This window comes from Chelativorans sp. YIM 93263 (assembly GCF_028767125.1).
Lineage (GTDB): Bacteria > Pseudomonadota > Alphaproteobacteria > Rhizobiales > Rhizobiaceae > Chelativorans.
In genome coordinates this window covers 394,062-449,981 of sequence record NZ_JAKCWP010000001.1, presented here as the reverse complement: position 1 = coordinate 449,981, position 55,920 = coordinate 394,062, and the positions used below count along the sequence as shown (strand labels likewise).

Here is a 55,920-nt window from a genome sequence, read left to right as displayed (position 1 = left end):
TCAACATTATTACCCAATACATAAAAGACTTGTCCTTCGAGAGTCCGGGTGCGCCAAGGTCACTGCTCAACCGCAAGAAGGCCCCGGCGATCAACATCAATGTCAATGTGAACGCCAATCCGCTGCAAGAGGCGGACTACGATGTGGTCCTGACGCTTACGGCACGCGCCGAAGTCGAAAAGGAAGTGCTCTTCAACGCCGAGCTGGTCTACGGAGGCATCTTCCGCATCCAGAATTTCCCTAAGGAGCATATGCTCCCACTCCTGTTCATCGAGTGCCCGCGCCTGCTCTTTCCCTTCGCGCGGCAGGTGATTGCGGACGCAACGCGCAATGGCGGCTTTCCGCCGCTCATGATCGATCCAATCGATTTTGCAAAAATGTACCAGCAGCGGATTGCTGAAGAGCAGGCGAAGAACAAGGTTCAGACCACCTAAGCCTGAACCGCGTCTGTGCGTCGGGTTGTAAAATGCCTTCCCGGCGCTCAGGCGGATTCCGCCTTTGTATTCGATTCCGCGTTGTCCTGCTTTCTTCTCAGCCAGAGCGCGTTATCGCCTATCGCGGCCACCATCGCGGCATGATTGTCCTGCTCAGCGGGGGTTAGCCGCGGCGGTAGAGGTCGGGGACGGGCCGGTAGGACGACGGGGGCGGTGGTATTCTGCCTTTCCTCCGCCGGTTTGTCGGCCGCCGTTTCCAGGCCAAAGGTCGCCTGCTTTCCGCCGGCGAGTTCGATATAGACTTCCGCCAGCAATTCAGCATCGAGAAGCGCGCCGTGTTTTGTGCGCCGCGAGTTGTCGATCCCGTAGCGGCGGCAAAGCGCGTCGAGCGAGTTCGGGCCCATCGGATGCTTGCGCCGCGCAATTGCGAGCGTATCGACAACCAAGGCAGGGTCAACCATCGGGAGACCCAGGCGGGCAAACTCGGCATTGATGAAGCCGATGTCGAAATTCGCATTGTGGGCGACCAGCTTTGCGCCGTCGATGAATTCAAGAAACTCGTCGGCTATACCGGAAAAGACCGGTTTGTCAGCCAAATCCGTATTTGAAATCCCATGCACGGCCTGGGCGTCGGGGTGGACCGAGCGACCCTCCGGGTTGATGAAACGATGCAGCGAGCGACCGGTCGGAAACCGGTTCTCAAGCTCCACGCACCCCAACTCGATAACCCGATCTTCTCGCGGATCGAGGCCGGTCGTTTCCGTATCAAAAACAATTTCACGCATCGAATCGCTCCCCGCCGCAACGATGACGAAGCGAAGCGTCGAGGACAAGGGTCAGCTGTGAAAAAGCTCTCAGCGTCCCGTCAATTGTGCGATGATGCTTAGCACTTGCCGGCGCGCCGCCTCAAGGCCGCGGCTGGTGTCGATGACAAAGTCTGCTCTGCGGCGTTTTTCCGCATCGGGCATCTGCCGGGAAAGCATGTCTTCGAACCTGTCCTCGGTCATTCCCGGCCGGGCGAGGACACGCTGTCGCTGAATTTCCAGCGGGGCGGTCACGACGACGATCCTGTCGACACGATCCGTGCCACCGGTTTCGAAAAGAAGCGGGATATCCAGAACCGCCATTGGTATCCCCCGCCTCCGCTGCTCATTCAGGAAACGCTCCGCATCCCGGCGCACCAGGGGATGGATAAGGTTTTCAAGCTGACGGAGCTTTTCCGGACGCCCCGTAACGACGCTGGCCAATTTCGCGCGGTCGACCTTGCCGTCGACTACCGTTCCGGGAAACAGCGTCTCGATCTTCGGGGCTGCCTCGCCAGCATAGAGCCGGTGCACGGCCGAGTCGGAGTCATGGACGGGCACGCCTTCTTCCTCGAACATGCGGGCGGTGGTTGACTTGCCCATGGCAATGGATCCCGTGAGCCCGAGTACGATCAATGGCCCTTCTCCAGATCAGCCAGGACGATTTCCCGCAGCTCCGAGGTTACCTCCGGCTTCACACCGAACCAGCGCTCGAACCCGGGAACTGCCTGATGCAGAAGCATTCCAAGCCCATCCACCGCCTTCAAGCCTCTGTCTACCGCGTCGCGAAGCAAGGGAGTGATGAGAGGTGCATAGACGATATCGCTCACGGTCGCCGAGTCCGGCAGACCGGAAAGTTCAATCTGCAGCGGTGGTCCGCCCGCCATACCCATCGAGGTTGTGTTTATAAGAAGCGTGGTGTCGGACAGCAACTCGGGGAGTGCATCCAGGGTGTGGGCGCTGACACCATCGTCAAACCGATCGGACAGCACCTTTGCTCGGGAGAGCGTGCGGTTGACGACGCGGATATCCTGCATCTCGCGTTGTTGCAACGCCTGAACGATCGCGCGAGCGGCACCACCCGCGCCAAGGACCGTCGCGATGCCGTTTCCTTCCCAGCCGGGAGCAACGGAATCCAGGTTGGCTGCAAAGCCGTAGGCATCCGTATTGCCGCCGCACAACCGACCGTCTTCGAACCAGATGGTGTTGACAGCCCCTATTGCCTCGGCCGCGGTGTCGCATTGCTCGACCAGCTTATACGCGGTTTCCTTATGTGGAATGGTGATATTGCCACCCACAAATGGGCCGTCGGACAGGCCACGAACGAAATCGGCAAACTGTTCCGGCGACACGTCCCGGCGCTCGTACGAACCTTCTATTCCGTGTTGACGAAGCCAATAGCCATGGATCACCGGTGAGCGAGAATGGGCAATCGGATGCCCGCAAACAAAGGCCCGCAAGGGTCTATCAGCCATCAATCACGTCCAATTCGCGCAGTTTTGCAAGCAGGGGCAGGAGCGGCAGACCGACGATCGTGAAATAGTCGCCCTCGATTTTTTCGAAAAGCTGGATGCCTTCGCCTTCAACCTGATAGGCGCCCACACTGTTCAGGGCGTTTTCTCCCACGCGCGAGAGATGCCGCCCGATAAAGCCGGGATCGAGTTTTCTCATCGTCAGCTGCGCGATTGCCACATGCCGCCAAACGACGTTTCCACCCTGCGCCAGAACGACGGCGCTGTTCAATTGATGGGTTCGGCCGGACAGCGAAAGAAGGTGGCGGCGCGCACCTTCCATATCCGCCGGCTTATGAAATAGCTCATCGCCCAGTGACAAGGTCTGGTCACCGGCAACCACCCAATCACCCGCGTTCCGCTCCGAGACATCCACGGCCTTGGCTTCTGCCAATACCAGCGCAACATCCTCGGGGCTCAGGCCTGTATCCTTAAGGGGCGCTTCCGCCGCCCGTTCGTCGACTTCCGGCGCCATGGGGATGATACTCAACCCGGCATTTTCCAGCAATTGCCGGCGAAACGGGCTTGTAGAAGCGAGGATGAGATTCTGTCCATTTGTTATCATCGGTCTGATCCTCAGTTTCAGCGCGTATTCCCACGCAAGGCCAGAATGGCGGCCGCCGTTTCCTCTATCGAACGACGTGTTACATCGATTATAGGCCAATTATGGCGGCTGCAAAGCTGGCGCGCATAGGCAAGCTCACGGGCTATCGTGCCGCGGTCGGTGTATGAATCGAAATCGCTTGTCGCGCCCGGACCGCCAAGAACCCGGTTGCGGCGAATCTGTGAAATGCGATCGGCGGATGCCACCAAACCGACGACAAGGGGTCCGACCGCCCTGTCAAGTTGCTCCGGCAGCCGCGTATCCAAAACGATCGGTACATTGGCTGTCTTCACACCGCGGTTCGCAAGATAGATGCTAGTGGGGGTCTTTGATGTCCGCGAGATCCCGACGAGGATGATGTCCGCCTCCTCGATATCGTGGGGCAGTTGGCCGTCATCATGCTCCATCGTGAAGTTCAGCGCGTCGATGCGGCGAAAATATTCTGCATCCAACACATGCTGCGCGCCGACACGCCGGCCGGCCGGCGTTCCCAGATAGGACTGGAAAACGGCCAGGACTGGTTCAAGAACCGATACGCTCGGCAAACCCATGGTAGTGCAGAGTTCCTCGATTCGGCCTGCCAGCTCCTGGTCGACGACGGTATAGAGAACGATCCCCGGCTCCTCGTCGATTTCAGCGAAGACCTTGGCGAGCTGTTTTTCCGTGCGGATGAGCGGATAAATATGTTCGATGGCGCGGGCATTCTTATATTGGGCCGCGGCCGCTCGACCGGCAGCAAGAAGGGTTTCGCCGGTCGCGTCGGAAATCAAGTGCAGATGGAAGAAGCTTTGCGCTTTCTGCACGCTATTTTCTCTCCCCTGTGGACGTCTGTTGATAGCGCGCAGCCAGGCAGATTAGGAGAGCAGGCTATCTGGAAAACAGCAATCTTCATCCACATTAGGCCCCACTGCGGAAAACGTTTCGAACTTGTCAGCGCCTTCGTGGAAAAGATGGAGTTTCCAAATTGCCTCACATGTCGAAACCGTGGGAGATTCTTTGTAACTCACTGGAATCACGTTCAAACAAGCTGTTATCCAAGGAATATTCCCCAAGGGAGAAACTCTTTTCATTCCGTTGAATGTGCGCCAATGTCGCGTCGCGAAATGTGGACAGATGAGAATCCACACTTCAAACAGACTCATAGAAACAGAATCCTTTAAATAGATTCTTAATATTAGTTTTTAGGGAGACGATCCGTGCCACAACGAAAGCTCCTCGACGTCCTGAACGGGCTAAAAACGTCTCCCCCTCCTATCTGGCTCATGCGCCAAGCTGGCCGTTACCTGCCCGAGTATAGGGAAACGCGTAGGAAGGCCGGAAGTTTCCTCGATTTGTGTTTCAATCCCGATTTAGCGACGGAAGTCACGCTTCAGCCGATCAGACGATTCGACTTCGATGCAGCGATCCTGTTTTCCGATATCCTCGTCATTCCTTATGCACTTGGCCGTAATCTGCGCTTTCAGGAAGGGATCGGCCCTGTGATGACACCGCTGCAGGCGGATGACATTGAAGCACTCGAAACCGGCGATCTGCACAAGCATCTGAACCCCGTCTATGAAACGATTCGACGACTCAGGGCAGAACTGCCGAAAGAAAAGGCGCTCATCGGCTTTTGTGGGGCTCCCTGGACGGTGGCGACCTATATGATTGCCGGCCGTGGAACGCCGGACCAGGCGCCAGCGCGATTCTTCGGGCACACTGAGCCGCAGGGTTTCGAGAAGTTGCTCCAGACCATCACCGCTTGCTCAGCTGAGTATCTGATCCGTCAAATAGAAGCGGGCGCGGATGCTGTTCAGATCTTTGATTCCTGGGCGGGTGTTCTGGACGAGAAGAGCTTCGAGGCCTGGTGTGTCCGCCCAGTCACCGAGATCGTGCGGCGCGTTCGAGAGAAGTATCCGGAGGTTCCAATCATCGGATTTCCAAAAGGTGCCGCCCGCCACTACGATGGTTATCGTACTCGCACCGGTGTCACTGCCCTTGGCCTTGATTGGATGGTTCCGATGATAGATGCACGCCGCTTGCAGGCAGAGGGGCCGGTGCAAGGCAATCTCGACCCGATGCGTCTCAGAGCTGGAGGAGAGGCGCTGGAAGTGGGAATTGATACCATCCTGGATGGCTTGGGTTCCGGGCCGCTGATCTTTAATCTCGGCCACGGTATCACGCCGGATACACCGGTGGAGCATGTACACACTATGGTAAGACGAATTCGTGAGCGTGGGTAATGGCGGTGGGGGAAGCGGAAAGCGGGAAGCAAAGCCGTCTCGTGCGTGTCTTTATCGGGCTCTTAGCCCTCATCGCTCTGGTATTTATGTTTTTTTCGCTCGTTCCCGACCGGTTCTACCCGTGGGTTAAAGCGTTCCATGTGATCGCTATAATTGCCTGGATGGCGGGTCTTCTTTATCTGCCGCGGCTCTTCGTCTATCACGCGGACGCTGAAGTGGGATCGGTGCAAAGCGAGACTTTCAAGGTCATGGAGCGCCGGTTGCACCACGCCATTATCGCACCGGCGATGATGCTGTCTTGGATCCTGGGTTTGTGGCTTGCGTGGCGAGGATTTGGATTCTCGGGCGGATGGTTGCACGCCAAGATCGCGGCTGTTGTCCTGCTTTCCGCCATTACGGGCTATCTTGCACGGGGCGTACGAGTTTTTTCCGAGGACGGGAACACCCGCTCTGCCCGCCACTGGCGGATGGTGAACGAAGTCCCAACGCTTTTGATGATTGCGATTGTCATTCTGGTCGTGGTCAAACCGTTTTAGATTCAGGCAGCTCGCTTGCATAGCGGTTTATCGACCGCTATTTGCGAAGGTGGAACGAAAAACCCACCTTGCTCTTTCTGTCTGGGGAGGATAAAAGGGGCTTTCCTTCCCTTCATTCTTCAGCGTCGCCTTCCCAATTTGCGGACCTCGCCGGCGCTCTGGTTATCCTTTCCATTTCTCGGTTCAAGAACCACTCAGGCCGTTACCATGCAGGAAATGAAACTTCAGGAGCTCAAGAGCAAAACGCCGACCGATCTGATCGCGTTTGCCGAGTCGCTCGAGGTCGAGAACGCCAGCATCATGCGCAAGCAGGAGCTGATGTTCGCAATCCTCAAAAAGCTTTCGACCCAAGATATTGAAATCATCGGCGACGGCGTCGTGGAGGTTCTCCAGGACGGATTCGGCTTTCTTCGTTCTGCCAGCGCGAACTATTTGCCTGGGCCCGACGATATCTACATATCGCCCTCGCAAATCCGACGCTTTTCGCTGAAAACCGGAGACACGGTGGAAGGGCCAATACGCAGCCCCAAGGAAGGGGAACGCTACTTCGCTTTGCTCAAGGTGAACTCGATCAATTTCGAGGACCCGGAAAAGATCCGTCACAAGATCCATTTTGACAATCTGACACCGCTCTATCCGGACGAGCGGATGCGGATGGAGGTGGATAATCCCACGGGTAAGGATCTTTCCGCGCGGGTGATCGATCTCGTGGCACCCTTGGGAAAGGGACAACGCGGGCTTATTGTGGCGCCTCCGCGAACGGGTAAGACCGTTCTTCTCCAGAACATTGCCCATTCGATAACGTCGAACCATCCGGAATGTTACCTGATCGTTCTTTTGATCGATGAGCGACCGGAAGAGGTGACGGATATGCAGCGCTCGGTTAACGGTGAGGTGATTTCCTCGACGTTTGACGAGCCCGCCTCCCGCCACGTACAGGTCACGGAGATGGTGATCGAGAAAGCCAAGCGGCTGGTGGAACACGGTCGTGACGTGGTGATCCTGCTCGACTCAATCACGCGCCTGGGGCGTGCCTACAACACGGTGGTCCCTTCCTCCGGTAAGGTTCTCACTGGTGGCGTTGACGCCAATGCGCTCCAGCGGCCGAAACGTTTCTTCGGTGCTGCGCGCAATATCGAGGAAGGCGGGTCGCTGACCATCATCGCCACCGCGCTAATCGATACTGGCAGCCGCATGGACGAGGTGATCTTTGAGGAGTTCAAGGGTACAGGCAACTCCGAGATCGTGCTCGACCGCAAAGTGGCCGACAAGCGCATCTATCCGGCGATGGATATCCTCAAATCCGGTACCCGCAAGGAGGATCTTCTCATCGCGCGTCAGGACCTTCAGAAAATCTTCGTTCTGCGGCGTATTCTTGCGCCCATGGGCACCACGGACGCCATAGAGTTTCTGATCGACAAGCTTAAGCACACGAAGAACAACGCGGATTTCTTCGATTCCATGAACACCTGATTGGCTGGGTCCTCGAACAGTCAGTCTGGGGACCGCAATGCTGTTTCCAAGGACTCAGGATCGCTAACGCGCGGTAGGCATCGTTGCCCGATACAAAGCCATGCGCCGCGCAACGATCTATCGATTTTGATGTCGAGCTGTTTCTCGGCAGGCGAGACCGTTTCAGGCAGGACTAAATCCATACGTCGGGGATCGGGATTTCGATTCGCCACCGGAACAAAGATGTTCTCGTCGGGGCCCTCGTTGATCAGAAGCTTCATCGGCTCCTGCGCGAGGGAAGCGGCATAAACGATGCCCATCTGCCCGGAGAACTGCTGCTGTGCGCGGGCGAGAGCAGTCTCCGCTGTGCGGACGGACTGATCGTAAAGCTCGGAGTTGCCAGTTAATGTCGCGAGGCGTGTCAGCGCTGTAATGATCTGGGCCGTTGCCGATGGTATCGCCTCGTCGACATCGCCCCGGATACGCATCGGAACATCCGTGCTGTCTGCGGCAGTAAGATAGAAGCCGTCGCCGGTCTCATCCTTGTGCCACCTAGCGAGCATTTCCGACCATCGGATCGCCTGTTCTATGAACTGGTCGTCCTGATAGGCCCCATGAAGCGCAACCGCGGCAGAGATCATTGCTGCGTAATCGCTCGCAAGAGCTGGGAAGAGCCTCTTATCTCCCCTTATACTATGGGGCAGCCGTTCCTCCTCCATTGATTCGCATACGAAACGATACGCACGGTGTGCAGCATCCAGCCAGTCGGGCCTGTTCAGCAAACGGGCTGCCTGGGCCAATGCCTCGATGGCGAGACCATTCCAGTCTACGAGAACCTTGTCGTCACGCGCCGGCGGTACACGGCAATCACGTACGACCCTCAGCTTCTCCAGAAGCGTCTGTAGTCTGTCCTCCACCTTCTCAGGCTGTGAGTGCGGTTTGTCCAGCCGGTGGAGAATGGGATCGCCTTCCCAATCTTCGGGACTCGACAGGCGATAGATTGATAGCAATTCTTCGGTGTCATCGCCCAAGACCGCGTGTATCTGATCCCGAGTCCAGACATAGTAGCGTCCTTCCTCGCCCTCCGAATCTGCGTCGAAACTCGAGGTGAAACCGCCGTTCTCAACTCGCATCTCGCGGAGCATCCAGCCGACAGTGTCCTCGATTCGCCTGCGAAACAATGGGTCCCCAGTCTCGGCATAAGCCATACCGGTCAAGCGGATGAGTTGGGCGTTGTCGTAGAGCATCTTTTCGAAATGCGGAACCAGCCACATAGCGTCGGTGGAGTAGCGCGCCAAGCCCCCACCGACATGGTCGTAAATTCCGCCAGCAAGCATAAAACGCAGCGTATTCAAAACCGCATCGCGATGTTCGGTTGTTCGGCTTTTCAGCCAATCGAGCCACAATATGTCTAAAAACGGTGTGTTCGGAAATTTCGGTGCGCCGCGAAGACCGCCATACTCCGGGTCGAAGAGTGTCGCGATCTGCTGTGCTAGTCCATGGAGGGGCGGCGCGGATGTTTCAGCCTCGGCGATCGCCGGCGAAAGTCGTTGCTGTACATGTGTTGTCAGCGCGTCGGCGCTGCGATTGAGATCGGATTGTTTTTCGCTCCACGCCTTATGAACCGCACGTAGAACTTGGATAAAGCCGGGCCGGCCGAAGCGAGGAGCCTTGGGGAAATAAGTACCGCCCCAGAACGGTTTTGCCTCGGGAGTTAAAAACATTGTCAGAGGCCAACCCCCTTGCTCCCCTGTGGCCGTCAATGCGGTCATATAGATCTGGTCAATGTCCGGCCGCTCTTCGCGATCGACCTTGATATTCACGAACAATCGATTCATGACATCGGCCACCTGCTGATCTTCAAAGCATTCGTGAGCCATCACATGGCACCAATGGCAAGCAGCGTAGCCGACGGAAAGCAGGATCGGCTTGTTTTCCGCTCTCGCCTCTTGTAGCGCTTCCTGCGACCAGGATCGCCAGTGGACGGGATTGTCCTTGTGTTGCAAAAGGTAAGGGCTCGTCTGGTTCCCAAGCTGATTCTGACTGGGAAGCGTCATTGCCGACCTCCATGTTATTCACGTGTAAACCTAGGGTGCTGACCGGACCGGATCAAATGTCGGATAGTGAAACCATCTTTGCCCTTTCGAGCGGCTCCCTTCCGTCGGGTATCGCTGTCATCCGTCTTTCCGGACCCGCCGCGCGCACGACGCTTGAGTCGATGACCGGCGTTCTCCCACCGGCACGCCAAGCCCGACTCTCTGCGATTCGCGACCGAAGCGGGCAGCTTTTGGACAGAGGGCTTTGTCTGTTCTTCCCCGGTTCCGCGAGTTTCACCGGGGAAGACTGTGCGGAACTGCACCTGCATGGTGGTCGCGCCGTTGTGGCATCGGTTCTATCGGCCCTGTCGTTGCTTCCCGGTCTGCGTGCGGCTGAGGCCGGTGAGTTCACGAAACGTGCGTTCCTCAACGGCAAGATTGACCTGACAGGTGCCGAAGCCCTTTCAGATCTCATTTCCGCCGAAACTGAAGCACAGCAGCGCTTCGCCTTATCCAACAGCTCTGGCCGTCATCGGAAGCTTTATCAAGATTGGCGGCAAAGCCTCTTGAATGCTCGGGCTTTGATCGAGGCCGAACTCGACTTCGCCGATGAATCAGACGTACCAGGCTCCGTCGCTCAGAAGGTTTGGCAGGAGGTTCAGACTTTACGCGACGCCATTGCCGCACATGCCGCGGGGTATCGAAATGCCGAAATCATTCGCGATGGCATGAAGGTGGTTATAGTAGGAGCGCCCAATGCCGGGAAGTCTAGTCTGTTGAACGCGCTTGTGCAGCGGGAGGCAGCCATCGTTACCGATGAGCCCGGGACGACCCGCGATCTGGTCGAGGTTGCACTCGATATCGGTGGGATGAAGATCCTTCTGACCGATACGGCTGGGCTTCGGCGTGCGGAAGGGCGTGTCGAGGCGATCGGGATCGAGCGTACGCTGGAACGAGCGCGCGAGGCCGATCTCGTCCTTCTGCTGGAAGACGTACACCGGCCAGTAGCAGCTCCAAACATTCCTGACGTTCCGCTCCTCAGGGTGGGAAACAAGGCGGATCGTCTTGGTCCGCCTGTCGAGAGGGCTGTGGGACGATCGGAATACGATTGCCTTATATCGGCGAAGACCGGAGCGGGACTCGACGCGCTCATGGAGAGTTTACGCCAATCAAGTCAGGTACATGCCGCACGCGCTGGTGAGATCCTCCCGTTTCGGCTTCGCCATGTGGAGCGCCTCGGAGAGGCAGTATCCGCACTCGATAACGCTCTGTCGAAGGAAAGCGACGACCTGGAACTGCGCGCTGAAGATCTGCGCATAGCCTCTCATGCGCTGGGGCAGATCTCCGGCGATATCGACGTGGAAGACCTGCTCGACAGTATTTTCGCTACCTTTTGCATCGGCAAATGATTCACGTGAAACACGGAAACGTGACACGTACCCGTGACTCACGTGAAACATGGCGGAGCGGCAGGAACTTTAGTTTCACGTGAAACGCTGCACCACTGCATCTTGACTGAAACGCCGCGAGCGCGCATCTGAAGGCCAGCGAAGAGGAAGACCATGCCCCAAGTTTATGATGTTGTTGTCATTGGCGGTGGCCATGCCGGATGCGAAGCGGCGAGTGCGGCTGCGCGCGCGGGTGCACGCACCGCGCTTGTGACGCTTCGGCGCGATACGATCGGCGTCATGTCCTGCAATCCGGCAATTGGGGGTATCGGTAAAGGCCAGCTTGTGCGGGAAGTAGACGCTCTGGATGGCCTCATGGGGCGCGTCACGGATGCTGCGGGCATCCAGTACCGTCTGTTGAACCGGCGGAAGGGCCCTGCTGTTCGCGGGCCGCGTACTCAAGCTGATCGGCGCCTTTACCGCGAGGCCATGCAAGCTGCCATCGCGAAGCAGGATAATCTCGTCGTAATCGAAGCGGAGGTCCTTGCGCTCGGTATCGGCGAAGGCCGCGCTACTTACGTCATCCTCTCGGATGAGCGGCGTATCGACTGTGGTGCTGTCGTCCTGACAACAGGAACGTTTCTTCGCGGCCTGATCCATATCGGGGGAAAGACTATACCCGCCGGCCGAATGCACGAGCCGGCGGCGCGTCGGCTGTCTGCTTCCATCGAATCTGCGGGATTCGAGCTCGGCCGTCTCAAGACCGGGACACCGCCGCGGCTGGACGGCCGCACGATCGCGTGGGATCGGCTCGATATGCAACAAGCCGACGAAAACCCGATCCCCTTCTCGCTGCTTACCCGCACGATTAAAACGCCGCAGATCGCGTGCGGGATCACGCGCACGACACCGGAAACACACGCGATTATTAACGGGAACCTGAAACAGTCTGCCATGTATTCTGGAGCGATCGGCGGCATCGGACCGCGTTACTGCCCTTCGATCGAGGATAAGGTCGTCAAGTTTGCAGATCGCGAGGGGCATCAGATCTTCCTCGAACCGGAAGGGCTGGATGACGACACGGTCTATCCGAACGGGATATCCACCTCGCTTCCTGAGGATGTCCAGCTTGCTTTTCTGAAGACCATTCCTGGCCTCGAGAGTGCGCGCATGCTCCAGCCTGGCTATGCCATAGAGTATGATCACATTGATCCGCGCGAGCTTGAGCCCACCTTGGAAACCCGCCGCATCCGGGGACTTTTCCTGGCAGGGCAGATCAACGGAACGACGGGGTATGAGGAGGCGGCCGGCCAGGGCGTGCTCGCCGGCATCAATGCAGCTCGCATTGCTTCGGGAGGAAAGCCGGTCCATCTGAGCCGAGCTGATGCGTATATCGGTGTGATGATCGATGACCTCGTCACGCGCGGCGTCAGCGAACCGTACCGCATGTTCACTTCACGTGCTGAATTCCGCCTTTCGCTGCGTGCTGATAATGCGGATCTGCGGCTGACACCGCGGGCGATCGAATGGGGCATCGCATCCGCCGAGCGTCAGAGGTTTTTCAGGGAGATGGAGCGACGTCTTGCTAAAGCACGTGAGTGCGTGCGGGAACGCAACCTGACGCCGAGCACAGCACCGCGAAACGGAATCAGCATCAATGCCGACGGTGTTCGCCGAAGCGGTTATGATCTCCTGTCATACCCGGACATGAGCTTGAAAAAGCTGGCTAGAATCTGGCCGGAGCTTGCAACAATCGATCCCCCAATTGCTGAGATGCTCGAGACCGAAGCCCGATATGCCGTGTATCTGGAGAGGCAGGCATCGGATGCGGAGCAGATCCGCCGTGATGAAACGCGGATTATTCCCGGTGGCATCGATTTCGATTCGGTGCCGGGTCTTTCGAATGAGTTGAAAGATAAGCTTCGTCAGCGCAAGCCGCGCACCATCGCCGAGGCACAGCGCATCGATGGGATGACACCGGCAGCGCTTGCGCTCATTCTCGCAACTTTACGCCAGAACCGGGGCGATGCTACCCGCGGGGCTGCATAGTGGATGAGGTAGTCGCCAAATTGGAGATTGCAACCGGCCGCGCGGTTTCACGTGAAACACTCGAGCGGCTGCTTGCCTTTGAGAAAGCATTTCGTCGCTGGGCATCCCGTATCAATCTCGCGGCACCATCGACCCTCCCCCATCTTTGGGAACGGCATATTCTCGATAGCGCACAGCTGATTCGCCTGGCTCCGGATGCTCGTGGCTGGGTCGACCTTGGTTCCGGCGGCGGCTTTCCCGGAGCCGTGGTGGCGCTTCTCCTGGCAGACCAACCGAAAACGCACGTCGACCTTGTTGAAAGCAATCACAAGAAAGCTGCCTTTCTAAGCACCACGCTCGCGGAACTCTACGCGCCCGCGCGTGTGCATGCTTGTCGAATCGAAGAGAGTTATAGCCGCGTTCCCGCACCTGAGGTCGTGACCGCGCGCGCTTTGGCGCCTTTGCCGCGTCTTTTGCGACTCGCACAGCCTTGGATTTCGGGCTCTACGCGCGCCTTGCTACATAAAGGCCGGGATTATAGGAGCGAAATTGAAGAAAGCGGTAACGAATGGCGCTTCGATTTGGTAGAACATGAGCCGATGTTCGGCGGTGATGGCGCCATTCTGGAGATCAGCAGGCTTCGGGGCGTCTCCGCTACTACTTAAACTGACTGACGGTTTCGATCGGCAGAGGGTCATGAACAAGCCATCACGCATTATCACAGTGGCCAACCAGAAAGGCGGTGTCGGAAAAACGACAACCGCCATCAACTTGGCCACAGCACTCGCTGCAATCGGCGAGAAGGTGCTCATCGTGGACCTTGATCCGCAGGGAAATGCAAGCACCGGGCTGGGAGTCGACCGGCAAGCGCGTCTCGTTTCCTCTTACGACATTCTGACTGGCTCGGCGTCTGTCAGCGAAGCAGCTATGGAAACCGCTGTTCCTGGTCTTTCCATCGTTGCCTCTACACTCGATCTTCTCGGAATTGAGATGGAGATCTCCACGGCAAATGACCGAGTCCTGAAACTGCGCGGTGCGCTCCGTGACGATCCCAATGTTTCCGAGTACTCCTATGTTCTGATTGACTGTCCGCCGTCGCTTAACCTCCTGACGCTGAATGCAATGGCCGCCGCGGATTCGGTACTGGTCCCGCTTCAATGTGAGTTTTTTGCGCTGGAGGGATTGAGCCAACTGCTGGAGACGGTGGAGCAGATCCGCAGTTCGATTAACCCGTGGCTAACCATACAGGGGATCGTGCTCACCATGTTCGACGGTCGAAATAATCTCGCGAATCAAGTGGTCGATGACGTGCGCGCATATATGGGTGATGCGGTCTACGACACGGTTATCCCTCGTAACGTCCGGGTTTCAGAGGCGCCATCTTACGGGAAACCTGCGCTTCTTTATGATCTGAAGTGTGCCGGCAGCCAGGCTTACCTGCAGCTCGCCTCGGAAGTCATCCGGCGGGAACGCCAGCAGTTTGCAGCCTGAGAAGCCATCAGTCGCTTAAAGTGGAACCGCTATGAACGAAGATCCTTCGCGTAAACGCCTTGGCCGGGGGCTTGCCGCGCTCATCGGCGAAATGGACAGCAAACCAGCCGGGGAGGAGAAGCCGGTGCGGGCGGACCGCGCGGCGCCGATCGAGTTTATCTCGCCCAACCCGCGGAATCCACGGCGCGATTTCTCGGATGCGGAGTTGACTGATCTCGCTCAATCCATTCGTGAACATGGGATCGTTCAGCCGGTGGTCGTGCGGTCCTCCTCAGCCGAGGGACGTTTCGAAATTATCGCCGGCGAGCGGCGCTGGCGCGCCGCGCAGCGTGCGGGCCTAACTGAAATTCCGATTATTCTTCGTGAGGTGGACGACAAGGCTGCGCTGGAGCTCGCCATTATCGAGAACGTGCAGCGTGCCGATCTGAACCCGATTGAAGAGGCGCGCGGCTATCAACAGCTCATGGAAGAGCACAATTATACGCAGGCGGATCTTGGCCAGGTAATCGGCAAGAGCCGCAGCCATGTGGCGAACACCTTACGGCTTCTGAGGCTTCCCGACTCTGTCAGTGACTTGATCGTCGATGGATCGTTGACTGCTGGACATGCACGGACGCTTGTCAGTGCAGATGATCCGGCCACGCTGGCAAAGAGAATTGTCGAGGAAGGCCTTTCCGTGCGGCAGGCGGAGGCCTTGGCGAGCGCTCCAGAGTCCAGTACTGGCGAACGTCCTAGGCAGACAAAGGAGAAAGATCCCGACACGCTGTCGCTGGAAAAGTTGCTTAGCGACCATACCGGATTGAAGGTGAACATTAATCACAAAGAAAGGGGAGGCGAAATGCGCATCTCTTACCGCACGCTTGAGCAACTCGACGATCTCTGCCGTCTCCTGCAACGACAGGTATAGGTCCGCAGGCCGCCCCGGCGCTTAAGCCATTTGAACCGGTATTTGGCTAGAGCTGTTTGAGGCCGATCGGATGTTCCATTCGTCCCCGCAAACCAGTTGCGGCAGCCGCTTGGCCGATGAAGTCACATCTGCGTCACGGTTCCTAACACCCGTTTTGTCAAAGGTTTTTCGGAACTCCCGTGCATAGTACGGCGTTTATGTGCCGGATACAAAACGGAGAGATCCGATGACCGATCATGACAAACATCGCCCAGCAGACAGAGATACAGAACCGCGTGCGTCAAATACTTCGCAGCAACCGCCAAGCGCAAATCAGAATGTAACCCGCACCGGGGGGACCGGCGCATGGGTCGCAGCCGCGCTTGTCGCTGCGGTTTTAATCATCCTTTTCCTGGCCTTTGGTGGCGGCGCGTTCTTTGGCGGTGGGTCCGATACCGTTCTTGCGCCGGAAGATGATACGACGATCGTTACGCCGGAAGAGGACACTGCGGGAACCCCGCCGTCCGACGAGACCACAGGCGCGACGGAAACCGCTCCAGGTGCTTCGGATGATGCTGCGGGAACTCCAGGGACCGAAGAAGCAACTCCTGAGGTAGATCCGATCGCGCCCGAGGAAGGCACCGCGCCTAATCCGGATGACCAGTAGAGACACTCAGTAGGTTCTGTCGCAAACGATTCGGTAGGCTTGTGCAAATGCACTTCAGTCTTGTCGGCCATCAGATGCCGCACCGATCACACTCGGCTTCATACTGTCGGTAACCGCCGCAATCATTCGAGCCGGGAACAAAGATAATCAGCTTACCTCAGAGCTTGCGACAGAACCTTTTCCAAGGGCACATGCGCAGAAGCCTAAAGCTTGTGCCGCGTGACGACAGAATTGGAATGCGGGTGTGGTAGATTACAAGCCACGTCTCGTTCTGTCGCCCGGCTCTATCAGACGCTTATCTGCTCTACAGATGAGTATCGACGGCGTATCCCGATCCGCTACATCCTGGTGATGGACTTGGTCAGGAGTGAATGGGCTTGGAGAACGCGGACAGTGCTGCCTCCCGCACGGCTTCTGACATCGTCGGATGAGCGTGGCAGGTGCGGGCAAGATCTTCCGCCGCGCCGCTGAACTCCATCAGCACCGCTGCTTCATGGATCATCTCACCGGCGCCAAAACCCAGAATATGGGCCCCCAGTACGCGGTCGGTCTTCTTGTCGGCCAGGATCTTCACAAAACCGTCCGTATGCAGCATTGAGCGGGCGCGGCCATTGGCGCTGAAAGGAAACTTGCCGGCGGTGTAATCGACCCCTTCCTTCTTCAGCTCTTCTTCCGTCTTGCCGACTGAAGCGACCTCCGGGCTGGTATAAACAACGCTTGGAATGACGTTATAATTTACGTGGCCGGCTTGGCCGGCGATCATTTCAGCGACAGCCACGCCTTCATCCTCGCCCTTGTGTGCCAGCATGGGGCCGGCGATGACATCGCCGATGGCGTAAATACCCTCAAGATTGGTGCGCAGATTCGCGTCCGTCTTGACGCGCCCGCGTTCATCGACTTCGACGCCGGCTTGCTCAAGTCCCAGCCCGTCTGTGTAGGGCCTGCGGCCGGTTGCCACCAGAACCACGTCCGCTTCCAATGTTTCAGCCTCTCCACCCTTAACCGGTTCGAATGTGACAGAGGCGCCCTTCTTCGCCTTGGAGACCTCGGTCACCTTCGCGCCCAGCTTGAAGGTGAAACCCTGCTTGGTGAGCAAGCGCTGAAACTGCTTGGAAATCTCCCCGTCCATTCCACCGAGAATTGTGTCGAGATACTCCACCACCGTGACTTCGGCGCCCAGCCGCGCCCAAACCGAGCCAAGCTCCAGGCCGATCACGCCACCCCCCACAACGATCATTGATCCCGGTACCTTGCTCAGTTCCAGCGCGCCTGTGGACGAGACGACAACCTTCTCATCGAAATCGACGTCCACACCGGGGATACCGGCTATATCAGACCCGGTTGCGATGACGATGTTCTTCGTTTCTATGGTCTCTTCCTTTCCGTCGTCTCCGGAGACTACGACCTTTCCGGGACCAGCGATCCGGCCGGTTCCCTGGAAAGCGTCGATCTTGTTCTTTTTGAAGAGGAAATCCAGGCCCTTAACGTTCTGCTCGACCGTTCTGTCCTTATGGGCGAGCATCTTCTTGAGATCGACTTTCGGCTTGCCCACATCGATGCCGAGTTCGGGGAAGGTGTGCTGCGCTTCGGCAAACATTTCCGTGGCGTGCAGCAAGGCCTTGGATGGAATGCAACCGACATTCACACATGTGCCACCGTGATTAGGCCTTTTCTCCACCACAGCCGTCTTCAGCCCAAGCTGAGCGGCCTTGATGGCACATACATAACCGCCCGGGCCGGTTCCAATCACGACGAGGTCATAGGACATTTTCTTGCCTTCCTGCATTTTCGGGGCGCCGGCTAGCGGCCGCCGCTGATATTGATGATCGTGCCCGTCGCATAGGATGCTTTGTCGGACAGGAGCCAGAGCACGGCGTTCGCGATTTCCTCTGCCGTGCCTGGCCGCTTCAGGGGAATGAGGCTGGAAAGCCGCGCCGCCCGGTCGGGCTGCCCGCCGGAGGCGTGGATTTCAGTAGCGGTGACGCCAGGCCGCACCGCGTTGACACGGATGCCCTCCTCGGCGACCTCGCGGGCAAGACCGATCGTGAAGGTGTCAACCGCAGCCGTGGCAGCGGCATAGTCGACATATTCTCCAGCAGAACCCAGCACGGCAGCAATGGAGGAGATGTTTACGATGGTCCCGCCGCTTCCGCCGTGCACGGTCGACATGCGTTTCACGGCCTCGCGTGCACACAGCATCGTGCCGATGACGTTAATGCGCATCATACGCTCGAGCCGCGCAAGATCCATCTCGTCAACGCGTGCCTTCCGATCCACCACGCCTGCGTTGTTAACAAGCGCGTCGAGCCTTCCGAAGCGTTTGTCCACGGCCTCGAACATGGTGAGAATGTCGCTTTCGCGCGCTACGTCCGCCTGAACGGCGAAGGCCTCTCCACCGTTTGCTTCGATTGCACATACCACTTCATCAGCTGCGCTCGAATCGGCCACATAATTGACCGCAATACGATAGCCGGATGCGGCTGCAAGCCGACAGATCGCCGCGCCGATACCGCGTCCTCCACCCGTCACCAAAAGTGTTCCTGCCGCTTGCGCCATCGGTTTCCTTGGAGCCGTCCGGTTTGCAGCTGCCTTGCTGCCGGTTCCTAGAGATCGAGTACCAAGCGCTCGGGATCCTCCAGAACGTCCTTTATGCGGACCAGGAAGGTGACGGCTTCCTTGCCGTCGACAATGCGGTGGTCATAGGACAGCGCCAGATACATCATGGGACGGATCTTGATTTCGCCGCCGACCGCCATTGGACGCTCCTGGATCTTGTGCATACCCAGAATGCCCGATTGCGGAGCATTGAGGATCGGCGTCGACATGAGCGAGCCGTAAACACCGCCATTGGAAATGGTGAAGGTTCCACCCTGCATGTCCGCCATAGAGAGCTTGCCATCGCGGGCCGCCGCGCCCAGCCGGCCGATCTCCTTTTCAACTTCGGCGATGGACATCCGGTCAGCATCACGCACGACCGGCACCACCAGCCCTTTCTCGGTCCCGACGGCAACACCAATATGGCAGAAGTTCTTGTAAATAATGTCAGTACCGTCGATCTCCGCGTTGACGGCCGGCAGCTCGTGCAACGCATGGCACACGGCTTTGGTGAAGAAGCCCATGAAGCCAAGCTTCACGCCATGCTTTTTCTCGAACAGGTCCTTGTATCTCTTGCGCAGATCCATAACCGCGGTCATGTCCACCTCGTTGAAGGTGGTGAGCATGGCCGCCGTCTGTTGCGCATCCTTGAGGCGCCGGGCGATCGTCTGGCGCAGGCGGGTCATTTTCACGCGTTCTTCGCGCGGCTCGTCTTTATCGGGATTGGGCGCACGGGCCGCCTTCGGCACCTGCGGAGTTTCGGCTGGCTCGCTGGGCGCGCCGCGCTCCGGTGCAGTCAGAACATCACCTTTCAGGATCTGCCCTTCCTTGCCGGTACCTTGAATATCCGATTCCTTCAACACGCGTTCCTTCATTAGCTTGGCGGCAGAAGGTGCTGGCGGACGCCCGCGTTCACGGATTGGGGGCTCGCCGCCGATATTCGCGGTCTTTTCCTCGGCTTCGCGCACGGATTCTCCGCCCGCTACATCGGCAGCCTGCGCGGCCGCACCAGGCTTAGGCGCTTCAGCGTCAGCTTCGGCGCCTTCCTCAATGCGCGCGAGAAGTGCGCCGACCTGAACCTCATCGCCGCTTTTCACCGCAAGTTCACGGATCACGCCGCTTACCGGCGCCATCACCTCCTGGGCCGCCTTATCCGTTTCAAGCTCCAGGATCGCTTCGTCGGCGTTCACCGTGTCGCCCACCTGCTTGTAGACCTCACCGACCCCTGCCTCGGTAACGGATTCGCCGGCGGAAGGAACGTTGACGTCGACCAGCTTAACGCCGGCCGGTGCTGCTTTCTTGGAGGCGGATTGCTTGTCCTCGCCGGCGGGCTCTTCGGTTTTGGCGGGTTGCTTTGCCTTTTGCGGCTGAGCTGCAACCTTGCCTTCGCCCTCTCCAATCGAGCCGAGCAGTGCGTCGACCTCGACCGTTTCACCTTCTTCGACGGCAATTTCCTGCAGTGTTCCGGAAGCGGGAGCAGGCACCTCGACGGTCACCTTGTCGGTTTCCAATTCGACCAGAGGCTCGTCGGTAGCGATAGTGTCGCCAACCTTCTTGAACCAGCGGCCGATGGTTGCCTCGGTGACGGATTCGCCAAGAGTGGGAACGCGGATTTCGGTAGCCATGGTCATGTTCCGTTGGTTCTATCGGTAGGTTGTAAGCGTCAATCAGCTGCCCAGCGCATCTTCGAGGAAAGCCGCGAGCTGCTCTAAATGTTTCGACATCAGGCCGGTGGCGGGCGATGCGGCGGCTGGCCGGCCGACATAGCGCACGCGCTTGTGCTTGGCGTCGATGTGCTGCAACACCCATTCAAGATAGGGATCGATAAAGGACCAGGCTCCCATGTTCTTGGGTTCTTCCTGGCACCAGACCATCTCGGCATTCTTGAAGCGGGAGAGCTCGTTGATCAGCGCCTTGGCCGGGAAGGGATAAAGCTGTTCCACCCGCAAGATGTAGATGTCGTCGATGCCGCGCTTTTCGCGCTCCTCGTAAAGATCGTAATAGACTTTGCCGGAGCACAGGACGACCCGGCGGATCTTCGAATCTTTGGCGAGCTTGATCTTCTGGTCTTTCAGGTGTTCGGCATCGTCCCACAGAAGCCGATGAAAAGAGCTTTCGCCTGACATCTCCGAAAGCGTCGAGACCGCTCGCTTGTGACGCAAGAGAGACTTCGGCGTCATGAGTATGAGCGGCTTGCGGAAGTCGCGCTTCAATTGCCGGCGGAGGACATGGAAATAATTGGCTGGCGTGGTGCAGTTGGCCACCTGCATATTGTCTTCAGCGCACATCTGCAGGAACCGTTCCAGCCGGGCTGAGGAGTGCTCCGGCCCCTGGCCCTCATAGCCATGCGGCAACAGGCAGACGAGGCCGGACATGCGCAGCCATTTCCGCTCCCCTGAGGAAATGAACTGGTCGAAGACGACCTGTGCACCATTGGCGAAATCGCCGAACTGTGCTTCCCACAGCGTCAATGCGCGCGGCTCGGCCAGGGAGAACCCGTATTCAAAGCCGAGCACCGCCTCTTCCGAGAGCATCGAGTTGATGACTTCATAGAAGGCCTGCTGGGGCCCGAGATTGTTGAGCGGGATAAAACGGCTGCCGTCTGTCTGGTTGAAAAGAACCGAGTGGCGCTGGGAGAAGGTTCCGCGCTCGGAATCCTGGCCGGAGAGGCGAACTGGGTTGCCTTCTAGCAGTATGGATCCGAAGGCCAGGGCCTCGGCGGTGGCCCAGTCGATACCCTCGCCCGAATCTATCATTTTCTTGCGATTGGTGAGGAATCGCTGGATGGTCCTATGAGCCTCGAAATCCTCCGGAAGTTCCGCCAGTTTCCTGCCGATTTCCTTCAGCGTCTTGACCGGCACGGCCGTCTTGCCGCGGCGCTGCTCGTCTTCGTTCCCAGCCTTTCTGAGGCCCGACCAGGCGCCATCCAGCCAGTCGGCCTTGTTGGGTCTATAGGCCTGACCGGCCTCGAACTCGGCTTCCAAATGAGCGCGCCAGTCGGCCTTCATCTGGTCGGCTTCATCCTGCGAGACGAGCCCTTCCTCGATCAGCTTCTTCGAATACAGCTCGATCGTCGTCGGGTGTGAGCGGATCTTATGGTACATGACCGGCTGCGTGAAGGCCGGCTCGTCGCCCTCATTGTGACCAAAGCGGCGGTAACAGAACATGTCGATGACCACCGGCTTCTGGAATTTCATCCGGAATTCGGTCGCGATCTTCGCTGCATAGACGACCGCCTCCGGATCGTCGCCGTTCACATGAAAGATCGGCGCCTCTATCATCTTCGCCACATCGGAAGGGTAGGGCGAAGAGCGCGAAAAGCGCGGATTGGTGGTAAAGCCGATCTGATTGTTGATGATGAAGTGCACGGTTCCCGCCACACGATGGCCGCGCAGGCCCGACAGGCCGAAGCACTCGGCAACCACGCCCTGGCCGGCGAAGGCCGCGTCGCCGTGGAGGAGCAGCGGCATGACCTTGGCGCGGTCGGGCAGCGGCACGATCTCCTCGCGCGTTCGGCCAAACACCTGGTCCTGCTTGGCGCGCGCCTTGCCCATGACCACGGGATTGACGATCTCCAGATGCGATGGATTGGCTGTCAGGGACAAGTGCACCGTGTTGCCGTCGAACTCGCGGTCGGAGGAGGCGCCGAGATGGTATTTCACATCCCCGGAGCCTTCAACATCGTCGGGGGTGAAGGAGCCACCCTTGAACTCGTGAAAAATGGCGCGGTGCGGCTTGCCCATCACCTGGGAGAGCACATTGAGCCGGCCGCGGTGGGCCATCCCGAGCACGATCTCTTTGAGGCCGAGCTGCCCGCCGCGCTTGATGATCTGTTCAAGGGCAGGGATGAGCGATTCGCTGCCATCGAGGCCGAAGCGCTTGGTTCCCTTGTACTTTACGTCGATGTACTTTTCGAAGCCTTCCGCCTCGATCAGCTTTTGAAGAATGGCTTTCTTGCCATTGGCGGTGAAGGTGACACCCTTGTCCGGCCCCTCGATGCGCGCCTGTATCCACGCTTTCTCATCGGGGTTGGAGATATGCATGAACTCAACGCCCAGCGTCGAACAATAGGTCCGCCTCAGAATTCCCAGCATTTCGCGGACCGTGGCGGTCTCGAGCCCTAGAACGTTATCGATGAAGATGGGGCGATCGAGATCCGCTTCGGTAAACCCGTAAGCTTCCGGCGAAAGCTCGTTATAGTCCTCCAGCGGGTTGGCAATGCCCAGCGGATCGAGATCCGCGTGCAGGTGGCCGCGCATGCGATAGGCGCGAATCATCATGATCGCACGTATGGAATCACGCGTGGCGCGGCGCAGTTCCGCCTCGTTGAGTTCGACGCCGGCCTTTTGGGCCTTTTCCTTGATCTTCCCGTCGAAGTGCGTGTCGAGGGCTCCCCAGTCGCCGTCGAGTGCGGAGACGAGCTCTCCATTGGCCGTTTCCGGCCACCCCTTCTTCTTCCAGGACGCGCCGGCGGCGTTCTTCTTCACATCCGCTGCATTGTCCTTGAGCTGGCTGAAATAGGCCCGCCAATCGGGATCTACCGACTCCGGATCTGTTTCATAGTCGGCGTAGAGTTCCTCGATGTAGGCGGCGTTTCCGCCATAAAGAAAGGATGTCAGGGAGAATTCGTCGTTGGCCTGATCGTGCCGTGCCATCTATTTCGTCCGGGGCGCCCCCGTCTCCTTGTTCAGAGCGAATTAGAAATGGCGAATAGCGAGGGCTCCGCCCGATTGCGGAAGAATTTAATATCGCTATCCGCTACTCCCTATACGCGTTCAGCCTTTGATCGCTTCGACCAATGTCGTGCCCACCCGCGCCGGCGAGGGTGAAATCCTGATCCCGGCACGCTCCATGGCTTCGATCTTGTCCTCGGCACCGCCTTTGCCGCCTGAAATCACTGCGCCCGCGTGGCCCATGGTGCGTCCCGGAGGCGCGGTTCGCCCGGCGATGAAGCCAGCGGCAGGTTTGCTTCTGCCCTTCTTCGCCTCATCGAGGAGGAACTGAGCGGCTTCCTCCTCCGCCGAGCCGCCAATCTCGCCGATCATGATGATGGATTCGGTTTCCTCATCGGCCAGGAACATTTCCAGGATATCGATGAACTCAGTTCCCTTGACCGGATCGCCGCCGATACCAACCGCAGTGGTTTGGCCGAGGCCTTCATTCGTGGTCTGAAACACGGCCTCATAGGTCAGCGTGCCGGAACGGGAGACAACGCCCACCGAGCCTTTCTTGAAAATGTTGCCCGGCATGATCCCGATCTTGCATTCCTCCGGGGTCAGTACGCCGGGGCAATTCGGGCCCACCAGCCGGGAATTCGACTTTTCCAGCCGGGCCTTCACCTTGACCATGTCCATCACCGGAATGCCTTCCGTGATGCAGACAATCAGCGGAACTTCCGCTTCGATCGCCTCGATAATGGCGGCACCGGCGCCCGCCGGGGGGACATAGATGACGGAGGCGTTCGCACCCGTCTTTTCCCTCCCCTCCGCGACACTGGCGAAAATGGGCAGTTCGGCCGTCTCGCCGTTGACGTTGCCCGCCCAGGTCTCGCCACCTTTCTTCGGGTGAACGCCGCCAACCATCTTCGTGCCGTGGTAGGCAAGCGCCTGTTCCGTGTGAAAGGTACCGGTCTTGCCCGTCAGTCCCTGGACGAGAACCTTGGTGTCATTGTTGACGAGAATGGACATTCTTTCTCCTACAGCCGCTTCAGCTCGGCAACGGTCAGATCGCTCGCTGCGTTGCCGGTATTCAGGGTTGTTGCGGGTTCGAACATGAGGACGACTGGCTCGGCGGTCAGCGACCGGGGCCGATGCTCGACCGTTTTGGGAACAACGGTGAATTCGCCCTCGCCGAGCTCGAGCGAACCATCGCGAAAGTCGATGGCTATGCGCCCGCGCAGAACCAAAAACGCCTCGTCCTCATTTTCATGTGCGTGCCAGTCGAATGTCTCACCGAGTTTGGCGAGCTTGACCTGCGAATCGTTCACATCGCCGGCAACATGCGGGTCGAACACCTTATCGATCCGGCGGTCGGCCGCCTCCAACAGATTGATCTTGCGCGGTGGCACCGGTTCAAGTTCCTTTCACGGCCTCGACGATCTTGCGCGCCGCATCATCCAGGTCGTCGGCCGAAATGACGTTGAGATCGCTGTCGGAAATGATCTTCTTGCCGGTCTCGACGTTCGTGCCCTCCAACCGGACAACCAGTGGCACCTTGAGCCCCACTTCCTTGACCGCGGCGATCACACCCTCGGCAATAACGTCGCAACGCATGATGCCGCCGAAAATGTTGACGAGAATACCCTTCACGTTCGGGTCGGCGGTGATGATCTTGAATGCGGCGGTGACCTTTTCCTTCGAAGCTCCGCCGCCAACATCGAGAAAGTTCGCCGGCTCGGCGCCATAGAGCTTGATGATGTCCATGGTCGCCATGGCCAGACCCGCGCCGTTGACCATGCAGCCGATATCGCCGTCAAGCGCGATATAGGCAAGGTCATGCTTGGACGCCTCGATTTCCTTCTCGTTCTCCTCCGAGGTATCGCGCAGCTCGACCAGTTCGTCGTGCCGGAAGAGCGCATTGCTGTCGAAGGAGACCTTCGCGTCGAGCACGCGAAGCCGCCCGTTCTCCATGACGATGAGCGGGTTTACCTCGAGAAGGCTCATGTCCTTGTCGGTGAACGCCTTGTAGAGCACCGGGAACAGCGCCTCGCCATCCTTTGCCGCATCGCCTTCGAGTTTCAGCGCGGCATTGAGCTTGGCCACATCATCGCTCGTGACACCCTTCTCCGGGTCGATGGCCAGCGTCAGGATCTTGTCTGGCGTTTCTTCGGCGACCGCCTCGATATCCATACCGCCCTCGGTGGAAACGACAAAGGCAGGACGTCCGACCGTCCGGTCGATGAGAATGGAAAGATAAAGCTCGCGGTCGATGTCCGCGCCATCCTCGATGTAGAGGCGGCCGACCTGCTTTCCTTCGGGGCCGGTCTGCTTGGTGACAAGCGTGTTGCCCAGCATCTCGCCCGCGTTGGCGACGACCTCCTCGATCGATTTGGCGAGACGCACGCCGCCCTTGGCGTCGGGTCCGAGCTCCTTGAATTTGCCTTTCCCGCGTCCGCCCGCGTGGATCTGGCTTTTTACGACGTAAAGCGGACCGGGCAGTTTCCGGGCTGCCGCTTCGGCCTCCTCCGGCTTGAAAATGGCGACGCCATCGGCGACCGGAGCACCATAGCCTTTCAGGAGTTGCTTGGCCTGATACTCGTGGATGTTCATGGGCCGCGGGCTCCTATTTCTTCAGATTGGGCGCGATTTCGGCGCAGGCTTCGCACAAACCGACCACCGATTCGACAGACTTGTCGAAATTCTTCTGTTCGGCCTTGTTCAGGTCGATCTCAACGACACGCTCTATCCCTCCGGCGCCAATCACGGCCGGCACGCCGACATAAAGGTCGTTGACGCCATACTGGCCGGTCAGGTGTGCCGCACAGGGCAGAACGCGTTTCTTGTCCTTGAGATAGCTTTCGGCCATTTCGATGGCCGCGGAAGCGGGGGCGTAGTAAGCGGAGCCGGATTTGAGCAGACCAACGATTTCGGCACCGCCGTCACGCGTGCGCTGCACGATCTCTTCGATCCTCTCCTTTGAGGTCCAGCCCATCTTTACCAGGTCCGGGATCGGAATGCCGGCGACTGTGGAATAGCGCGTCAGGGGAACCATGGTGTCGCCGTGGCCGCCCAGCACGAAGGCGGTCACGTCCTCGACCGAGACTTTGAATTCCTCGGCGAGAAAGTAGCGGAAGCGGGCGGAGTCGAGCACGCCGGCCATGCCCACGACCTGGTTCTTCGGCATGCCGGAGAACTTCTGCAGCGCCCAAACCATGGCGTCGAGCGGGTTGGTTATGCAGATTACGAAGGCATTGGGTGCGTACTTGCTGATGCCCGCGCCCACCTGCTCCATCACTTTCAGATTGATGCCCAGGAGATCGTCGCGGCTCATTCCCGGCTTGCGCGCCACGCCGGCAGTGACGATGCAGACATCAGCGCCTTCTATGGCGGCGTAGTCGTTTGCGCCCAAAAGCTTCGCGTCGAAACCTTCGACGGGGGAGGATTCGGCGATGTCGAGCGCCTTGCCTTGCGGAATGCCTTCGGCGATGTCGAACAGGATGACATCGCCTAATTCCTTCAGGCCCGCCAGATGGGCGAGCGTGCCACCGATCATGCCGGAGCCAATGAGAGCGATCTTATCGCGAGCCATTACTTGAGAATCCCCCTTGATTCATTGTGCCGGTCCCGTTGCATGCAGCCGGCCGGTTTAGGGTGCAGGCCGATCGTACGCAGCCGAAATTACCTTCGAATAAGCAGACCGGACGAAAAAATTCAACCGGTTATTTCCAGGGCTGTAATTTCAATCGTTTAGAGCGCTTTGGTTTTACGTAAAAGTAAGAATACTTTGCCTCATCCAGTCTGTTATGTCTTGTTGTCGGTTCGATGCGACCATTCATGGCTCTGCATCTCGATCAAACGGGAGGCCGTCCGATCGAACTCAAAGGCCTCGGTTCCCGTTCCGTTATAAAGCCCGTCGGGCCCCGCTTCGGCAGACAGGAACAGGCGAATGCGATGATCGTAAAGCGTGTCGATCAGTAGAATGAAGCGCTTCGCCTCGTTGCGCTGATCCCGCGTCATCACGGGAACGTGATCAATGAAAATTGTATCGAAGCAATCGGCGATCGCCAGGAAATCACGCGCTCCGAGCGGCTTGCGGCACAGATCGTCAAAGGTGAACCTGGCCGCGCGGTCCACCGCGTTGGGCACAGTGACCTTGCGTCCTTTCACCTTCAGCATTGTCTCCTCGGCGTCACGTCCGGCAGTGACAGTGCGCCACGCTTCATCCATCCGCCGGTCCGTCTCGCGGCCAGGCGGCGTCATGTAGACCGGGAGCCGGTCGAGTTTTTCCAGCCGGTAATCCGTCTCCGCACCCAGGTGCAGAATATCCGCATGTGCCTTAAGGATCCCGATGAACGGTTCGAACAGACCCCGGTTTAGACCATCCTTGTAAAGATCGTCCGGCGCAACATTGGAGGTCGCCACGAGCACGACACCCTCCGCGAACAAGGCGGAAAACAGGCGCGAGAGGACCATCGCGTCGGCGATGTCGGTGACCGAGAACTCGTCGAAACACAGCACCCAGGCCTCGCGCGCCAGCTCGGCTGCGACCGGCGGAATCGGATCCGTTCCCCGCGCCTCGCCATTTTTCAGTGCTTCGCGGTGACGGGTCACGCGATCGTGAACGTCGGCCATGAAATCGTTGAAATGCGTGCGCCGCTTACGGCGCACCTGTACCAGCTCGAAGAAGAAGTCCATGAGCATGGTTTTGCCGCGGCCGACGCCGCCGTGGATATAAAGCCCATTGACCGGCGCGCGGTCCCGGCGGCGTTTGGCGAAAAACCAGCCGAGCGCGCTCGACTTGCGCGCCAGCCGGCGATCCTCAATGCGGGCGATCAAATCGTCGAGCGCGGCGGCGATCTTCTCCTGCGCTGCATCGTGCTTCAGCGCACCGGTCTCGACCTGATGCGCGTAACGTTGCGCAACGGACGGGTGAATCACGAAACCGTGGCGCAGCGACATGAACGAGACCGGACCGGCGGCCGAGAGTGGATCAAATAAAAGATGAAAGGCGCCTTGGTTGCCCTGTGACAATCAGCGGGAGAGGGAAACGGGGACTCCATTCGTCGTTTGTCCGTTGAAACGCTGATCGCCGCCGGGAGAGAACTGCGCAAGCCTGTTGCCGGAGTCGTCATAGACCACCACCTGACGGCCGGCAAGCTCCCAGCTGCGCATGTCGGCGAGTTCGTTGCTGCAGCCGCGCGTGCCGCCGCGCGAGGAATCACCGTACTTGGTCAAGGTAAGGAACATCTGGCAGGAGCTACCCTGGGATTGTACGTTCCAGGAGCCGAGCAGGCTGTTCTGGCTGACCTCCCCACCGGTATCTGTCCCCACCGAGGGGTCGAGTGCAGCCATCTGGTCGTTACCCGGTGCGTCCGGGAACTGGCTTTGATCAGAGGGCGCGGAAGGCGGCGGCAGCTGGTTGCCCGTCACCGTACCGGACGGTGCAGGCGTCAGCGGAGGGGGTGCGCTTTGCTGAGGCGGTGGATTGAAGCGGTTGGACTGGCAGCCTGCTAAAGCGACTACCAGGAGTGAAACAGCTAGAGCAGCAAATTTCGGCTGCGGCATGTTGATCTCCCTGTTGGCATATCACCCGTCCCCGAGCAGTAATCGAATACGTCTCTTATTGCCGTTCGCGAAAGCGTATCACATAGAAGTATGGTTAAGAACCAGTTTCCATAGGGAAAATCACCTTGGGGCAAAGCGTGATAGGAGGGAACACGCGTCTGAGTGCCGCGTTAGCCTGCATCTGTTCTGCTGCCGGAGAATGAAATGATCAAATGGATCATCATTTTGCTCATCGTTGCCGCTATTGCCGGACTGCTGGGCCTAAACAGCCTGGCGGGCGCGGCTATGACGGGCGCCAAAATACTCATCGGAATCGTCCTGGTCATTTTCCTGCTGGTTGTCGTCGGTCTCGTGGCTATCGTCTGAACATGGCGATTTCCCGCTTCCACTGGTAATTCGTTGCATCATCGGCCATATAGGCGCCAGAATTCCAAGGGACTGGAGCCATATGGCCGAGCAGGCAGCTTTTGCGAAGATGAATGGCCTCGGCAACGCTATCATCGTTGCCGATATGCGCGGGCGGACAGATCATGTCACCGCCGAAGCAGCGCTTGCGCTCAACGCCGATCCCGCCACCCGTTTCGACCAGATCATGGCGATTCACGACCCCCGGCTCGCCGGCACCCACCAGTATATCGAAATTCTGAATTCCGACGGCAGCCGGGCGCAAGCCTGCGGCAACGGAACGCGTTGTGTGGTCCAGGCGCTGGCCGCCGAAACCGGCCGGCGCGCGTTTACGTTCGAGACAAGGGCCGGTGTTGTCAGTGCCGAGGAGCATGACGACGGTTCGATCTCCGTGGATATGGGCCGGCCGCGTTTCGAGTGGCAGGATATCCCACTGGCGGAAGAGTTCCGCGACACTCGCCAGATCGAGTTGCAGGCGGGGCCCATCGACGCGCCAGTCCTGCACTCGCCTTCCGTCGTTTCTATGGGCAATCCCCATGCGGTCTTCTGGGTGGATGATGACGTCGACACTTACGACCTGGAGCGCTTCGGCCCGCTTTTGGAGAACCACCCGATCTTTCCCGAGCGCGCCAACATCACTATTGCCCGGGTGACATCCGACACCGCGATCACGATCCGCACATGGGAGCGAGGCGCTGGGCTCACCCGCGCCTGCGGCTCGGCCGCGTGTGCTACGGCGGTTTGCGGTGCGCGGACCAAGCGCACGGGGCGGCATGTCACGGTCACCGTTCCAGGCGGTCCGCTCGATCTTCTCTGGCGCGAGGATGACCACGTTATCATGACCGGTCCGGCCGAATGGGAGTTTGCGGGTCGTTTCGATCCCGAAACGGGCCGGTGGGAGCGTCAACAAGAAGGGGCGGCTTGATGGCGGTCGATGTTCTCACATTCGGCTGCCGCCTGAACGCCTACGAATCCGAGGTCATCAAGCGGGAAGCCGGCGAGGCCGGTCTCGGCGAACTCGAAGGCGGCGCGGTGGTCGTCAACACCTGTGCCGTCACGGCCGAGGCCGTGCGTCAGGCGCGCCAGGCGATCCGCAAGGCGCGGCGTGAGAATCCCGACGCCCGTGTGATCGTCACGGGCTGCGCCGCACAAACCGAGCCAGATACCTTCGGCAACATGGACGAGGTGGACCTGGTGCTCGGCAATGAGGAAAAGCTTCAACGCCAGAACTACCGTGCCCTGCCTGATTTCGGCGTCAATCGCTATGAGAAGGTGCGCGTCAACGACATCTGGCAAGTGCGCGAGACCGCCTCGCATATGGTCGACGCCATCGAGGGCCGGGCGCGTGCCTTCGTCCAGGTGCAGAACGGCTGCGACCACCGCTGTACCTTCTGCATCATTCCCTACGGCCGCGGCAATTCCCGCTCGGTGCCGATCGGCGCGGTGGTCGATCAGGTCAAACGGCTGGTCGACAACGGCTATGCCGAGGTCGTTCTCACCGGTGTCGACCTCACCAGTTTCGGCGCCGACCTGCCGGGAAGCCCGAAGCTCGGCCGGCTGGTGCGTGCGATCCTGCGCCAAGTGCCGGATCTCACGCGCCTGCGCCTGTCCTCCATCGACTCGATCGAAGCCGACGGCGATCTCATGGCGGCTTTCGCCGAGGAGGAGCGGCTGATGCCGCATCTGCATCTTTCCCTTCAGGCCGGTGACGACATGATCCTGAAGCGCATGAAACGGCGGCATTTGCGCGCTGATTCCATCCGCTTCTGCGAGGAGGTCCGCCGACTGCGCCCGGACGCCGTCTTCGGCGCCGACATCATTGCTGGCTTCCCGACGGAGACAGAGGCGATGTTCGACAATTCGCTTGGAATTGTCGACGAATGCAGATTGACGCATCTGCATGTCTTCCCATTTTCACCGCGTGAGGGAACGCCTGCCGCGCGGATGCCGCAGTTGCCCCGGAAAGTCGTGAAGGAGCGCGCGGCGAGGCTGCGGGCGAAGGGAGAGGAGGCCTACAGGATCCATCTGGATGCGCTTGTCGGCAGCCGCCAGCGCATCTTGATCGAGCGCGACGGGCTCGGCCGGACGGAAGGTTTCGCAATGGCATCGGTCGCGCAGGGCCGGCCCGGCGAAATTGTCGACGCCGCCATTACCGGCCATGATGGAGAACGGCTGATCGCCGTTCCCGCGCACGAACAAGCGGCTTGAGGACGTAATGGCATTCGGTTTCATCAAGAAGGTGTTCTCCTTCGGCAAGAAGGAGGTCGAGGAACGCACGCCCGAGGAAGAGTCGGAAAGCACGGCCGAGCCCGTAGCAGAGCCGGCCGAATCCCCGACGCCTGCAGAACCTGCACCCGCGCCCGAACCGGAACCCGCGCCAAAGCCCGGGAAGCCGGAACCTGAAATTCCGGGAGAACCCGGCCCGGACGTTCCCGAGCCTCCGACCGAAGTGCCCAAACAAGAGCCCGACCGCTCGCCGGAGCCCGTTCCGGAAATCCCGAAGGAGCCGGAGCCGGCACCGACGCCGCCCCGCTCTCCGGACGTCGACCCGTTAGAGAAAGCACCGGGGCATATCCCTGACGCGGAAACCCCCGAGCAGCAGGTCGAGCCGGAGGAACCGCGCTCCCAAGAAGCGCGGGAGCAGGATGAGGCGCCTGCGCCCACCGAGCCGCAAGGCCGGACAGCGGTGTCCGAGACCATCGAGCCAAAGGCCGAGGAGGTGCCTGCGCCGGTCCAGCCAGAGTCCCGCAAGCCCTGGTTCCAGCGGTTGCGCGAGGGGCTTTCCCGGTCCTCGCGTGATTTGCGCGACAACATCACCGGCATCTTTCTGAAGAGAAAGCTCGACGAAGACACGCTGCAGGATCTGGAAGACGTGCTGCTGCGCGCAGATCTCGGGCTGGAGACCGCCATGCGGGTCACCGATGCCCTGGCGACAGGCCGCTTTGGGAAGGACGTTTCAGGCGCGGAAGTACAGGCGGTCATGGCCGAGGAGATCGAAAAGGTGCTTGCCCCGGTGGCAAAGCCGCTTGAACTCGATCTTTCCTACAAGCCGCACGTGATCCTGGTGGTCGGCGTCAATGGTACTGGAAAGACGACCACGATCGGCAAGCTCGCGGCGAAATTGTCCCAAGGGGGACTGAAGGTGACGCTTGCCGCCGGTGATACTTTCCGCGCCGCTGCCATCGAGCAGCTCAAGATCTGGGCCGAGCGCGTTGGGGCTCCCGTGGTTTCGTCGAAGCTCGGCGCGGACGCGGCCGGCTTGGCCTATGATGCCTATGAGAAGGCAAAGGCTTCGGGCAGTGATGTGCTGATCATCGACACGGCCGGCCGGCTGCAGAACAAGTCGGAGCTGATGGCCGAGTTGGAAAAGGTCGTCCGAGTACTCGGCAAGCACGATCCCGAAGCGCCACACACGATCCTGCAAACACTGGATGCGACGACGGGACAAAATGCTCTTAATCAGGTCGAAATTTTCCGCAATGTTGCCGGCGTGAACGGGCTCGTGATGACGAAGCTCGACGGAACGGCGCGCGGCGGCATTCTCGTTTCCATCGCGGCCAAGCACAAATTGCCGATCTATTTCATAGGCATCGGCGAGCAGGTCGAAGACCTTGAACCATTTTCCGCAAGCGATTTTGCGAAAGCGATCGCAGGAGTAACCGAGTGACTGAGAAAATATTCGAACGCGAGCCGGCCGATCCCAAGCGCAAGCCGGTCAATCCGCTCCTGAAGCTGGTTCTGGAGCTTGGGCCTTTGATGGTCTTCTTCTTCGCCAATGCGCGAGGGGAATGGCTGGCAGAGCGCTTTCCCATGCTCGGCGAACTCGGCGGTCCGATCTTCATCGCGACGGCTCTGTTTATGGTGGCCATGGCGATTGCGCTCAGCGCTTCCTGGCTGCTCATGCGCACATTGCCGATCATGCCGCTCGTCTCCGGTATCGTGGTCTTCATCTTCGGCGCGCTGACGCTCTATCTCCAGAGCGACATTTTCATCAAAATGAAGCCCACGATCGTCAACACGCTGTTCGGCGCCGTGCTTCTTGGCGGACTTTTCTTCGGGAAGTCGCTACTCGGTTATGTCTTCGATTCCGCCTTCAAGCTGGACGCGGAAGGCTGGCGCAAGCTGACGCAGCGCTGGGGCCTTTTCTTTCTCTTCCTGGCGATCGTGAACGAGATCGTCTGGCGAAACTTCTCGACCGACACCTGGGTGGCCTTCAAGGTCTGGGGCATCATGCCCATCACACTGATCTTTACCATGAGCCAGATGCCCCTCATCATGCGCCACTCGCTCGAAGAAAAACCGAGCGAGTGATTGCAGCTACGATACATGAGTTGCTGACGGCCCGTGACGCTCCCTAACCATGGATCCTCGGGTCACGTCCGAGAATGGCGCGAGGGATGCAAGAGCCGATGTCAGGCGGCGATGACGCGCGTCCTCATTTCATTGTGAGTGCCAAAGCTTGTCAAACGCCGAACCAGCCGATTACCGCCCCCATGATGAGGGCAACGCCCAGCCAGTGCCCGGCGTCGATAAGAGTGAGATACCAGCCGAAACCCTGATAGCGGTGATTGACGGCGATCGTGGTGGCCATAAAACCGAGCCACACGAAAGCGCCGGAAACGAGCCCATTCCATACAGTGACCTGTCCCGTGCCGAGATGGCCGATAATGCCGGCCAAAACCCAGGCCATCACCAACTCGGCGATAAATGAGCTAATGAAGGGCGCAGGGCTCATATGAACTTGATCCGGATTGATGCGAGCGGCCTTCATCCACGGCTTACCGAGCAGTCCATAGTAGGCGCCGCCAAAGGCGAAGGCGGCGATAGCCGCCGCAAGGATCGCAAGATAGTTCATGCCGGCGAAATCCATGGCTCGCCCCCATTCGTGATTGAAGCTGTTTGGAAAATAGACGATGTCCGCCCCGCACGTGAGCGTCAAGTGAAGCGCCAGACCGTGGTGCGTTTCACCTCCGTGTCTTCGAGCGCGCGCGTCACCGGGACGGAGTAGACCGCAAGTTGCGTCAGGCGCTCGCTTGGAAGATATGTCCGCCCCGGATCACCGACAAGAACGGTTACCCCGCCCGCGGCAAGTTCGGCAAACCAGGGTGCTAGCTGTTCGGCGAGCGCGCGATCATAAAAAACGTCGCCGGCAAGAATCGTCTCGAAACCCGGCTCGGTGCCGACAAGATTGGAAGCGGTGAAATCGAACGCCACCTGGTTGGCCGCCATGTTCAGCCGGCAGGCAGCTTGCGCGAAAGGATCCGTATCCGAAGCTCTTACGCGTGCTGCGCCTGCCATGCAGGCGGCAATGGCGACGAGGCCGGAACCGGTGGCGAAGTCGAGAACAGTGCGCCCCCGCACCGAATCCGGATGATCAATAACGTAGCGCGCAAGCCCTTGGCCGCCGGCCCAGGCGAACGCCCAGAAGGGCGGCGGCAGGCCCATTTCCTGAAGCTCTTCTTCTGTGCTTTGCCAGAGGTCGTGGGCTTCGTCGGCTAGAAAAAGCTGGATTTCAGGGACATGCGGCGGGAGGCGAAGTGCGGTGTTGGCGCGTATGAAGGCTTCCGCCCCCTCAGGCGTGAGCTTGCCCGTCACGGTGCCTCGTCAAGGCCGCCCATTCTGCAGACCTCGCGCCACTCCGCCTCGCTGACCGGCTGGACGGAAAGGCGGGAATTGTTGACCAGGACCATGTCTCTCAGGTCGGGATTGTCCTTGATCTCGCTCAGAGAGACCGGCTTGGGCATGTCGCGCACGGCGCGTACGTCGACGCATTCCCAGCGCGGATCATCCGCCGTGGAATCGGGATGGGCCAGAGCGCAGACCTCAACAATCCCGACCACACTGGTTTCCTTGACCGAGTGATAGAAGAAGCCGAGATCGCCGATCTTCATCTGCCGCATGTTGTTGCGTGCCTGATAGTTGCGCACGCCATCCCATTCTTCGCCCTTATCCCCCTTGGCCTTCTGCATTTCCCAAGACCAGGTAGAGGGTTCTGTTTTGAACAGCCAATAGGCCATTATGCGTTCTCCGGCTTGTTTAAGACCCAGTTCCAACGCCGAATTTCGACGGATTTGAACAGTCCGACAAGAGCGTAGGGATCGGCCTTGGCGATCGCTTCGGCCGCGTCGCGATCTGGTGCCTCGACCGCGACCATACTGCCGCTCGGATTGCCATCCTCATCCAGGAACGGCCCGGCGAGTTTGAGAGTTCCCTCGGCATTGAGCTTTTCGAGATAGCCCAGGTGCTCGGAGCGCGTGTCGAGGCGGAGCTGCAAATGGTCGGGCTTGTCCTGGCACAGAATGATGAAAATCACGATTCCCTCCTTTTGGTCGGCATCAGCCGATTTCGCGCTTCAAAGGCCGCGCCAGCAAAGCCTGCATGGCCATCTTGACCGTCTCTCGGCCTTCAATGAGCTCGGCAACGGTCTCCATGATCGGGGCCTCCAAATCGCGCTCACGGATGACGCGCGCGGCAATCGCCGCCGTGTGCGCACCTTCCGCCAATGGCATTCCGTCAAGGTCCTCCCCTCGGCCGAGCGCCAGACCAAAGGCGAAATTGCGCGATTGCTCCGAGCTGCAGGTCAGGATGAGGTCGCCGAGGCCGGAAAGGCCCATCAGCGTATCAGCCCGTGCACCGAATGCGGCGCCGATGCGCCTCAGTTCCACAAAACCACGGGTTATGATCGCGGCAACCGCGCTGGCGCCCAGCCCTGCTCCGCTGGTCGCGCCGGCCGCAATCGCAAGCACGTTCTTCAGCGCTCCACCGATCTCGACCCCGGCAAGGTCATCGCTTGAATAACAGCGCAAATTTGGTGCGGAAAGCTGGGCGGCGAGGCCTGCGGCAAGGGTCTCGTCCCGAGCGGCTACGGTCACCGCCGTGGGTAGACCCTTTGCCACGTCGGCGGCGAAACTGGGGCCGGAAAGTGCGGCCACCGGATTGCCGGACACGGCTTCGCCCGCGACCTCCGACATCAACCGCCCCGTGCCCCGCTCGATCCCCTTAGCGCACAGGACGACCGGAATGTCGGGCGGGATAAGACCGCTTGCGGCCGCCAAAACGTCACGCAGGCTCTGGGCCGGGACGACCACAAGAACGCAATCGGCGCCCGAAAGGGCTCCCCCCAGATCGTCGGTCGCTGCCAATCTCTTGTCGAGAGTCAACCCCGGCAGGTAGCGCCCGTTGGTGTGATCCCGGTTGATCTCATCTGCTTGCTCGGGATTTCGCGCCCATAGCCTTGCCTCATGTCCCGCGCGATTCATGGTCAGGGCCAGGGCGGTGCCCCAGGCCCCTGCGCCCAGAACAGTTATGGACGAACGCTCGCTCATGCCTTGGCTCCCCGTTTGCCGGTTCCGATGATCGGGGCGGTTGTCTCGTCCAACGGCCAGCGCGGCCGCGGTGCAAAGGACATGGTGTCTTCCGCCGCCAGTCCTGCTTCCAGACGTTCAAGCCCTGCCCAGGCGATCATGGCGGCATTGTCTCCGCACAGGCGTAACGGTGGGGCAATCAGGTCGAACCCTTCAGCCTCGGAAAGCGTTTTCAGGGCGTCTCTGATCGCCGCGTTGGCCGCGACCCCGCCCGCGACCACAAGCTTCGGCCTCACCAGGTCAGGACGAGCCTCGTGAAACCGTTTCAGGCTGCGGGCGACGCGGTCGGTAAGCGATTCGGTGACCGCGCGCTGGAAGGAGGCGCAAATATCGGCGACATCGCTACGGCTGAGCGGCGCGAGTTCGCTCGCCGCCCGGCGCACCGCCGTCTTCAGGCCGGAAAAGGAAAAATCCGGCCTTCCCTCGCCCTTGAGCGGTCTTGGAAAATCGAAGCGGGCGGGATCGCCTTCCAGTGCGGCCTTTTCCACGCTCGGCCCACCGGGATAGGGCAGGCTCAGGAGCTTCGCCGTTTTGTCGAATGCCTCGCCCAGGGCATCGTCGATGGTGCTCGCCCATCGCTCATAGCGGCCGAGACCGGCCACGTGCAGGATCTGAGTATGTCCGCCCGAGACCAGAAGCAGGAGAAAGGGGAAATCAAGCCCCTCGGTCAGGCGGGCCGTCAGAGCATGGCCTTCCAGATGATTGATGGGCAGGAGCGGCTTTTTCGAAACGGCGGCTAGCGCTTTCGCCGTTGTCAGCCCGACGATCAGCCCGCCGATCAGTCCCGGCCCGGCGGTCGCGGCAATGCCGTCGATGTCGTCCAGCGTAACGCCGGCATCCGAGAGCGCGGCTTCAATGACGCCATCCAAGGCCTCGACGTGGGCACGCGCGGCAATTTCCGGCACCACCCCCCCGAAGGCCGCGTGCGCTTCGACCTGGCTCAGCACGATGTTGGACAAAATCATCGGCGTCCCCTCGGCATCGCGCGTCACGACGGCAGCGGCCGTCTCGTCGCAGCTCGTTTCGATGCCCAGAACACGCGTCATTCTGTCCGCCTTTGTTGCCGATCCCGCCGATCCCCGCTAGGTAGGGATCAGCGCATCCGAACTCGGGATGCCGTTAGCACGGACCTCGCGGCATGCAAACTGATGTAGTGCGAATCGGAACACGTGGCAGCGCCCTGGCGCTCGCCCAGGCGGCGGAGACCCGTGCTCGGCTCATGGCCGCGCACGACCTGCCGGAGGAAGCGTTCGAGATTGTTGTCATTCGCACGAGCGGCGACCGCATACAGGACCGCCCGCTGTCCGAGGCGGGCGGCAAAGGGCTTTTTACCAAGGAGATAGAGCAGGCTCTCCTCGACGGGCGAATCGATCTGGCAGCCCATTCTTCGAAGGACATGCCGACCGTTCTTCCCGACGGGCTGGAGATATCGGCCTTTCTGGAGCGCGAGGATGTGCGGGATGTCTTTATCGGCCGTTCGGTCAAGCGGATTGAGGATCTGCCGCACGGTGCGAAGCTCGGCACGTCGTCGCTGCGCCGCCAAGCGCTGGTGCTGAGGCTGCGTCCCGATCTCGAGGTCGGCATGTTCCGTGGCAACGTGCAAACCCGCCTGCGCAAGCTGGAAGACGGGGTCGCTGAAGGCACATTGCTGGCGATGGCGGGGCTCAAGCGCCTGAAAATGGAGCATGTGGCGAGTTCCGTGATGGACCCGGAGGCATTTCCGCCGGCACTGGGTCAGGGAGCCATTTGCCTTGAGACTCGGATCGGAGATGAGCGGGTCACTTCCCTGATCAACGCGATCGATCACGGCCCGACAGGGGCCGCGCTCACCTGCGAGCGTGCGTTTCTGGCGGTGCTCGACGGATCGTGCCGGACGCCAATTGCCGGACAGGCGATTATCGAGGGGGATCGCATCCGGTTTTCCGGCATGGTCCTGACGCCGGACGGGAGCGAGGCGCACGAGATTTCCGGGGAGGGACAAGCCTCCGAGGCGCACCAGATCGGCAGCGAGGCTGGAGCGCGTGTTCGCGACAAGGCGGGGACGCGGTTTTTCGAAAGCTGGGACTGACGATTGGAGCGCGTTCTCGTTACACGGCCCCAGGCAAGTGCTACGCGCACTGCGGAGAAACTGTCCGCGCACGGCTATCGGCCGCTTGTCCTGCCGCTTACCCGGATCCAAGCTCTTTCTCTTGATGAATGGCCCGATCCGCGCGAATATGACGCTATCGCGATTACGAGCGCGAACGCGGTTACCCACATTCCGTCCACACTTGTCGAAAAGCTTACGACCCTCCCGTCCTATGCTGTCGGCGAGAGAACCAACGAGGCGGCACGCAGTGTGGGGCTGAAGGTTGCCGGAACCGGACCGGGTGACGCGGAAGGATTGGTCCGGCACATTGTCGAGACGCTGACTCCGGGGCTGAATATCCTGGTGCTTTGCGGTCGTGTGCGGCGCAATATCCTAGAGCATGGTCTGAGAGAGACGGGATTTCACCCGGCGATCCTTGAGACTTATGACACTCTTGTCTTGTCGCCCTCCGATGCCGAACTCACCACCATATTGGCCAGCGAACCGGTCGATGCAGTGCTCCTGCACTCCGCATCGGCGGCGAAAGCTTATTCCCGGCTTCTCGCGCGCGTCTCGATCGCACCGCTTTTCAAAAACGCGCGCGTGATCGCAATCTCGGGGCGTGTGGCTCAATGCCTGCCGCAGCCGGCATTTGTTCACATCGCGGCGGAACCAACGGAAGAGTCGATGTTTTCACTGCTTGCTAAGACAAAATGAGTAGCGTTCGTTCCCCAGCCGCGAAGCGCATGGTAGAAATGATTTTGCAACGCACAAGTTGCGTTCCGGAATCTTCAGCGGAGTCGCCTTGATGGCCAAACCTTCCAGACCGCGTCACTCCAGCAGGAAACGCGAACCCGTCACGATCGATCTTGAGCCAGAGGCTGTCGAGCGCGAGCCAAGTCAGGACGGCGAGAAATCTGCTGAGGTCACCAGCTCGGAGGACAAGCCCGTATCCGACAGTGCGCCCGGCGAGGAGGAGTTACAGGCGGAAGGAATGCAACCAAAAGGCGAGACGCAAACCGCCGGGGGGCCAACGGCGCCTGAAGCCGAATCAGACAGGTCCGCTGCCGACGCGCAGGCAGATGAGACCGAAAGTGCCGCCAAGCCCGAAGAGGGAGAGACGCCTCTGGAAGGCGAAGATCAGGACGGTCGGCATGCTCCCCCGCCGCTGGAAAAGCGTGGCTCCGGGCGTGCGCTTCTCGCCGGCATCGCCGGCGGCGTCATTGCGCTGGTGCTGGGGGCAGGCCTTCAATGGGCGAACATCCTTCCGGTCCCGCGCGGGGGTGAGGCCGATCCGGCAGTGGAGAATCTTCGCCAGGAACTCAGCTCTGTTCAGGAAACAGTTTCGCAACTGAGCCAGGCTCAGGGAGATGGCGGCGCGGACGAACAGCTCTCGCAGCTCGAAAGTCAGGTCGCGGAGTTGCGCGAGACCGTATCGCAATTGCAATCCTCCACGCAGGGGGAAGGGGAGCAGGCCGGCGATGCGCTGGAAGAGCGCCTTTCACAGATTGAAAGTGATGTCGCAAGCGCGTTGCAGGCGGCGACGGGTGCTCAACAGACCGCCGAGGCCAATGCCCAGCAGTTGGATGGAGTTGCGGAACAGGTCGGTCAGTTGGACGAACGCGTTTCCGATCAGGACCAGGCGCCGCAATTGAGGCTGATCGTGGCAGCGATGGCGTTGGAGTCCGCGGTCGAAAGCGGTGCACCCTTTGCCAGTGAGCTGGAGACCTACACCGCACTTGCGTCGGATGCATCGGCAGTGGAGCCGTTGAGCCAGTATGCCGATCAGGGGCTGCCTTCGGCTGCCGCGCTTACTCGCGAGGCCTCCCAGGTCACTTCGCGGATCGCCGGCAACGCCTCCGACGATTCACAGGATGGCGGTCTGCTCGACAAGCTTATGGCGGGTGCGCGATCAGCCGTGCAGGTGCGCCCCGTCGGGCAGGTGGACGGCGATTCCGCTGAGGCCGTTGCCGCACGTATGGAAGCGGCGGTGCAGGACGAGAACTATGCGCAGGCATTGAAGGAATACGAAGCATTGCCGCCGGAGGCGCAGGAGATTGCCGCCGATCTCGCCGAGAAGCTGCGCGCGCGGCAAGCGGCGGACCAGATTGTAGAACAGGCGCTATCGAGCGCTTTGCAGCCGGCTTAGGGAGCGCTGAATGTTGCGAATCGTCCTGTTTCTCGTCGTTGTTCTGCTTGCGGGGCTCGGCTTTGCCTGGCTGGCTGAACAATCCGGCGGGCTGACGCTCACGCTAGGTGGCTACGAATATCATGTCGGCCTTGCGGTCGCCGCCATTCTTGTCGTCGTCGTTTTCGCGGCAGTCATGCTTCTGTGGTGGATTGTCCGCAGCATCTGGAACACGCCGTCGGCAGTGACCCGCTATTTCCGCACGCGGTGGCGGGACCGGGGTTATAAGGCAATTTCGACCGGCCTGATCGCAGCCGGAGCGGGTGACGGGGGACTTGCCCGGCGCATGGGTAAGCAGGCGTCCAAGCTGGTATCCTCCGATCAGGAGCCGCTCATTCACCTTCTCGATGCCCAAGCCGCCCTGCTTCAGGACGACCATGACGCCGCGCAGGCCAAGTTCACCGCCATGGCACAGAACCCGGAGACCCGTCTCCTCGGTTTGCGCGGGCTCTATTTGGAGGCCGAGCGCATGGGTAAACGCGAAGTCGCCCGCCATTATGCGCTGGAGGCGGCCCAGTCTGCCCCGCAGCTCGATTGGGCGGTCAATGCCGGCCTCGAAGCGAAAACGGAGGAGCATGATTGGCAGGGGGCACTGGCGCTCGTCGATTCGCGAAAAACAAGCAGCGACTCCGACCGCAAAACCCGCGACCGGCAACGCGCCGTGCTCCTGACAGCGCAGGCGATGGACCTCCTGGACGGCGATCCGTCGGCAGCACGCTCTGCCGCGCTGGAAGCCAATCGGCTGCAGCCCGATTTCGTGCCCGCCGCCGTCGTTGCCGCCAAGGCGCTCTTCCGACAGAACGACCTGCGCCGCGGCAGCAAGGTGCTGGAGGCGATCTGGAAAAAGGAGCCGCATCCGGAAGTCGCCGAAACCTATCTTTACGCACGCGCCGGAGATTCGACCCATGATCGGCTGGCGCGCGCGAAAAAGCTGCGGCGGCTGCGCCCCAACAATGTCGAATCCGAGTTGGCCTTTGCGCGTGCGGCGCTGGATGCCAGTGAGCTTAAGGAAGCCCGCGCGGCTGCCGAAGCGGCGGTGAGAATCGCCCCGCGCGAGGGCGCCTTTCTGCTCCTGGCCGATATCGAGGAGGCGGAAACGGGGGATCAGGGGCGCGTGCGTCACTGGCTTGCAAAGGCGGTGCGAGCGCCGCGTGATCCGGCCTGGGTGGCTGACGGTTACGTTTCCGAACATTGGGCGCCGGCGTCTCCGGTGACGGGAGAACTCGACGCGTTCGAATGGCGTACGCCCGTCGAGCGGCTCGGCCAGGTGATCGAGAGCGAAGAGGCTCTGCAGGCGCTTCCGGCAATTGATGTCGAGCCGGAGCCGGAGGAAAAGCCCGCAGCTACCGAAGACTCCGCCGCAGGGTTTGAAACACCGTCCGAGGATGTCGATATGCAGGGAGAGGAAGTTCAGCCGCCCAAGGCGAGCGAGGCTCCTAAAGCGAGTACTGAGCCGTCGGTGGAGGAGAACTCCATTGAAGAGCACAAAAACGCCCCGCCGGAGCATGAGGAAAAGATTTCCCCCACAATACCGAACGGCGAGGGACTGCCGACGGAGGAGGCGGAAAGAAAGCGCTGGCCCGTGCCTGACGATCCCGGTGTGGAGGATAAGCGCGAGGAAAACCCGAACGGCAGCGGCCGCTTTCAGCTCTTTTAGGCCGTGTGGACGGATGTCGTAAAAGGTCGGCACAACCTCCAAGTCGCGAGAAAGTGAGCACAAAGTCTCTTGTGAAGACGAGGACGAAACTTCACCTTAGTCTGCCGGATAGTCAAAGGTCCTGCCAATGTTCGAGCGTATACTCTCCTTTTTGAAAGATTTGCCCGAAGGCGGCGAATCGCAAGGTCTGACGTCTGACGAACCGCGCGTTGCCGCGACGGCGCTTCTCATCCATGTAATGGGTGTCGATGGTGTGCGTGATCAGGCCGAGCAGGTGCGCTTGAAGGAGGCGGTTTCGAATGCTTACCACGTCGCCGGCGAGGATTTGCAGGCGCTGTTGAAGGCGGGCGAGGACGCGGAGGCCGAGGCTGTCGACCTTTACGTTTTCACGAGCGTTCTGAAAAACAATCTGGACGAGAATGCACGTGCCGAGTTCATCAGGCTGATGTGGGAGATCGTCTACGCCGACGGCGAAGTGCACGAATTGGAAGACAATGTTGTTTGGCGCGTTGCGGAACTCCTCGGCGTGAGTACACGGACCCGTGTGCTGATGCGGCAGGCGGTCCAGCGCGAAGAGGGACAGGAAGAAAACGAGTGACTTTTTGATGCGAGTGGGCGGGGAGAAAGCAGGAAAGATCCTGATCGTATTGCATCAGGAGCACTCCAGTCCGGGTCGTGTCGGTCAGCTTCTCCGGGAAAGCGGGTTCTCGCTGGACATCAAGCGCCCGCCATTGGGTGATCAGTTGCCCGATTCGCTGGCGGAGCATGATGGCGTGGTGGTCTTCGGCGGGCCGATGAGCGCCAATGACGAAGATGATTTCGTGCGCCGCGAGACCGACTGGATTTCCGTGCCCCTTCGGGAGAACAAGCCGTTTCTGGGGATCTGCCTCGGCGCGCAGATGCTGGTCAATCTCTTGGGCGGCGAGGTCAAGGGCCGCGACGACGGGCTGGTGGAGATCGGCTGGTATCCACTGAAACCGACCGAACAGGGGCGGAGCCTCCTTCATTGGCCGGAAATGGTCTACCAGTTTCACCGCGAGGGCTTTTCATTGCCGTCGGGGGCAGAGCTGCTGGCCACGGCGGAGCACTACCCGAATCAGGCCTTCCGCTATGGCGAGAATGCCTGGGGTGTGCAGTTCCATGCGGAGTTGACGCGGGTGATGATGCAGCGCTGGGTGGTGCGCGGCGCCCATCGTCTTGTTCTGCCGGGCGCTCAGCCTGCCTGTGAGCATCTCCACGGGCGCCTTGTGTGGGACGCGCAGCTGAGGCAGTGGCTCGTCGACTTTCTCGACCTCGTGTTCAGCCGCGCGTGTGCTCGTGCGGCGACAGCCGATAGAACAGCGGAAACGGAGCGCTGTGCCGCCGTGAGGTTGGCCGAGGTATGACCTGAGACCAGCCGCCTTAACGTTGGTATTTGATAAAGGGCGTTACCTGGCCGATACGATCATAGAGTCTGCGGGCTGTATGATTGAAGTCCTGCGTCAGCCAATAAACCTGTGCGAACCCCAGTTCATCGGCATGGGCATATACTGCCTCGATCAGTCTCCGGCCTACACCGCGGCCACGCACACGTGAATCGGCATACAGATCCTGAAGGTAAAGGCGAGGGTCCCAGTCGGATGTCGAGAAAACCGGAAAATAATGGGTAAGTCCGACGACCTCACCATCCAGTTCCGCGGCTAAGCCGTGGGGCTCGCCCTTGTTCTCCAGCAAGCGTGACCACAAACGCTCCGTTACACGGGCGTCGACGGCGCGCTCGTAGAATCCATTGTAGCCTTCCCACAGCCCGCCCCAGTGTGCGCGGTCCCCCGGGCGAAAGCGGCGAATAACGATCTCGGACATGCAACCCTCCATGATGATTGCGCACTCTGCCCGGCAGAGAAATCGCGGCAAGAGCCAGATTCCCTTCGCGTCTTGCGCCTGTTTCCAAAAATGGTCAGCCAAGATGGTATTCCCTCTGGCGGGGGCAAGGCGTTCGACCTATATTCCAAGTGCGGTCTGCGCCTCGCGACAGGAATCATTTCCCCGGGGCCTTATCGATCCTTAAGGGAGCTGTCCCTGGCCTTGCCCGTGGGCTTGGCCAATACGGCGCCCACCTACTTTGTAGGTTCCCGGGATCGCATTTCCATCGGTTGCGTGGATCGCAGCTTTGCCGAACGGTGTCGCCGACAAAGTGCGGCATGTCGCCTTCGGGACCCTCCCGCGAGCAGATTTCCGCTATGCCACCGACGACTTTCCAAGGGGCATGATGACGAAAACTCCCCGCGAAATGAAGAGAACACTACGGCAGGAGGCGCTTGCGCGCCGGGATTCGCTCGACCCCCTTTGGCGAACTGACGCTTCGCTGGGCTTTGCCGTCGCGGTGGATGAGATTGCACCACCTCGGGGCGATATCGTTTCGGGTTTTTGGCCCATGCGTTCGGAAGTGGACGTGCGCCCGCTGATGGTGGCACTTCGTGAACGCGGGGCGCGGCTCTGCCTGCCCGCGATCCTCGACAAGTCGACCATCATTTTTCGCGAACTGGTCCGCGGGGCGCCGCTCATCGACATGGGGTTCGGAACCATGGGACCCGACGAAAGCGCTGCGGTGCTCGAGCCGTCGTTGATGCTTGTGCCGCTGGCGGCCTTCGATCGTCGCGGCCATCGCATCGGATACGGGGCGGGTTACTATGACCGGGCGATTGCGCGCCTTCAGGAGAACGGGCATGCACCGCGGCTCATCGGCATTGCCTTCGATTGCCAGGAGGTTCCGCAGGTTCCCGACGAGCCGCATGACGTGATCATCCCGGAAATCCTGACCGAAAGCGGCTTGCGCAGATTCCCCTCCTCGCTGTAAGAGCAAGCGATGCGACTTCTTTTTCTGGGCGATATGTCCGGCCGCTCCGGCCGCACCGCGGTTTGGGAACGCCTTCCGGGCCTAATTTCCGACTTCCGACTCGATTTCGTGGTGGTCAATGGCGAGAACGCGGCTGGCGGATTCGGCATTACCGAGGAAATTTTCCATAATACGATAAGCGCAGGCGCCGATGTGGTGACAACCGGCAACCATGTCTGGAAACAGCGTGAAGCGTTGATATTCGCTCCGCGCGAGGACCGTTTTCTGCGTCCGGCCAATTATCCGAAGGGTACGCCCGGCCGTGGGTCCGGGGTTTTCCTGGCGAGGAACGGCGCCCGTGTGCTGGTGTCCAACATCATGGGACGCATTTTCATGGATGTGGATCTGGACGATCCGTTCCGTACCGTGGAGGAAGAACTCGCCGCGTGCCCGCTGGGCGAACAGGCGGATGCTGCCCTGATCGATTTCCACGCGGAGGCGACTTCGGAAAAAGCCTGTTTCGGGCATTTTGTCGATGGCCGGGTCAGCGCCGTGTTTGGGACGCATACGCACCAGCCCACTGCTGATCACCAGATCCTCAACGGAGGTACCGGATTTATCTCCGATGCCGGAATGTGCGGCGACTACGATTCCTCGCTCGGCATGGATAAGGAGGAGCCGCTCAACCGGTTCGTGACCAAGATTCCGAGGGGCCGGTTTGAACCTGCAAACGGGCCGGCCACGATCTGTGGGGTCGGGCTGGAGATTTCCGACCGCACGGGCCTGGCCGAGAAGATCGCGCCGCTGCGGCTCGGGCCAAGGCTGGAGGAGACGGTGCCGGCATTCTGGCGTTGACGGAAACGTCGAGCCGCCATACCTCTGCTGCTGCACGCTTTCATGAAGGATGTCTTGGCCCATGGACTGGCTGCTTTCTCATTTTGACTTCGTCACAAGTCCGCAGGCTTGGGTCGCGCTGGTCACGCTTGTCGTTCTCGAAATCGTGCTGGGCATCGACAATCTGATCTTTATCTCCATCCTTACCAACAAGCTGCCCAAGGAAAATCAGGCCTTCGCACGGCGCCTGGGCATCAGCGCGGCGCTTATTCTGCGGTTGGCGCTTTTGGCCACTATCTCTTTCATCGTGCAACTCACACAGTCGCTCTTTACGCTGTTCGATCACGGATTCTCCTGGCGCGATCTCATCCTAATTGCTGGCGGACTCTTTCTCGTCTGGAAAGCGACCAAGGAAATTCACCACTCCGTCGATCCGACTGACACGAAAGACAATCTGATGGGCAGTGCCGCGACGGTCGGAATCGGTGGCGCGATCGTTCAGATTCTCCTGCTCGACCTCGTCTTCTCGATAGATTCGATTATCACGGCCGTCGGCATGACGGATCATTTGGCAATCATGTTCATCGCAGTGATCAGCGCGGTTACCGTGATGCTTCTGGCGGCCGAGCCGATGTCGCGCTTCATTGCAGCCAATCCGACGGTGGTCATGCTGGCGCTCAGTTTCCTGCTGATGATCGGGATGACCCTCATCGCCGACGGTTTGGGGTTCCATGTCCCCAAGGGCTATGTCTACACGGCCATGGGTTTTTCCGCCTTCGTGGAAGCGATGAACATGATGGCGCGGCGCAAGCGTCAGCGCGGAGCGAAAGAAGCCAAGCAGTAGGCGTCATACGCCGTCGAGGATCACGATCGTCGGCTGTGCTGGCAAGGCGTCCAGCGAAACTGCCAATGTGCGCCCCTCACGGAAGTCGATCTCGAAGCCTTCGCCCATCCTGCCGGTGAACGCGCTGAGTGGTGTTGCATTCCTGTGCATCGGCAGGATGATTGACGATGAGAGCCGCTGCACGATCTCACTCATTCCATCGAGCGACATTGTCAATCCGCCGTCCACCGGGACCATGACCACGTCGAGCCGCCCGATGGCGGCGTAGTGGGAGTCATCGAGCCGATGGTGCAGGTGGCCAAGATGGCCGATACACAATCCCGCCACCTCGAAAATGAATATGGAGTTGCCATCTTCCTCCATCGTACCAAAGCGGCGGATATCGGTGGTGACGTTGCGGATATAGACGTCCTCGACCATGAGCGAATGCTCGGCCGGATCGCCGTCGGGGTCCCAGCCGAGGAGCACATGCTCGATCGCGGGGTCGGGATTGTTCGTGAAATGGGTGCCATGCGCCTTGTTCATCGTCACGACATGCGGTGTCGGCTGCCCGCCATAGGCGCCCGAGAAATCCGTGGCGATGCGCACGCCGGCCGGGGTTTCAATGACATAGGTCGAATGTCCGGCATAGGTGATCCCCACTTGCGTCTCGCCTGCCACCGGCTGGAAACTGGCGAGGACGACATCAGGCAGGGCCTTCGCCACCGCGAGGCAGGTGCTGGGTCTTTCCTGGGCCTCGACGATAGCAACAGGTGTAAGGAAAAATGCCAGGATTGTGAGCAGTCGGAAGGTGGGCATGGGCATCTCCGGATCGCTGCGTGCCTCCCCCAAGTCTCGCCTATGAGCGGGGAAAGGCAATTCACCAATGCGTGAGAGCTTGCATGCGAGGCATTATCGTCCCCCTTCTGGACCTGATCGGTCAATTTCATTATAACGCCGCCAATTCAGCGCAATCAGGCGATTTTTTGGAAAAGGAGCCCCATGGCCGGCCATTCCCAATTTAAGAACATCATGCACCGCAAGGGTCGCCAGGATGCGGCGCGGTCGAAGGTGTTTTCCAAACTGGCGCGCGAGATCACTGTTGCTGCAAAATCCGGTCTGCCCGATCCGGACATGAACCCGCGCTTGCGCCTGGCGGTGCAGAACGCCAAGGCGCAGTCCATGCCCAAGGACAACATCGAACGTGCCATCAAGAAGGCGTCGGGCAACGACTCGGAGAATTACGAAGAAGTTCGGTACGAAGGTTACGGCCCAGGCGGCGTGGCCGTCATCGTCGAGGCGCTTACCGATAATCGTAATCGCACGGCTTCGAATGTCCGTACCGCTTTCACGAAAGCCGGCGGCTCCATGGGTGAGACGGGCTCGGTGGCCTTCATGTTCGATCGTGTCGGCGAGATCGTCTATCCCACACGTGCCGGCGATGCCGATGCGGTGATGGAGGCGGCGATAGAGGCCGGCGCCGAAGATGTTCAGTCGGATGACAACGGGCATGTCATCATCTGTGCTTTCGAGGATATCGGAGATGTCACCGACGCGCTGACCGCTGCTCTCGGTGAAGCCGAAACCGTGAAAGCCGTCTGGCGGCCGCAGACCGGCACCCCGGTGGACGAGGAGCGTGCCCAGTCCATTCTCAAGCTTATCGCTACGCTCGAAGACGATGATGACGTGCAGAACGTTTATGCGAATTTCGAGGTGGACGACGAGATCATGGCCAAGCTGAGCGCTGCCTGATGGGTGTGGTGACCAACCGTGTAACCATCACCTATTGCACGCAATGCCGCTGGCTTTTGCGCGCGGGCTGGATGGCGCAGGAGCTTCTGTCTACCTTCGAAACCGAGCTTGATGAGGTGTCCTTGCGGCCCGGTGGCACCAGCGGCGTGTTCGAAGTCGTCTGCAATGGCGAAACCGTCTGGGAGCGTAAGCGTGACGGCGGTTTTCCCGATGCCGCCGAGCTCAAGCGGCGCGTGCGGGACCGGATCGATCCCGACCGGAACCTGGGGCACGGCGAACGCTGAAATCTCTCCCAGGCAAAAAGAAAGCGGGAGTGGCGATCCACTCCCGCTTGTTGATTCTGCGGTTCAGCCTTGAGGCTGCTATTCCTTGGTCTCTTCGGCGGAGGCAGCCTCTTGGTTCGCGGCCTCCTCGGCTGCCTTCTCCGCAGCCAGCGCTTCGGCAGCTGCGATTTTCTCGGCCTCGATGCGCGCTTTTTCCTCGACAGCAGCGCGACGCTCGTCGTCGTTCAGCTTACGGGCACGCGCGCCGGTGTTTTCGGTGATGCGGGCAGCCTTACCGCGGCGGTCACGCAGGTAATAGAGCTTGGCGCGGCGGACCTTACCCCGGCGTACAACCGTGACGCCCTCGATCAGTGGCGAGTATACGGGGAAGACACGCTCCACACCCTCGCCATAGGAGATCTTCCGGACGGTGAAGTTTTCATGCAATCCCGAACCGGAGCGGGCAATGCACACGCCCTCGTAAGCCTGGACGCGGGTGCGGTTGCCCTCGGTCACGCGGACCTGTACGCGCAGCGTGTCGCCGGGCGAGAAGTCGGGAAGGGTGCGCTGGGCTTCAATCTTTTTGGCCTGCTCGGCCTCAAGCTGACGGATCAGGTCCATCGTTTTGTCCTCTTGTTCTTTGCGTCCGTCAGAGCGCCCGTCTCGCCGGTAGTTGATAACCACTCGGGGAGCGCGCTCCCAAAAGAAAGCGCAGGGGCGAATTCACGTTCCTTGATTAATGACGGCCATGGACCTCCATGGCAGCTAGCGCCGCGCACATACACCACATTGCTAGAGGAATCAACTGCGGCGGGCGCCTCAGCCGCCGATATGGCCCACATGCGTATCCTTGAAGCCGGTCTCATGCTTCAGCCCGTAGCCAAGCGTGCGGTCGAGGGCGATATGGGCGGCAAGGATCAGCGCGACATGGATCATTACAGGAAGTTCGATCAGTAGGCCTATGAGATAGAGCAGGACGGGCGCGATCCAGCTATGGATGGCGTTGTAGCACCAGGCTCCAAGGCGTGGTCCGCCGAGATAGCCGAGCATGGAAAGGTCCGGTGCGAGGATAAGAAGAGCAAACAGCCACCAGCTTCCGCCTGAAAGCTGGTATGCAACGAGCGCGGCAAGCGCAATGACGGCATTCTCGATGCGAAGCAGTGCGCTCACTCTGCCTTTTTCCTCTGCTTTTCGTAGGCGGTCCAAAGATCCGGCCGTCGTTGGCGTGTCAGCTTCTCCGCTTCGGCAAGCCGCCACTCGTCGATCCTGCGGTGATTTCCCGACAGGAGAACATCCGGAATCGCTCGCCCCTCGAACCGCTGCGGGCGCGTGTAGTGCGGGTGCTCCAGTAGGCCGTTTTCGAAGCTTTCCTCCGTACCGGAGGATTCGTTTCCCATGACGCCGGGAAGAAGCCGAACGATCGCATCAAGCAGGACAAGCGCGGCCGGCTCTCCGCCGGACAGGATATAATCGCCCACCGAGACTTCCTCCAGCTTCCGCGCATCAATGAGACGCTGGTCGACACCTTCGAACCGGCCGCACAGCACGACGATGCCCGGCTCTTCCGCCAGGGCGCGAACACGCGCCTGTGTCAGGGGGCGGCCGCGCGGGCTCATGAGAATTCTCGGCCGTGGATCGTCGGAGGGTGCAGCGTGGTCAAGGGCGTGTGCCAGAACATCGGCCCGCATCACCATGCCCGCCCCGCCTCCGGCCGGTGTATCGTCCACGCTACGGTGCTTGTCCGTCGCGAAGTCGCGGATCTGAAGGGTTTCAAGTGACCACGTGCCTGCCTCGCGGGCGCGGCCGGCTAGCGATATGTCGAGCGGACCCGGAAACATATCGGGGTATAGGGTGAGGACCGTGGCGCGAAAGCTCAATGTCCATTTCCCCCGCCGAGCGAATCACCGGCCGCGTTCTTCCGATCCTCTGGATTCTCCCCCTCATCCAGCCCGGCTGCTACGCCGTCGACATGAAGCTGTCCGCCCGGAACATCGATCTCGGGAACCGCCTCGCGTGTAAAGGGGATCATCAGTGTTTGGCCGGAAGCGGGGCGCACTTCCAGGAGATCCCCGGCGCCGAAGTCGTGAATGGCCACGACCTTTCCGAGTTTTGTCCCGGTTTCATCGATAGCCGTAAGGCCGATGATATCCGCGTGATAAAATTCCTCTTCATCGAGATCTTCCGGGAGCGCGGAACGGTCGACGAAAAGCTCCTCGCCATTTAGCCCCTCGGCGGCATTGCGATCCCCAATGCCCTCGAAGCGGGCGATGACGCCGCCTTTGGAGGGGCGCAGGTTCTTCAGAACAAGCATTCTGCCGTCGGCCGTGTAGAGCGGGCCGTAATCGCCGAGCGCCGCGGGGTCCTCGGTGTAGGGCTTCACGCGCACCTCGCCCCGGATTCCGTGGGCCGCACCGACGATGCCAAGCTGGATCGGGTTCTTAGGCTTCGGCATGGCAGTCCGGTGGCTTTCGTCGCGTTGGTGGCCGTGCCGATATGCTCTATGCGCTCGACAGCTTGGCCGCAACCGCCTCTATGCGCTCGGCCAGCTCGCCCAGCGTGCCCGTCAGGGCCGTGTCGTTCTTGTCCGCCTTGAGCAAGGCGTCGTCCCGCGTCTTGCGAAGGGTAGCGATCTCGCCTTCCAGGCCGTGCATGCGGTTTTGCAGTTCCACCAGTTCGTCCATGACCATGATGCTTGCCATAACCGTGAGACGCTGGTCGCCGATCTCACCGAAGGATTCCTTCAGATGCGCCACATAGCGGTTGAAGCGCTGCCCCAGATCCATCAGGTGTTCTTCCTGCCCCTCGTCGCAAGCCATGCGATAGGTCTTGTCGGCGACCGTAATCGTTACTTGTGCCATCTAGTCTAATCCGCCTATCGATCCAGGACAGCACGGATGGTTTCCATTGCCGTCACCAATCTGCGTGAAACCTCGCGGTTCACCTCTGCCAATTTTTCCGCACGCGCTTCCGATTTATCGATTTCCTGCGCAAGTCGGGCTCGGTCCGCGCCCATACGCTGCACCTCGGCCTCGATCTCGGAAAAAGAATTTTCCTTTTCAAGGCGCGCTTCGACAGCACTTTCCAGCCCCTCGACGGCTTTTTCGAGGCGGTTCATTATTTCCCTGAGGGTGGCATCACCAGTCATCGCAACTCGTCCCGAGCCGCCCCGCCCGCGAATCTCGCGGAATCATAAGCTCTTAACCTCGGAAGATTAGGCGGCGGGTGAAGCTTAGGTCAACCGCTTAGACCTGTCTTCCCCCGTTTGCTGAGGGCCGTCGTCTCTTTTCACACCCGGAACCCTTCCGCGTGTGAACCTTCGCGTCAGACCCGCGTTTTATTGACTTGGGCCGTGCACCTGATATGTGTCGCTTGCTCTTTCGGGCACGAGTCCTCCAGAAACGCCTGAAGTTTATCGGCAGCCGAGCAGCGAGCACAAATGACAACACGCGAAAAACACGACCGGATGGCGAATGCGATCCGATTCCTGTCCATGGACGCCGTCGAGAAGGCGAAGTCCGGCCACCCAGGCTTGCCCATGGGCGCGGCCGACATTGCCACGGTGCTTTTCACGCGGTTCATGACCCACGATCCGAAACAACCGGGCTGGGCGAACCGCGACCGTTTCGTCTTGTCGGCCGGGCACGGGTCCATGCTGCTCTATTCGCTGATGTACCTGCTCGGTTATGAGGACATCACGATCGATCAGATCAAGAACTTCCGGCAGCTCGGGTCCCGCACGGCGGGCCATCCCGAATTCGGTTACGCCGCCGGCATCGAGACTACCACCGGCCCATTGGGCCAGGGATTTGCCAACTCAGTCGGCATGGCAATCGCCGAGCGCCTGCTCAACGCCCGCTTCGGTGACGATCTGGTCAATCATTATACGTATGCTCTGGTCGGCGACGGCTGCCTCATGGAAGGCATCAGCCAGGAAGCTCTGGCCCTTGCGGGGCATCTGCGGCTGTCCAAGCTCATCGTGATGTTCGACGACAATCAAATCTCCATCGACGGACCGGTGTCGCTGGCTGATTCGACGGATCAGTGCGAACGCTTTGCCGCGTCCGGTTGGAAGACGATGCGGGTCGACGGGCACGATCCGGATGCCATCGAGGCCGCGATCGAGGAAGCACGCAGGTCCGACAGGCCGACTTTCCTGGCCTTCCGCACGACGATCGGCCATGGCGCGCCCACCAAGGCGGGAACAGCCAAGGCGCATGGCTCGCCGCTGGGCGCAGAGGAAATCGAGAAGACGCGCGAAACGCTTGGCTGGGACGCGGCTCCCTTCGAGGTCCCCTCGGATGTGCTGGATGATTGGCGACTTGCCGGTTTGCGCTCGGCCAAAGAGCGCGCGGCCTGGGAGAAACGCCTGGCGGCAGCTGATGCCGACGTGCGTGCGGAGTTTGAGAGGCGGATGCGTGGCGATTTGCTCGAGGATCTGTCCTCGGTGATCGTCGATTACAAGAAGAAGCTGTCCGAGGAAGCGCCGGCCGTGGCCACGCGCAAGGCCTCCGAGATGGCGCTCGAAGTCATCAATGACTTTCTGCCGGACACAATCGGGGGTTCGGCCGACCTCACCGGGTCGAACAATACGAAGACCAGCCAGACCGTGCCCGTCACCGCTGAGGACTTCAGCGGCCGCTATATTCATTACGGCATTCGTGAGCATGCCATGGCCGCGGCAATGAACGGGATTGCGCTCCATGGAGGTCTCATCCCCTATGGCGGCACGTTCCTGACCTTTTCCGATTATGCGCGGCCCGCGATGCGGCTTGCCTCGCTCATGGGCATCCGTTCCATCTTCGTCATGACGCACGATTCCATCGGGCTGGGCGAGGACGGGCCGACACACCAGCCGGTCGAGCACCTGGCAGCGTTGCGCGCCATTCCGAACCATCTTGTTTTCCGGCCGGCGGACGCGGTGGAAACCGCCGAATGCTGGCAGTTGGCACTCGAATCGAAGGATGCTCCCTCCACGCTGGCGCTGACCCGGCAGAAGCTGGAGCAATCGCGCACGGAATTCACGGAGGATAATCTGAGCGCACGGGGTGCTTACGAGCTTCTTCCCTCCGACGAGGCCAAGGTCACCATTTTCGCCAGCGGGTCCGAAGTCGAGATTGCCGTTCGGGCCAAGACGCTGCTCGAGCAGAGGGGGCATGCCACGCGTGTTGTCTCGGTGCCCTGTTTCGAGCTGTTCGAACGGCAGCCCAAGGATTACCAGGATGCGATCATAGGTGCGGCGCCGGTGCGTATCGCCATCGAGGCGGCCATCCGCCAGGGCTGGGACCGTTTTATCGGGATGGACGGCGTGTTCATCGGCATGACCGGCTTCGGGGCCAGCGCACCGGCGCCGGATCTCTACAAGCATTTCGGCATCACCGCGGAAGCTGCCGTGGAGGCAGCCGAAGCACGGCTTTCCGAACTTTAGATCGTGAAGAGGATGGTTTTGCTGGACATTCGTCCGGCACCGGACTTTTAGACAGTTAGCCGTGTTGGTACGGCTCCAGCTCGCCGGAGGTGAATTATGACCGTGAAAATAGCCGTCAATGGATTTGGCCGTATCGGGCGCAATATCGTTCGCGCCATTTTCGAGTCCGGTCGCAAGGACATCGAGGTTGTCGCCATCAACGATCTCGGCCCGGTCGAAACCAATGCCCACCTGCTGCGCTATGACAGCGTGCATGGTCGCTTTCCTTCCAAAGTGAAGGTCGAGGGCGACAGCATCAAGATCGATTCGAGTTCCTTCAAAGTGCTGGCCGAGCGCGACCCGGCGAAACTTCCATGGGGTGATCTCGGCGTTGACATCGTGCTTGAGTGCACCGGTATTTTCACGTCCCGCGAAAAGGCTGCGTTGCATCTCGAAGCGGGCGCCAAGCGCGTGCTCGTTTCCGCGCCTTCGCAGGGGGCAGACCTGACGGTGGTCTACGGCGTGAACCACGACAAGATCACGAGCGAGCACAAGGTCATCTCCAACGCGTCCTGCACCACCAACTGCCTTGCGCCGGTCGCCAAGGTGCTCAACGACACGTTCGGCATCGAAAAAGGCTTCATGACGACGGTGCATGCCTATACGGGCGACCAACCGACGCTCGACACCATGCACAAGGATCTCTACCGCGCACGTTCAGCCGGCATGTCCATGATCCCCACCTCCACCGGCGCCGCGAAGGCCGTCGGTCTCGTATTGCCGGAGCTTCAGGGCAAGCTCGACGGTGTTTCCATCCGTGTGCCGACGCCGAATGTCTCCGTCATCGACTTCAAGTTCGTGCCGAAGCGCACGGTGACCGTCGAGGAAGTGAACCAGGCACTCCTGGCGGCTGCGAAAGAAGGCCCGCTCAAAGGCATTCTCGCCTATACCGATGAGCCGCTGGTCTCGATCGACCTTAATCACAATCCGGCGTCTTCGACCTTCGCACTGGACCAGACGAAAGTGATCGAGGGCAATCTCGTGCGCGTCATGTCGTGGTACGACAATGAATGGGGATTCTCCAACCGCATGGCCGATGCGGCGGTTGCGTTCGGCAAGACGATCGGTTGATCGGCCCAATTGGAACGACACAACGCCCGGCTCCAGTGCCGGGCGTTTTTGTTTGTGGGCTGCCTTGCGTGAATGCGCCGTTGGCCGCACTTTAGCCGCGAATGATTCACATCTGAGGGGGCAATGGATCAGGCCATTTATCTGATAACGCTGATCGCTACGGCGCTCGTGCTCTTCGCGGCGTTTTCCAGCCTGATTGCCTTCCGTTTTGGTGCCCCGCTACTTCTTGTCTTCCTCGGCATCGGCCTTGCCGCCGGAACGGATGGGCTGGGGCTTGATTTCGACAATGCTTCCGTTGCCTTTTTCGTCGGATCCCTGGCGCTCGCCGTCATCCTCTTCG

59 protein-coding genes and 1 other RNA gene (2 of these 60 running past the window's edge) are annotated in these 55,920 nt (G+C 60.1%); 30 read left to right on the top strand and 30 right to left on the bottom strand.

Annotated features, from left to right (window positions below; translation table 11 throughout):
- Positions 1-434: the 3' portion of a protein-export chaperone SecB gene (secB, locus tag LY631_RS02185; protein WP_274423469.1), read on the top strand. It extends 82 nt beyond the left edge of the window; 434 of the gene's 516 nt are visible here — the last part of the coding sequence; its start codon lies beyond the left edge, outside the window; the stop codon is at positions 432-434.
- Positions 435-481: 47 nt separating this feature from the next.
- Here secB and dnaQ read toward each other — a convergent pair whose 3' ends face one another.
- From dnaQ to LY631_RS02160, 5 genes are all read right to left on the bottom strand, one after another.
- Positions 482-1,219 carry a DNA polymerase III subunit epsilon gene (gene dnaQ, locus LY631_RS02180; protein ID WP_274423468.1) on the bottom strand — a complete coding sequence of 246 codons (738 nt, stop codon included), beginning with the start codon at positions 1,217-1,219 and terminating at the stop codon, positions 482-484.
- 69 nt (positions 1,220-1,288) lie between these two features.
- Entirely contained in the window at positions 1,289-1,873 is a 585-nt protein-coding gene (gene coaE / locus LY631_RS02175) for a dephospho-CoA kinase (RefSeq protein ID WP_274423467.1), read from the bottom strand.
- Positions 1,870-2,712 (bottom strand): shikimate dehydrogenase, encoded by an 843-nt coding sequence (locus tag LY631_RS02170; RefSeq protein WP_274423466.1) that lies wholly within the window; start codon positions 2,710-2,712, stop codon positions 1,870-1,872. Before LY631_RS02170 ends, coaE begins: the two co-directional genes overlap by 4 nt.
- The gene (locus LY631_RS02165; RefSeq protein ID WP_274423465.1) at positions 2,705-3,313 is read right to left on the bottom strand and encodes a Maf-like protein; all 609 of its coding nucleotides are present in this window, start codon (positions 3,311-3,313) and stop codon (positions 2,705-2,707) included. The genes LY631_RS02170 and LY631_RS02165 overlap by 8 nt, the downstream gene beginning before the upstream one ends.
- Before the next feature lie 17 nt (positions 3,314-3,330).
- Positions 3,331-4,155 (bottom strand): pyruvate, water dikinase regulatory protein, encoded by an 825-nt coding sequence (locus tag LY631_RS02160; protein ID WP_274423464.1) that lies wholly within the window; start codon positions 4,153-4,155, stop codon positions 3,331-3,333.
- A 393-nt stretch (positions 4,156-4,548) separates the two neighbouring features.
- Here LY631_RS02160 and hemE point away from each other — a divergent pair, with 393 nt between their 5' ends.
- From hemE to rho, 3 genes are all read left to right on the top strand, one after another.
- Positions 4,549-5,574: a uroporphyrinogen decarboxylase gene (gene hemE / locus LY631_RS02155; protein ID WP_274423463.1), complete on the top strand. Its 1,026-nt coding sequence runs from the start codon at positions 4,549-4,551 to the stop codon at positions 5,572-5,574.
- An 86-nt stretch (positions 5,575-5,660) separates the two neighbouring features.
- A complete protein-coding gene (gene hemJ / locus LY631_RS02150) occupies positions 5,661-6,110 on the top strand; it encodes a protoporphyrinogen oxidase HemJ (protein ID WP_274423877.1) in 450 nt (149 codons plus the stop codon).
- A gap of 207 nt (positions 6,111-6,317) precedes the next feature.
- Positions 6,318-7,583 (top strand): transcription termination factor Rho, encoded by a 1,266-nt coding sequence (gene rho / locus LY631_RS02145; protein ID WP_274423462.1) that lies wholly within the window; start codon positions 6,318-6,320, stop codon positions 7,581-7,583.
- Positions 7,584-7,603: 20 nt separating this feature from the next.
- On the opposite strand, the gene LY631_RS02140 is transcribed toward rho, so the two are convergent.
- Positions 7,604-9,619: a thioredoxin domain-containing protein gene (locus LY631_RS02140; protein ID WP_274423461.1), complete on the bottom strand. Its 2,016-nt coding sequence runs from the start codon at positions 9,617-9,619 to the stop codon at positions 7,604-7,606.
- Between the two features lie 56 nt (positions 9,620-9,675).
- Between LY631_RS02140 and mnmE the strand changes: the two genes are divergently transcribed.
- From mnmE to LY631_RS02110, 6 genes are all read left to right on the top strand, one after another.
- Positions 9,676-11,007, top strand: coding sequence for a tRNA uridine-5-carboxymethylaminomethyl(34) synthesis GTPase MnmE (mnmE, locus tag LY631_RS02135; RefSeq protein ID WP_274423460.1), 1,332 nt, complete (start codon positions 9,676-9,678; stop codon positions 11,005-11,007).
- A gap of 153 nt (positions 11,008-11,160) precedes the next feature.
- The gene (gene mnmG / locus LY631_RS02130; RefSeq protein ID WP_274423459.1) at positions 11,161-13,035 is read left to right on the top strand and encodes a tRNA uridine-5-carboxymethylaminomethyl(34) synthesis enzyme MnmG; all 1,875 of its coding nucleotides are present in this window, start codon (positions 11,161-11,163) and stop codon (positions 13,033-13,035) included.
- Positions 13,032-13,679 (top strand): 16S rRNA (guanine(527)-N(7))-methyltransferase RsmG, encoded by a 648-nt coding sequence (gene rsmG, locus LY631_RS02125; RefSeq protein ID WP_445082833.1) that lies wholly within the window; start codon positions 13,032-13,034, stop codon positions 13,677-13,679. Before mnmG ends, rsmG begins: the two co-directional genes overlap by 4 nt.
- A gap of 31 nt (positions 13,680-13,710) precedes the next feature.
- A complete protein-coding gene (locus LY631_RS02120; protein WP_274423457.1) occupies positions 13,711-14,505 on the top strand; it encodes a ParA family protein in 795 nt (264 codons plus the stop codon).
- 31 nt (positions 14,506-14,536) lie between these two features.
- Complete coding sequence (locus tag LY631_RS02115) at positions 14,537-15,412, top strand: ParB/RepB/Spo0J family partition protein (protein WP_274423456.1); 876 nt, start codon at positions 14,537-14,539, stop codon at positions 15,410-15,412.
- Positions 15,413-15,638: 226 nt separating this feature from the next.
- A complete protein-coding gene (locus LY631_RS02110) occupies positions 15,639-16,058 on the top strand; it encodes a hypothetical protein (protein WP_274423455.1) in 420 nt (139 codons plus the stop codon).
- Positions 16,059-16,419: 361 nt separating this feature from the next.
- Here LY631_RS02110 and lpdA read toward each other — a convergent pair whose 3' ends face one another.
- The 10 genes from lpdA to LY631_RS02060 all read right to left on the bottom strand — a co-directional run bounded on the left by lpdA (position 16,420) and on the right by LY631_RS02060 (position 28,876).
- Positions 16,420-17,826: a dihydrolipoyl dehydrogenase gene (gene lpdA / locus LY631_RS02105; RefSeq protein WP_274423454.1), complete on the bottom strand. Its 1,407-nt coding sequence runs from the start codon at positions 17,824-17,826 to the stop codon at positions 16,420-16,422.
- A gap of 32 nt (positions 17,827-17,858) precedes the next feature.
- Entirely contained in the window at positions 17,859-18,614 is a 756-nt protein-coding gene (locus LY631_RS02100) for an SDR family oxidoreductase (RefSeq protein WP_274423453.1), read from the bottom strand.
- Positions 18,615-18,661: 47 nt separating this feature from the next.
- On the bottom strand, positions 18,662-20,278 hold the full coding sequence (gene odhB / locus LY631_RS02095; RefSeq protein ID WP_274423452.1) for a 2-oxoglutarate dehydrogenase complex dihydrolipoyllysine-residue succinyltransferase: 1,617 nt from the start codon (positions 20,276-20,278) through the stop codon (positions 18,662-18,664).
- 42 nt (positions 20,279-20,320) lie between these two features.
- Positions 20,321-23,308, bottom strand: a complete 2,988-nt coding sequence (locus tag LY631_RS02090; RefSeq protein WP_274423451.1) for a 2-oxoglutarate dehydrogenase E1 component — start codon at positions 23,306-23,308, stop codon at positions 20,321-20,323.
- A gap of 120 nt (positions 23,309-23,428) precedes the next feature.
- A complete protein-coding gene (sucD, locus tag LY631_RS02085) occupies positions 23,429-24,340 on the bottom strand; it encodes a succinate--CoA ligase subunit alpha (RefSeq protein ID WP_274423450.1) in 912 nt (303 codons plus the stop codon).
- 8 nt (positions 24,341-24,348) lie between these two features.
- The gene (locus LY631_RS02080; RefSeq protein ID WP_274423449.1) at positions 24,349-24,720 is read right to left on the bottom strand and encodes a cupin domain-containing protein; all 372 of its coding nucleotides are present in this window, start codon (positions 24,718-24,720) and stop codon (positions 24,349-24,351) included.
- A 4-nt stretch (positions 24,721-24,724) separates the two neighbouring features.
- The gene (sucC, locus tag LY631_RS02075) at positions 24,725-25,921 is read right to left on the bottom strand and encodes an ADP-forming succinate--CoA ligase subunit beta (RefSeq protein ID WP_274423448.1); all 1,197 of its coding nucleotides are present in this window, start codon (positions 25,919-25,921) and stop codon (positions 24,725-24,727) included.
- Positions 25,922-25,934: 13 nt separating this feature from the next.
- Entirely contained in the window at positions 25,935-26,900 is a 966-nt protein-coding gene (gene mdh / locus LY631_RS02070) for a malate dehydrogenase (protein WP_274423447.1), read from the bottom strand.
- 212 nt (positions 26,901-27,112) lie between these two features.
- Complete coding sequence (gene zapE, locus LY631_RS02065; protein WP_274423446.1) at positions 27,113-28,270, bottom strand: cell division protein ZapE; 1,158 nt, start codon at positions 28,268-28,270, stop codon at positions 27,113-27,115.
- Positions 28,271-28,342: 72 nt separating this feature from the next.
- Positions 28,343-28,876 carry a protease inhibitor Inh/omp19 family protein gene (locus LY631_RS02060; protein ID WP_274423445.1) on the bottom strand — a complete coding sequence of 178 codons (534 nt, stop codon included), beginning with the start codon at positions 28,874-28,876 and terminating at the stop codon, positions 28,343-28,345.
- A gap of 204 nt (positions 28,877-29,080) precedes the next feature.
- On the opposite strand from LY631_RS02060, the gene LY631_RS02055 reads away from it, so the two are divergent.
- From LY631_RS02055 to LY631_RS02035, 5 genes are all read left to right on the top strand, one after another.
- Positions 29,081-29,242: a DUF1328 family protein gene (locus LY631_RS02055; protein ID WP_274423444.1), complete on the top strand. Its 162-nt coding sequence runs from the start codon at positions 29,081-29,083 to the stop codon at positions 29,240-29,242.
- Positions 29,243-29,324: 82 nt separating this feature from the next.
- Complete coding sequence (gene dapF / locus LY631_RS02050) at positions 29,325-30,206, top strand: diaminopimelate epimerase (protein ID WP_274423443.1); 882 nt, start codon at positions 29,325-29,327, stop codon at positions 30,204-30,206.
- On the top strand, positions 30,206-31,489 hold the full coding sequence (gene mtaB, locus LY631_RS02045; RefSeq protein WP_274423442.1) for a tRNA (N(6)-L-threonylcarbamoyladenosine(37)-C(2))-methylthiotransferase MtaB: 1,284 nt from the start codon (positions 30,206-30,208) through the stop codon (positions 31,487-31,489). The genes dapF and mtaB overlap by 1 nt, the downstream gene beginning before the upstream one ends.
- Positions 31,490-31,496: 7 nt before the next feature.
- Positions 31,497-32,948 (top strand): signal recognition particle-docking protein FtsY, encoded by a 1,452-nt coding sequence (gene ftsY / locus LY631_RS02040; RefSeq protein ID WP_274423441.1) that lies wholly within the window; start codon positions 31,497-31,499, stop codon positions 32,946-32,948.
- Positions 32,945-33,592, top strand: coding sequence for a septation protein A (locus tag LY631_RS02035; RefSeq protein ID WP_274423440.1), 648 nt, complete (start codon positions 32,945-32,947; stop codon positions 33,590-33,592). The genes ftsY and LY631_RS02035 overlap by 4 nt, the downstream gene beginning before the upstream one ends.
- Positions 33,593-33,743: 151 nt before the next feature.
- Here LY631_RS02035 and LY631_RS02030 read toward each other — a convergent pair whose 3' ends face one another.
- The 6 genes from LY631_RS02030 to tsaD all read right to left on the bottom strand — a co-directional run bounded on the left by LY631_RS02030 (position 33,744) and on the right by tsaD (position 37,691).
- Positions 33,744-34,151: a DUF1761 domain-containing protein gene (locus tag LY631_RS02030; protein WP_274423876.1), complete on the bottom strand. Its 408-nt coding sequence runs from the start codon at positions 34,149-34,151 to the stop codon at positions 33,744-33,746.
- 65 nt (positions 34,152-34,216) lie between these two features.
- Positions 34,217-34,876, bottom strand: a complete 660-nt coding sequence (locus LY631_RS02025) for a class I SAM-dependent methyltransferase (protein ID WP_274423439.1) — start codon at positions 34,874-34,876, stop codon at positions 34,217-34,219.
- Positions 34,873-35,298, bottom strand: a complete 426-nt coding sequence (locus tag LY631_RS02020) for an EVE domain-containing protein (protein WP_274423438.1) — start codon at positions 35,296-35,298, stop codon at positions 34,873-34,875. The genes LY631_RS02025 and LY631_RS02020 overlap by 4 nt, the downstream gene beginning before the upstream one ends.
- Positions 35,298-35,594 carry a YciI-like protein gene (locus LY631_RS02015; RefSeq protein ID WP_274423437.1) on the bottom strand — a complete coding sequence of 99 codons (297 nt, stop codon included), beginning with the start codon at positions 35,592-35,594 and terminating at the stop codon, positions 35,298-35,300. Before LY631_RS02015 ends, LY631_RS02020 begins: the two co-directional genes overlap by 1 nt.
- Before the next feature lie 22 nt (positions 35,595-35,616).
- Complete coding sequence (locus tag LY631_RS02010; protein ID WP_274423436.1) at positions 35,617-36,606, bottom strand: NAD(P)H-dependent glycerol-3-phosphate dehydrogenase; 990 nt, start codon at positions 36,604-36,606, stop codon at positions 35,617-35,619.
- Positions 36,603-37,691, bottom strand: coding sequence for a tRNA (adenosine(37)-N6)-threonylcarbamoyltransferase complex transferase subunit TsaD (gene tsaD / locus LY631_RS02005; protein WP_274423435.1), 1,089 nt, complete (start codon positions 37,689-37,691; stop codon positions 36,603-36,605). The genes LY631_RS02010 and tsaD overlap by 4 nt, the downstream gene beginning before the upstream one ends.
- A gap of 92 nt (positions 37,692-37,783) precedes the next feature.
- Here tsaD and hemC point away from each other — a divergent pair, with 92 nt between their 5' ends.
- The 6 genes from hemC to LY631_RS01975 all read left to right on the top strand — a co-directional run bounded on the left by hemC (position 37,784) and on the right by LY631_RS01975 (position 43,943).
- Entirely contained in the window at positions 37,784-38,713 is a 930-nt protein-coding gene (gene hemC, locus LY631_RS02000; RefSeq protein ID WP_274423434.1) for a hydroxymethylbilane synthase, read from the top strand.
- 3 nt (positions 38,714-38,716) lie between these two features.
- Complete coding sequence (locus tag LY631_RS01995; RefSeq protein WP_274423433.1) at positions 38,717-39,430, top strand: uroporphyrinogen-III synthase; 714 nt, start codon at positions 38,717-38,719, stop codon at positions 39,428-39,430.
- 91 nt (positions 39,431-39,521) lie between these two features.
- Positions 39,522-40,862, top strand: coding sequence for a COG4223 family protein (locus tag LY631_RS01990; protein WP_274423432.1), 1,341 nt, complete (start codon positions 39,522-39,524; stop codon positions 40,860-40,862).
- A 10-nt stretch (positions 40,863-40,872) separates the two neighbouring features.
- Positions 40,873-42,558 (top strand): heme biosynthesis protein HemY, encoded by a 1,686-nt coding sequence (locus tag LY631_RS01985; protein ID WP_274423431.1) that lies wholly within the window; start codon positions 40,873-40,875, stop codon positions 42,556-42,558.
- A 127-nt stretch (positions 42,559-42,685) separates the two neighbouring features.
- Complete coding sequence (locus tag LY631_RS01980; RefSeq protein ID WP_274423430.1) at positions 42,686-43,156, top strand: tellurite resistance TerB family protein; 471 nt, start codon at positions 42,686-42,688, stop codon at positions 43,154-43,156.
- A gap of 7 nt (positions 43,157-43,163) precedes the next feature.
- Positions 43,164-43,943: a glutamine amidotransferase gene (locus LY631_RS01975; RefSeq protein WP_274423429.1), complete on the top strand. Its 780-nt coding sequence runs from the start codon at positions 43,164-43,166 to the stop codon at positions 43,941-43,943.
- A gap of 16 nt (positions 43,944-43,959) precedes the next feature.
- Here the strand turns inward: LY631_RS01975 and LY631_RS01970 are convergent, their stop codons facing one another.
- Positions 43,960-44,400, bottom strand: coding sequence for a GNAT family N-acetyltransferase (locus tag LY631_RS01970; protein ID WP_274423428.1), 441 nt, complete (start codon positions 44,398-44,400; stop codon positions 43,960-43,962).
- A 150-nt stretch (positions 44,401-44,550) separates the two neighbouring features.
- On the opposite strand from LY631_RS01970, the gene ssrS reads away from it, so the two are divergent.
- The 4 genes from ssrS (at position 44,551) to LY631_RS01950 (ending at position 47,051) form a co-directional block, all read left to right on the top strand.
- Positions 44,551-44,705: non-coding RNA, 6S RNA (gene ssrS / locus LY631_RS01965), on the top strand.
- A 101-nt stretch (positions 44,706-44,806) separates the two neighbouring features.
- Positions 44,807-45,394, top strand: a complete 588-nt coding sequence (locus tag LY631_RS01960) for a 5-formyltetrahydrofolate cyclo-ligase (RefSeq protein ID WP_274423427.1) — start codon at positions 44,807-44,809, stop codon at positions 45,392-45,394.
- Between the two features lie 9 nt (positions 45,395-45,403).
- Positions 45,404-46,228, top strand: coding sequence for a TIGR00282 family metallophosphoesterase (locus tag LY631_RS01955; protein ID WP_274423426.1), 825 nt, complete (start codon positions 45,404-45,406; stop codon positions 46,226-46,228).
- 61 nt (positions 46,229-46,289) lie between these two features.
- Positions 46,290-47,051 (top strand): TerC family protein, encoded by a 762-nt coding sequence (locus LY631_RS01950; protein WP_274423425.1) that lies wholly within the window; start codon positions 46,290-46,292, stop codon positions 47,049-47,051.
- Between the two features lie 3 nt (positions 47,052-47,054).
- Here LY631_RS01950 and LY631_RS01945 read toward each other — a convergent pair whose 3' ends face one another.
- Positions 47,055-47,849 (bottom strand): MBL fold metallo-hydrolase, encoded by a 795-nt coding sequence (locus tag LY631_RS01945; protein ID WP_274423424.1) that lies wholly within the window; start codon positions 47,847-47,849, stop codon positions 47,055-47,057.
- A gap of 183 nt (positions 47,850-48,032) precedes the next feature.
- Here LY631_RS01945 and LY631_RS01940 point away from each other — a divergent pair, with 183 nt between their 5' ends.
- Together LY631_RS01940 and LY631_RS01935 are read left to right on the top strand one after the other, a co-directional pair.
- Positions 48,033-48,782 (top strand): YebC/PmpR family DNA-binding transcriptional regulator, encoded by a 750-nt coding sequence (locus LY631_RS01940; RefSeq protein WP_274423423.1) that lies wholly within the window; start codon positions 48,033-48,035, stop codon positions 48,780-48,782.
- Complete coding sequence (locus LY631_RS01935; protein WP_274423422.1) at positions 48,782-49,066, top strand: SelT/SelW/SelH family protein; 285 nt, start codon at positions 48,782-48,784, stop codon at positions 49,064-49,066. Before LY631_RS01940 ends, LY631_RS01935 begins: the two co-directional genes overlap by 1 nt.
- A 78-nt stretch (positions 49,067-49,144) precedes the next feature.
- Here LY631_RS01935 and rplS read toward each other — a convergent pair whose 3' ends face one another.
- The 6 genes from rplS to LY631_RS01905 form a co-directional block, all read right to left on the bottom strand.
- On the bottom strand, positions 49,145-49,666 hold the full coding sequence (gene rplS / locus LY631_RS01930; RefSeq protein WP_274423421.1) for a 50S ribosomal protein L19: 522 nt from the start codon (positions 49,664-49,666) through the stop codon (positions 49,145-49,147).
- Between the two features lie 198 nt (positions 49,667-49,864).
- The gene (locus LY631_RS01925) at positions 49,865-50,215 is read right to left on the bottom strand and encodes a DUF4260 domain-containing protein (RefSeq protein WP_274423420.1); all 351 of its coding nucleotides are present in this window, start codon (positions 50,213-50,215) and stop codon (positions 49,865-49,867) included.
- Complete coding sequence (gene trmD, locus LY631_RS01920; protein ID WP_274423419.1) at positions 50,212-50,922, bottom strand: tRNA (guanosine(37)-N1)-methyltransferase TrmD; 711 nt, start codon at positions 50,920-50,922, stop codon at positions 50,212-50,214. The genes LY631_RS01925 and trmD overlap by 4 nt, the downstream gene beginning before the upstream one ends.
- Complete coding sequence (rimM, locus tag LY631_RS01915) at positions 50,919-51,497, bottom strand: ribosome maturation factor RimM (protein WP_274423418.1); 579 nt, start codon at positions 51,495-51,497, stop codon at positions 50,919-50,921. Before rimM ends, trmD begins: the two co-directional genes overlap by 4 nt.
- 46 nt (positions 51,498-51,543) lie before the next feature.
- Complete coding sequence (locus LY631_RS01910) at positions 51,544-51,903, bottom strand: cell division protein ZapA (RefSeq protein WP_274423417.1); 360 nt, start codon at positions 51,901-51,903, stop codon at positions 51,544-51,546.
- A 14-nt stretch (positions 51,904-51,917) separates the two neighbouring features.
- A complete protein-coding gene (locus LY631_RS01905) occupies positions 51,918-52,190 on the bottom strand; it encodes a DUF4164 domain-containing protein (RefSeq protein WP_274423416.1) in 273 nt (90 codons plus the stop codon).
- 291 nt (positions 52,191-52,481) lie between these two features.
- Between LY631_RS01905 and tkt the strand changes: the two genes are divergently transcribed.
- The 3 genes from tkt to LY631_RS01890 form a co-directional block, all read left to right on the top strand.
- Positions 52,482-54,470, top strand: a complete 1,989-nt coding sequence (gene tkt, locus LY631_RS01900) for a transketolase (RefSeq protein ID WP_274423415.1) — start codon at positions 52,482-52,484, stop codon at positions 54,468-54,470.
- A gap of 96 nt (positions 54,471-54,566) precedes the next feature.
- The gene (gap, locus tag LY631_RS01895) at positions 54,567-55,580 is read left to right on the top strand and encodes a type I glyceraldehyde-3-phosphate dehydrogenase (RefSeq protein WP_274423414.1); all 1,014 of its coding nucleotides are present in this window, start codon (positions 54,567-54,569) and stop codon (positions 55,578-55,580) included.
- Positions 55,581-55,703: 123 nt separating this feature from the next.
- A protein-coding gene (locus LY631_RS01890; RefSeq protein ID WP_274423413.1) for a potassium/proton antiporter crosses the window boundary here: on the top strand, positions 55,704-55,920 show its 5' portion. It continues 1,637 nt past the right edge of the window; only the first 217 of its 1,854 coding nucleotides appear in the window; the start codon lies at positions 55,704-55,706; its stop codon lies off the right edge, out of view.

Coding starts and splice junctions, on each gene's coding strand:
- dnaQ (WP_274423468.1), bottom strand. CDS start 1,219: ATGCGTGAAATTGTTTTTGATACGGAAACGACCGGCCTCGATCCGCGA.
- LY631_RS02170 (WP_274423466.1), bottom strand. CDS start 2,712: ATGGCTGATAGACCCTTGCGGGCCTTTGTTTGCGGGCATCCGATTGCC.
- LY631_RS02165 (WP_274423465.1), bottom strand. CDS start 3,313: ATGATAACAAATGGACAGAATCTCATCCTCGCTTCTACAAGCCCGTTT.
- hemJ (WP_274423877.1), top strand. CDS start 5,661: ATGTTTTTTTCGCTCGTTCCCGACCGGTTCTACCCGTGGGTTAAAGCG.
- rho (WP_274423462.1), top strand. CDS start 6,318: ATGCAGGAAATGAAACTTCAGGAGCTCAAGAGCAAAACGCCGACCGAT.
- LY631_RS02140 (WP_274423461.1), bottom strand. CDS start 9,619: ATGACGCTTCCCAGTCAGAATCAGCTTGGGAACCAGACGAGCCCTTAC.
- mnmE (WP_274423460.1), top strand. CDS start 9,676: ATGTCGGATAGTGAAACCATCTTTGCCCTTTCGAGCGGCTCCCTTCCG.
- mnmG (WP_274423459.1), top strand. CDS start 11,161: ATGCCCCAAGTTTATGATGTTGTTGTCATTGGCGGTGGCCATGCCGGA.
- LY631_RS02120 (WP_274423457.1), top strand. CDS start 13,711: ATGAACAAGCCATCACGCATTATCACAGTGGCCAACCAGAAAGGCGGT.
- LY631_RS02115 (WP_274423456.1), top strand. CDS start 14,537: ATGAACGAAGATCCTTCGCGTAAACGCCTTGGCCGGGGGCTTGCCGCG.
- LY631_RS02110 (WP_274423455.1), top strand. CDS start 15,639: ATGACCGATCATGACAAACATCGCCCAGCAGACAGAGATACAGAACCG.
- lpdA (WP_274423454.1), bottom strand. CDS start 17,826: ATGTCCTATGACCTCGTCGTGATTGGAACCGGCCCGGGCGGTTATGTA.
- LY631_RS02100 (WP_274423453.1), bottom strand. CDS start 18,614: ATGGCGCAAGCGGCAGGAACACTTTTGGTGACGGGTGGAGGACGCGGT.
- odhB (WP_274423452.1), bottom strand. CDS start 20,278: ATGGCTACCGAAATCCGCGTTCCCACTCTTGGCGAATCCGTCACCGAG.
- LY631_RS02090 (WP_274423451.1), bottom strand. CDS start 23,308: ATGGCACGGCACGATCAGGCCAACGACGAATTCTCCCTGACATCCTTT.
- sucD (WP_274423450.1), bottom strand. CDS start 24,340: ATGTCCATTCTCGTCAACAATGACACCAAGGTTCTCGTCCAGGGACTG.
- sucC (WP_274423448.1), bottom strand. CDS start 25,921: ATGAACATCCACGAGTATCAGGCCAAGCAACTCCTGAAAGGCTATGGT.
- mdh (WP_274423447.1), bottom strand. CDS start 26,900: ATGGCTCGCGATAAGATCGCTCTCATTGGCTCCGGCATGATCGGTGGC.
- zapE (WP_274423446.1), bottom strand. CDS start 28,270: ATGTCGCTGCGCCACGGTTTCGTGATTCACCCGTCCGTTGCGCAACGT.
- LY631_RS02060 (WP_274423445.1), bottom strand. CDS start 28,876: ATGCCGCAGCCGAAATTTGCTGCTCTAGCTGTTTCACTCCTGGTAGTC.
- LY631_RS02055 (WP_274423444.1), top strand. CDS start 29,081: ATGATCAAATGGATCATCATTTTGCTCATCGTTGCCGCTATTGCCGGA.
- dapF (WP_274423443.1), top strand. CDS start 29,325: ATGGCCGAGCAGGCAGCTTTTGCGAAGATGAATGGCCTCGGCAACGCT.
- mtaB (WP_274423442.1), top strand. CDS start 30,206: ATGGCGGTCGATGTTCTCACATTCGGCTGCCGCCTGAACGCCTACGAA.
- ftsY (WP_274423441.1), top strand. CDS start 31,497: ATGGCATTCGGTTTCATCAAGAAGGTGTTCTCCTTCGGCAAGAAGGAG.
- LY631_RS02030 (WP_274423876.1), bottom strand. CDS start 34,151: ATGGATTTCGCCGGCATGAACTATCTTGCGATCCTTGCGGCGGCTATC.
- LY631_RS02020 (WP_274423438.1), bottom strand. CDS start 35,298: ATGGCCTATTGGCTGTTCAAAACAGAACCCTCTACCTGGTCTTGGGAA.
- LY631_RS02010 (WP_274423436.1), bottom strand. CDS start 36,606: ATGAGCGAGCGTTCGTCCATAACTGTTCTGGGCGCAGGGGCCTGGGGC.
- tsaD (WP_274423435.1), bottom strand. CDS start 37,691: ATGACGCGTGTTCTGGGCATCGAAACGAGCTGCGACGAGACGGCCGCT.
- hemC (WP_274423434.1), top strand. CDS start 37,784: ATGCAAACTGATGTAGTGCGAATCGGAACACGTGGCAGCGCCCTGGCG.
- LY631_RS01990 (WP_274423432.1), top strand. CDS start 39,522: ATGGCCAAACCTTCCAGACCGCGTCACTCCAGCAGGAAACGCGAACCC.
- LY631_RS01985 (WP_274423431.1), top strand. CDS start 40,873: ATGTTGCGAATCGTCCTGTTTCTCGTCGTTGTTCTGCTTGCGGGGCTC.
- LY631_RS01980 (WP_274423430.1), top strand. CDS start 42,686: ATGTTCGAGCGTATACTCTCCTTTTTGAAAGATTTGCCCGAAGGCGGC.
- LY631_RS01975 (WP_274423429.1), top strand. CDS start 43,164: ATGCGAGTGGGCGGGGAGAAAGCAGGAAAGATCCTGATCGTATTGCAT.
- LY631_RS01970 (WP_274423428.1), bottom strand. CDS start 44,400: ATGTCCGAGATCGTTATTCGCCGCTTTCGCCCGGGGGACCGCGCACAC.
- LY631_RS01960 (WP_274423427.1), top strand. CDS start 44,807: ATGACGAAAACTCCCCGCGAAATGAAGAGAACACTACGGCAGGAGGCG.
- LY631_RS01955 (WP_274423426.1), top strand. CDS start 45,404: ATGCGACTTCTTTTTCTGGGCGATATGTCCGGCCGCTCCGGCCGCACC.
- LY631_RS01950 (WP_274423425.1), top strand. CDS start 46,290: ATGGACTGGCTGCTTTCTCATTTTGACTTCGTCACAAGTCCGCAGGCT.
- LY631_RS01945 (WP_274423424.1), bottom strand. CDS start 47,849: ATGCCCACCTTCCGACTGCTCACAATCCTGGCATTTTTCCTTACACCT.
- LY631_RS01940 (WP_274423423.1), top strand. CDS start 48,033: ATGGCCGGCCATTCCCAATTTAAGAACATCATGCACCGCAAGGGTCGC.
- LY631_RS01935 (WP_274423422.1), top strand. CDS start 48,782: ATGGGTGTGGTGACCAACCGTGTAACCATCACCTATTGCACGCAATGC.
- rplS (WP_274423421.1), bottom strand. CDS start 49,666: ATGGACCTGATCCGTCAGCTTGAGGCCGAGCAGGCCAAAAAGATTGAA.
- rimM (WP_274423418.1), bottom strand. CDS start 51,497: ATGCCGAAGCCTAAGAACCCGATCCAGCTTGGCATCGTCGGTGCGGCC.
- LY631_RS01910 (WP_274423417.1), bottom strand. CDS start 51,903: ATGGCACAAGTAACGATTACGGTCGCCGACAAGACCTATCGCATGGCT.
- LY631_RS01905 (WP_274423416.1), bottom strand. CDS start 52,190: ATGACTGGTGATGCCACCCTCAGGGAAATAATGAACCGCCTCGAAAAA.
- tkt (WP_274423415.1), top strand. CDS start 52,482: ATGACAACACGCGAAAAACACGACCGGATGGCGAATGCGATCCGATTC.
- gap (WP_274423414.1), top strand. CDS start 54,567: ATGACCGTGAAAATAGCCGTCAATGGATTTGGCCGTATCGGGCGCAAT.